The 57,671-nt window shown below is 71.8% G+C and carries 49 protein-coding genes (2 of these 49 cut by a window edge); 19 read left to right on the top strand and 30 right to left on the bottom strand.

The window, feature by feature from the left end:
• Positions 1-1,099 carry the 5' portion of a TerD family protein gene (locus ACWCXB_RS01030; RefSeq protein WP_450717618.1) on the bottom strand. It extends 518 nt beyond the left edge of the window, so only the first 1,099 of its 1,617 coding nucleotides appear in the window; its start codon is at positions 1,097-1,099; its stop codon lies beyond the left edge, outside the window.
• Positions 1,100-1,210: 111 nt separating this feature from the next.
• Positions 1,211-1,807: a M48 metallopeptidase family protein gene (locus tag ACWCXB_RS01025; protein ID WP_450717616.1), complete on the bottom strand. Its 597-nt coding sequence runs from the start codon at positions 1,805-1,807 to the stop codon at positions 1,211-1,213.
• Between the two features lie 235 nt (positions 1,808-2,042).
• Here ACWCXB_RS01025 and ACWCXB_RS01020 point away from each other — a divergent pair, with 235 nt between their 5' ends.
• Both ACWCXB_RS01020 and ACWCXB_RS01015 read left to right on the top strand, forming a co-directional pair.
• Entirely contained in the window at positions 2,043-3,197 is a 1,155-nt protein-coding gene (locus ACWCXB_RS01020; protein WP_450717614.1) for a ThiF family adenylyltransferase, read from the top strand.
• 42 nt (positions 3,198-3,239) lie between these two features.
• Entirely contained in the window at positions 3,240-4,652 is a 1,413-nt protein-coding gene (locus ACWCXB_RS01015; RefSeq protein ID WP_450717612.1) for an ABC1 kinase family protein, read from the top strand.
• A gap of 60 nt (positions 4,653-4,712) precedes the next feature.
• On the opposite strand, the gene ACWCXB_RS01010 is transcribed toward ACWCXB_RS01015, so the two are convergent.
• The 5 genes from ACWCXB_RS01010 to ACWCXB_RS00990 form a co-directional block, all read right to left on the bottom strand.
• Positions 4,713-4,910, bottom strand: coding sequence for a hypothetical protein (locus ACWCXB_RS01010; protein ID WP_450717610.1), 198 nt, complete (start codon positions 4,908-4,910; stop codon positions 4,713-4,715).
• 126 nt (positions 4,911-5,036) lie between these two features.
• Positions 5,037-5,360, bottom strand: a complete 324-nt coding sequence (locus ACWCXB_RS01005; RefSeq protein WP_450717608.1) for a hypothetical protein — start codon at positions 5,358-5,360, stop codon at positions 5,037-5,039.
• On the bottom strand, positions 5,357-5,725 hold the full coding sequence (locus tag ACWCXB_RS01000) for a WhiB family transcriptional regulator (RefSeq protein ID WP_351226385.1): 369 nt from the start codon (positions 5,723-5,725) through the stop codon (positions 5,357-5,359). Before ACWCXB_RS01000 ends, ACWCXB_RS01005 begins: the two co-directional genes overlap by 4 nt.
• 169 nt (positions 5,726-5,894) lie before the next feature.
• Complete coding sequence (locus ACWCXB_RS00995; protein WP_450717606.1) at positions 5,895-6,227, bottom strand: hypothetical protein; 333 nt, start codon at positions 6,225-6,227, stop codon at positions 5,895-5,897.
• A gap of 165 nt (positions 6,228-6,392) precedes the next feature.
• Positions 6,393-8,573 (bottom strand): ATP-dependent DNA helicase UvrD2, encoded by a 2,181-nt coding sequence (locus tag ACWCXB_RS00990; protein ID WP_450717604.1) that lies wholly within the window; start codon positions 8,571-8,573, stop codon positions 6,393-6,395.
• 158 nt (positions 8,574-8,731) lie between these two features.
• On the opposite strand from ACWCXB_RS00990, the gene ACWCXB_RS00985 reads away from it, so the two are divergent.
• Positions 8,732-8,974: a mycoredoxin gene (locus ACWCXB_RS00985; RefSeq protein WP_450717602.1), complete on the top strand. Its 243-nt coding sequence runs from the start codon at positions 8,732-8,734 to the stop codon at positions 8,972-8,974.
• A gap of 24 nt (positions 8,975-8,998) precedes the next feature.
• Here the strand turns inward: ACWCXB_RS00985 and nudC are convergent, their stop codons facing one another.
• The 5 genes from nudC to ACWCXB_RS00960 all read right to left on the bottom strand — a co-directional run bounded on the left by nudC (position 8,999) and on the right by ACWCXB_RS00960 (position 19,234).
• Positions 8,999-9,970 (bottom strand): NAD(+) diphosphatase, encoded by a 972-nt coding sequence (gene nudC, locus ACWCXB_RS00980; RefSeq protein ID WP_450717600.1) that lies wholly within the window; start codon positions 9,968-9,970, stop codon positions 8,999-9,001.
• A 37-nt stretch (positions 9,971-10,007) separates the two neighbouring features.
• A complete protein-coding gene (locus ACWCXB_RS00975; RefSeq protein ID WP_450717598.1) occupies positions 10,008-11,405 on the bottom strand; it encodes a dipeptidase in 1,398 nt (465 codons plus the stop codon).
• A 10-nt stretch (positions 11,406-11,415) separates the two neighbouring features.
• Positions 11,416-15,156: a UvrD-helicase domain-containing protein gene (locus ACWCXB_RS00970; RefSeq protein WP_450717596.1), complete on the bottom strand. Its 3,741-nt coding sequence runs from the start codon at positions 15,154-15,156 to the stop codon at positions 11,416-11,418.
• 122 nt (positions 15,157-15,278) lie between these two features.
• Entirely contained in the window at positions 15,279-18,659 is a 3,381-nt protein-coding gene (locus ACWCXB_RS00965) for an ATP-dependent helicase (protein ID WP_450717595.1), read from the bottom strand.
• A gap of 209 nt (positions 18,660-18,868) precedes the next feature.
• Positions 18,869-19,234 (bottom strand): MGMT family protein, encoded by a 366-nt coding sequence (locus ACWCXB_RS00960; protein WP_450717593.1) that lies wholly within the window; start codon positions 19,232-19,234, stop codon positions 18,869-18,871.
• A 140-nt stretch (positions 19,235-19,374) separates the two neighbouring features.
• On the opposite strand from ACWCXB_RS00960, the gene ACWCXB_RS00955 reads away from it, so the two are divergent.
• The 3 genes from ACWCXB_RS00955 to ACWCXB_RS00945 all read left to right on the top strand — a co-directional run bounded on the left by ACWCXB_RS00955 (position 19,375) and on the right by ACWCXB_RS00945 (position 25,761).
• Positions 19,375-22,251 carry a lysylphosphatidylglycerol synthase domain-containing protein gene (locus ACWCXB_RS00955; protein ID WP_450717591.1) on the top strand — a complete coding sequence of 959 codons (2,877 nt, stop codon included), beginning with the start codon at positions 19,375-19,377 and terminating at the stop codon, positions 22,249-22,251.
• Between the two features lie 185 nt (positions 22,252-22,436).
• On the top strand, positions 22,437-24,062 hold the full coding sequence (locus tag ACWCXB_RS00950) for an alpha/beta hydrolase (RefSeq protein ID WP_450717589.1): 1,626 nt from the start codon (positions 22,437-22,439) through the stop codon (positions 24,060-24,062).
• 172 nt (positions 24,063-24,234) lie between these two features.
• Positions 24,235-25,761, top strand: coding sequence for an alpha/beta hydrolase (locus ACWCXB_RS00945; protein WP_450717587.1), 1,527 nt, complete (start codon positions 24,235-24,237; stop codon positions 25,759-25,761).
• A gap of 200 nt (positions 25,762-25,961) precedes the next feature.
• Here ACWCXB_RS00945 and moeZ read toward each other — a convergent pair whose 3' ends face one another.
• From moeZ to ACWCXB_RS00910, 7 genes are all read right to left on the bottom strand, one after another.
• Positions 25,962-27,140, bottom strand: coding sequence for an adenylyltransferase/sulfurtransferase MoeZ (moeZ, locus tag ACWCXB_RS00940; RefSeq protein ID WP_450717585.1), 1,179 nt, complete (start codon positions 27,138-27,140; stop codon positions 25,962-25,964).
• 63 nt (positions 27,141-27,203) lie between these two features.
• Positions 27,204-27,962, bottom strand: coding sequence for a spherulation-specific family 4 protein (locus ACWCXB_RS00935; protein ID WP_450717583.1), 759 nt, complete (start codon positions 27,960-27,962; stop codon positions 27,204-27,206).
• A complete protein-coding gene (locus ACWCXB_RS00930) occupies positions 27,950-28,921 on the bottom strand; it encodes an NAD-dependent epimerase/dehydratase family protein (protein WP_450717581.1) in 972 nt (323 codons plus the stop codon). The genes ACWCXB_RS00935 and ACWCXB_RS00930 overlap by 13 nt, the downstream gene beginning before the upstream one ends.
• 161 nt (positions 28,922-29,082) lie before the next feature.
• The gene (locus ACWCXB_RS00925) at positions 29,083-30,264 is read right to left on the bottom strand and encodes a hypothetical protein (protein ID WP_450717579.1); all 1,182 of its coding nucleotides are present in this window, start codon (positions 30,262-30,264) and stop codon (positions 29,083-29,085) included.
• Positions 30,257-32,038, bottom strand: a complete 1,782-nt coding sequence (locus tag ACWCXB_RS00920) for a DUF3492 domain-containing protein (RefSeq protein WP_450717577.1) — start codon at positions 32,036-32,038, stop codon at positions 30,257-30,259. The genes ACWCXB_RS00925 and ACWCXB_RS00920 overlap by 8 nt, the downstream gene beginning before the upstream one ends.
• Positions 32,039-32,311: 273 nt before the next feature.
• Complete coding sequence (locus ACWCXB_RS00915; RefSeq protein WP_450717575.1) at positions 32,312-33,838, bottom strand: DUF3152 domain-containing protein; 1,527 nt, start codon at positions 33,836-33,838, stop codon at positions 32,312-32,314.
• An 8-nt stretch (positions 33,839-33,846) separates the two neighbouring features.
• The gene (locus tag ACWCXB_RS00910) at positions 33,847-34,809 is read right to left on the bottom strand and encodes an alpha/beta fold hydrolase (protein WP_450717573.1); all 963 of its coding nucleotides are present in this window, start codon (positions 34,807-34,809) and stop codon (positions 33,847-33,849) included.
• A gap of 227 nt (positions 34,810-35,036) precedes the next feature.
• Here ACWCXB_RS00910 and ACWCXB_RS00905 point away from each other — a divergent pair, with 227 nt between their 5' ends.
• The 4 genes from ACWCXB_RS00905 (at position 35,037) to ACWCXB_RS00890 (ending at position 36,914) form a co-directional block, all read left to right on the top strand.
• Positions 35,037-35,291 carry a hypothetical protein gene (locus ACWCXB_RS00905; protein WP_450717571.1) on the top strand — a complete coding sequence of 85 codons (255 nt, stop codon included), beginning with the start codon at positions 35,037-35,039 and terminating at the stop codon, positions 35,289-35,291.
• Between the two features lie 160 nt (positions 35,292-35,451).
• Complete coding sequence (locus ACWCXB_RS00900) at positions 35,452-36,093, top strand: TetR/AcrR family transcriptional regulator (protein WP_450717569.1); 642 nt, start codon at positions 35,452-35,454, stop codon at positions 36,091-36,093.
• A gap of 130 nt (positions 36,094-36,223) precedes the next feature.
• Complete coding sequence (locus tag ACWCXB_RS00895; protein WP_384237877.1) at positions 36,224-36,451, top strand: DUF3107 domain-containing protein; 228 nt, start codon at positions 36,224-36,226, stop codon at positions 36,449-36,451.
• A gap of 193 nt (positions 36,452-36,644) precedes the next feature.
• Positions 36,645-36,914: a hypothetical protein gene (locus ACWCXB_RS00890; protein ID WP_450717567.1), complete on the top strand. Its 270-nt coding sequence runs from the start codon at positions 36,645-36,647 to the stop codon at positions 36,912-36,914.
• A gap of 71 nt (positions 36,915-36,985) precedes the next feature.
• Here ACWCXB_RS00890 and ACWCXB_RS00885 read toward each other — a convergent pair whose 3' ends face one another.
• Complete coding sequence (locus ACWCXB_RS00885) at positions 36,986-37,735, bottom strand: ferritin-like fold-containing protein (RefSeq protein WP_450717565.1); 750 nt, start codon at positions 37,733-37,735, stop codon at positions 36,986-36,988.
• 372 nt (positions 37,736-38,107) lie between these two features.
• Here ACWCXB_RS00885 and ACWCXB_RS00880 point away from each other — a divergent pair, with 372 nt between their 5' ends.
• A complete protein-coding gene (locus tag ACWCXB_RS00880) occupies positions 38,108-39,841 on the top strand; it encodes a DEAD/DEAH box helicase (protein WP_450717563.1) in 1,734 nt (577 codons plus the stop codon).
• Positions 39,842-40,406: 565 nt separating this feature from the next.
• The gene (locus tag ACWCXB_RS00875) at positions 40,407-41,249 is read left to right on the top strand and encodes an alpha/beta fold hydrolase (protein ID WP_450717561.1); all 843 of its coding nucleotides are present in this window, start codon (positions 40,407-40,409) and stop codon (positions 41,247-41,249) included.
• Here ACWCXB_RS00875 and ACWCXB_RS00870 read toward each other — a convergent pair.
• Positions 41,240-42,136, bottom strand: a complete 897-nt coding sequence (locus ACWCXB_RS00870) for an NYN domain-containing protein (RefSeq protein WP_450717559.1) — start codon at positions 42,134-42,136, stop codon at positions 41,240-41,242. The two genes, ACWCXB_RS00875 and ACWCXB_RS00870, sit on opposite strands and share 10 nt — an antisense overlap.
• Positions 42,137-42,276: 140 nt before the next feature.
• Here ACWCXB_RS00870 and ACWCXB_RS00865 point away from each other — a divergent pair, with 140 nt between their 5' ends.
• On the top strand, positions 42,277-42,429 hold the full coding sequence (locus tag ACWCXB_RS00865) for a hypothetical protein (RefSeq protein ID WP_450717557.1): 153 nt from the start codon (positions 42,277-42,279) through the stop codon (positions 42,427-42,429).
• Positions 42,430-42,563: 134 nt separating this feature from the next.
• Here the strand turns inward: ACWCXB_RS00865 and ACWCXB_RS00860 are convergent, their stop codons facing one another.
• From ACWCXB_RS00860 to ACWCXB_RS00850, 3 genes are all read right to left on the bottom strand, one after another.
• The gene (locus tag ACWCXB_RS00860; protein WP_450717555.1) at positions 42,564-43,169 is read right to left on the bottom strand and encodes a MarC family protein; all 606 of its coding nucleotides are present in this window, start codon (positions 43,167-43,169) and stop codon (positions 42,564-42,566) included.
• Between the two features lie 126 nt (positions 43,170-43,295).
• Positions 43,296-44,171: a PHP domain-containing protein gene (locus ACWCXB_RS00855; protein WP_450717553.1), complete on the bottom strand. Its 876-nt coding sequence runs from the start codon at positions 44,169-44,171 to the stop codon at positions 43,296-43,298.
• Between the two features lie 258 nt (positions 44,172-44,429).
• The gene (locus tag ACWCXB_RS00850; protein ID WP_450717551.1) at positions 44,430-45,068 is read right to left on the bottom strand and encodes a DUF6758 family protein; all 639 of its coding nucleotides are present in this window, start codon (positions 45,066-45,068) and stop codon (positions 44,430-44,432) included.
• A gap of 171 nt (positions 45,069-45,239) precedes the next feature.
• Here ACWCXB_RS00850 and ACWCXB_RS00845 point away from each other — a divergent pair, with 171 nt between their 5' ends.
• Complete coding sequence (locus tag ACWCXB_RS00845) at positions 45,240-46,466, top strand: MFS transporter (protein ID WP_450717549.1); 1,227 nt, start codon at positions 45,240-45,242, stop codon at positions 46,464-46,466.
• A gap of 117 nt (positions 46,467-46,583) precedes the next feature.
• On the opposite strand, the gene ACWCXB_RS00840 is transcribed toward ACWCXB_RS00845, so the two are convergent.
• On the bottom strand, positions 46,584-47,168 hold the full coding sequence (locus tag ACWCXB_RS00840; RefSeq protein ID WP_450717547.1) for a suppressor of fused domain protein: 585 nt from the start codon (positions 47,166-47,168) through the stop codon (positions 46,584-46,586).
• A gap of 475 nt (positions 47,169-47,643) precedes the next feature.
• Here ACWCXB_RS00840 and ACWCXB_RS00835 point away from each other — a divergent pair, with 475 nt between their 5' ends.
• Both ACWCXB_RS00835 and ACWCXB_RS00830 read left to right on the top strand, forming a co-directional pair.
• Positions 47,644-48,759 carry a magnesium and cobalt transport protein CorA gene (locus ACWCXB_RS00835; RefSeq protein ID WP_450717545.1) on the top strand — a complete coding sequence of 372 codons (1,116 nt, stop codon included), beginning with the start codon at positions 47,644-47,646 and terminating at the stop codon, positions 48,757-48,759.
• A 12-nt stretch (positions 48,760-48,771) separates the two neighbouring features.
• Entirely contained in the window at positions 48,772-49,332 is a 561-nt protein-coding gene (locus ACWCXB_RS00830; protein WP_450717543.1) for a hypothetical protein, read from the top strand.
• Positions 49,333-49,474: 142 nt separating this feature from the next.
• Here ACWCXB_RS00830 and ACWCXB_RS00825 read toward each other — a convergent pair whose 3' ends face one another.
• Complete coding sequence (locus ACWCXB_RS00825) at positions 49,475-50,266, bottom strand: hypothetical protein (RefSeq protein ID WP_450717541.1); 792 nt, start codon at positions 50,264-50,266, stop codon at positions 49,475-49,477.
• A 185-nt stretch (positions 50,267-50,451) separates the two neighbouring features.
• Between ACWCXB_RS00825 and ACWCXB_RS00820 the strand changes: the two genes are divergently transcribed.
• The 3 genes from ACWCXB_RS00820 to ACWCXB_RS00810 are packed head-to-tail and all read left to right on the top strand — an operon-like array spanning position 50,452 to position 53,540.
• The gene (locus ACWCXB_RS00820) at positions 50,452-51,723 is read left to right on the top strand and encodes a magnesium transporter MgtE N-terminal domain-containing protein (RefSeq protein WP_450717539.1); all 1,272 of its coding nucleotides are present in this window, start codon (positions 50,452-50,454) and stop codon (positions 51,721-51,723) included.
• On the top strand, positions 51,713-52,363 hold the full coding sequence (locus ACWCXB_RS00815; protein WP_450717537.1) for a DUF1003 domain-containing protein: 651 nt from the start codon (positions 51,713-51,715) through the stop codon (positions 52,361-52,363). Before ACWCXB_RS00820 ends, ACWCXB_RS00815 begins: the two co-directional genes overlap by 11 nt.
• 43 nt (positions 52,364-52,406) lie before the next feature.
• A complete protein-coding gene (locus ACWCXB_RS00810) occupies positions 52,407-53,540 on the top strand; it encodes an Mrp/NBP35 family ATP-binding protein (RefSeq protein ID WP_450717535.1) in 1,134 nt (377 codons plus the stop codon).
• A 125-nt stretch (positions 53,541-53,665) separates the two neighbouring features.
• Here ACWCXB_RS00810 and ACWCXB_RS00805 read toward each other — a convergent pair whose 3' ends face one another.
• The 4 genes from ACWCXB_RS00805 to ACWCXB_RS00790 form a co-directional block, all read right to left on the bottom strand.
• Positions 53,666-54,328 (bottom strand): hypothetical protein, encoded by a 663-nt coding sequence (locus ACWCXB_RS00805; RefSeq protein ID WP_450717533.1) that lies wholly within the window; start codon positions 54,326-54,328, stop codon positions 53,666-53,668.
• A 130-nt stretch (positions 54,329-54,458) separates the two neighbouring features.
• Positions 54,459-54,899 (bottom strand): sec-independent translocase, encoded by a 441-nt coding sequence (locus tag ACWCXB_RS00800; protein ID WP_450717531.1) that lies wholly within the window; start codon positions 54,897-54,899, stop codon positions 54,459-54,461.
• 176 nt (positions 54,900-55,075) lie between these two features.
• Entirely contained in the window at positions 55,076-56,839 is a 1,764-nt protein-coding gene (locus tag ACWCXB_RS00795) for a S1C family serine protease (protein WP_450717529.1), read from the bottom strand.
• A gap of 107 nt (positions 56,840-56,946) precedes the next feature.
• Positions 56,947-57,671 carry the 3' portion of an anti-sigma factor family protein gene (locus ACWCXB_RS00790; protein WP_450717527.1) on the bottom strand. Its footprint extends 112 nt past the window's final position, so only the last 725 of its 837 coding nucleotides appear in the window; the start codon falls outside the window, past its right edge; its stop codon occupies positions 56,947-56,949.

The raw sequence follows: 57,671 nt of genomic DNA, 5'->3' as shown, positions 1-57,671 counted from the left end.
ACATGACCATGCTGCCCTGGCGGGCGAGCACGGGTGTGCCGCCCATGGCGAGATCGACCCGCATGAGCTGCTGGTTCTGCGGGGTCCAGCGCTGGCCGGTCGGCTGCTCCTTGTACGGCTGGAGGGCGGCCTGGAGTCCGGCCCCGGTCTGGGGCGCTCCCTGGGGCACGCCGGGCTGACCGTACGGGGCGGGCTGCTGGCCGTACGGGGCAGGGGCGCCCGGGACCTGCCCGGGGACCTGGCCCGGGACCTGGACGCCCGGGAACTGGCCGAACTGCGGCTGCTGCGCGGGCTGTCCGTACGGGGACGGCGGGGCCTGCGGCGGAACCGTGCCGGCGGGCGGAGTCATCGGTGCGGCGATCGTCGGCGCGGCGTGCATCTGCGGGTTCACCGGCGCGGGTGCGGGAGCCGGGGCCGGTGCCGGAGCGGGGGGCGCCCCGAACGCAGGGGCGGGCTGCGGAACTTGAGGGACCTGAGGCGCAACGGGCGCGCCGAACGCGGGAGCGGGGGCCGAAGCCGGCGGGGCGAACCCCGGCGCGGCCTGCGGTGGCTGCTGGGCCGCGGGCTGCTCCTCGGCGACCTCGCCGCCGAAGTTCTTCAGCAGCGCGTCGAGACCGCCGTCGAAGCCCTGGCCGACGGCGGCGAACCGCCATACGTCCTTGAGGTAGAAGTCACCCAGCATCACGGCACGTTCGGTGGAGAACTCCGAGCCTGTGAAGGCGTACCGGACGACCTCCTCACCGCCCGCCACGATCCTGAGGTACCCGGGGCCGATCTGGGACATCTGCCCGGCACCGTCGATCGTGGCCGTGAAGGACAGCTTGTGGATGTTCGCCGGGATGCGGTCCAGCGTGACCCGGAACGACTCGGTGTCACCGGCCTGTGCGCCGAGCAGCTGGACGGACTCCTCGGGCGACTTCGGCTGGTTGAAGAAGATGAAATACCGGTCGTCCGAAAGCTGCTCGTTGGCGTCGAGACCGAAGCAGCTGATGTCGAAGGTCAGTCCGGGCGCGGCGATCTGCACACCTACGTACAGGTCGGTCCCCGGAGTCAGATCACTGATCTTGGCCTTGTGGCCTCGTTGGAATTCCCTGGCCATGCGTAACGACCGTCCCCCATCCCGACGAAATACGAATACGTCGCGCCAGGCTAACGGCTGGGAACGACAATGAGCCAAGTCGGGACACCTTCGGTACAGGATCGGCGAAACTCACCCTCCGCGCGCGGCAGGCACATGGGGGAGGCGCTCCGCCGCCACCACACCTTCGAGGTAGCCCCGGGCCCGTTCGGTACGCGGGTACGCCTCGAGGAGCCGCCAGAAGCGCGGCCCGTGGCCCGGCACGAGCAGATGGGCGAGCTCGTGGACGAGCACGTAGTCGACGACGTACTCCGGCATGCCCTGAAGCCGGTGCGACAGGCGGATGCTGCCCTCCGCCGGAGTGCAGGACCCCCAGCGGGTGTTCTGATTGGTCACCCACCGCACCGACGCGGGCCGGGCGCGCCCGCCGAGGTACTGCTCGGACAAACGCTCCGCGCGCTCGACCAGTTCGGCGTCCCCCAGGGTCCGCTTGCTCTCCTGGGCGGCCAGCTTGTCGAGCATCACCGACACCCAGCGCCGCTCCTCCGCCTCGGACATCCGGGCCGGGATGAGGACGATGGTCCGGTCGCCCTCCCGGTACGCGGAAACCGTTCTGCTGCGCCGGGCGCTTCTGCGGACCTCGACCGCGCTCGTCGCGGCGGAGCAGGGCGAATGTCGGGTCACGCTGAGCTGCTGGCTTTCGGCGCTGTGCGTTCGGTCGGCGGACACGCCCCGACGTTACCCGCTGTCAGGGCGGGAAGTCCCGCCCCCGGGTCGGTTCGAACTTGATCCACTCGACGGCGTGCACCATTTGAATGACTAATGTCCGATGCCTGTGGATAACCTTCCGCAGCCGCCGCCGGGTCCGTGCATTCTGATGCCAGAAAGATCCGCCCGAAAGACCGATGGGTGGAACAGAGACGGAACAGGGTCCGAACAGGACCGGTACGGGGGCGGTGCGGATATGCATCCGATGGTCAAGCCGGCGCTTCGGCGTGCCTGGCGGAATCTTCAGTACGTGCAGTTCGGTGCGACGCCGGCGCATGCGGTGGTGGTCGGTCCGGTGGACACGGCGACCGGGAGCCTGCTCTCGCTCTTCGACGGGACGCGCGGGCTGCCCCGGCTGCGCGAGGAGGCCCGGGCGATGGGGCTGCCCGACGGCCAGGTGGACACGCTGCTGGGCCGGTTGACGGAGGCGGGCCTGGTCGAGGATGCGACGGGTGGCGGACCGGCGGCCGATGCGTTACGGCAGCGGGCGGGCGCCACGGTCGACCGGCTCAGGTCCGACCTGGCCTCGCTCTCCGTCGTCCATCCGGAACCGGGAAGCGGGATGGCCCGGTTGGCCGCCCGAGGCGCCATGCGGGTCCAGGTGCGGGGCGCGGGCCGGGTCGGGGCGGCGCTCGCTGCGGTGCTGTCCGCCTCGGGTGTGGGGCAGGTCGAGGTGCTGGACGGCGGGCATGTGCAGCCATGGGACGTGGCGCCCGGTGCGCTTCCGGCGGAGACGATCGGCGAGCGCAGGCATGCGGCGGCGGACCGGCTCGTGCGCGGGGCCGCCCCGGTCAAGGCGCCCCGCGCGGTGCGGCGTCCGCCCGGTGGTCCACCGCCGGACGAGCCCCCGCTCTCCCTGGTCGTGGTCGCTCCCCGGGACGGTCTCGCGGCGTACGCACCGGATGCCGGGGCCGCCGAGGAGTGGATCGCCACCGGGACTCCCCATCTGTACGCGGGGGTTGTGGAGGCGACCGGTGTGGTGGGGCCGCTCGTCCTGCCGGGTGGCAGCGCGTGCGCGGGGTGCCTGGAGCTGGCCAGGGCGGAGCAGGATCCGGCTTGGCCGCGCATGCTGGCGCAGTGGCGCTCGGGCAGCCGCGGCGAGGGGGCGGGGCCCTGCGACGTCGGCCTCGCCACCGCGGTCGCCGGGCTGGCGGCGGCACATGCTCTGGCGTTCCTGGACGGCGATCTGCCGGCGAGCACGGGGGCGCGGTGGGAGGCGACACTGCCGCTGCTGGACTGGCGCTCGGAGCAGTTCACGGGTCACAGGGACTGTGCGTGCGGTGCGGCCGGGCAGACTGAGGGGGAGCGCGCCTCGGGGGCCGGGACACCGCAGGACACAATGGCCGGGTAACCGCCGCACGCAGCACGGCAGTCTGGGTTTTGGAGGGGCGTAATGTCTGATCTTCCCCGGAAAGCGGTCACCCGCACCGCCAAATTGGCCGCTCTGCCACTGGGCTTCGCCGGCCGGGCCACCTGGGGCCTGGGCAAGCGGATCGGTGGCAAGTCCGCGGAGATCGTCGCACGCGAGCTGCAACAGCGCACGGCGGAGCAGCTGTTCAAGGTCCTCGGTGAGCTGAAGGGCGGTGCGATGAAGTTCGGGCAGGCCATGTCCGTCTTCGAGTCGGCACTGCCCGAGGAGATCGCCGGACCCTACCGGGCAGCGCTGACCAAGCTCCAGGACGCCGCTCCCCCGATGCCGACGAGCACGGTCCACGAGGTACTGGCGGAGCGGCTGGGCGAGGACTGGCGCGAGCTCTTCCTGGAGTTCGAGGACAAGCCCTCGGCGGCCGCCTCGATCGGCCAGGTGCACCGGGCGGTCTGGCACGACGGTCGCGAGGTCGCGGTGAAGGTGCAGTACCCGGGGGCCGGTGAGGCGCTGCTGTCGGATCTGACCCAGCTCAGCCGGTTCGCACGACTGCTGGGCCCGCTGATCCCGGGCATGGACATCAAGCCGCTGATCGCCGAACTCCGGGACCGGGTCTCCGAGGAGCTGGACTACGGACTGGAGGCCCAGGCCCAGCGGGAGCACGCGGCGGAGTTCGCGGACGATCCGGATGTCGTGGTGCCGGATGTGGTCCATCAGAGCGACCAGGTGCTGGTGACCGAGTGGATCGACGGGATACCGCTCGCCGAGGTGATCAGCGACGGGACGCAGGAGCAGCGGGACCGAGCCGGACAGCTGCTGGCCCGCTTCCTCTTCTCCGGCCCGGCGCGCACCGGGCTGCTGCACGCGGATCCGCACCCGGGGAACTTCCGGCTGCTCCCGTCGGACGACGGGAGCGACGAGCGCGGCGACGAGCGCGGCGACGGGGAGTGGCGGCTGGGGGTGCTGGACTTCGGCACGGTCGACCGGCTGCCAGGCGGGCTTCCCGCGACCATCGGCGATTCGCTTCGGATGACCTTGGAGGGCGAGGCCGAAGCGGTTTACGGGCTGTTGTGCGAGGAGGGTTTCGTCAAGGAGTCGATCGACCTCGACCCGGAGACGGTGCTCGAGTATCTGCTGCCGATCATCGAGCCGGCCGAGGCGGACACCTTCACATTCACCCGCGGCTGGATGCGGAACCAGGCGGCACGGATCGCCGACCCCCGCTCCCCCGCCCATCAGTTGGGCAAGCAGCTCAATCTGCCGCCCGCCTATCTGCTGATCCATCGCGTGACGCTGAGCACCATCGGGGTGCTCTGTCAGCTGAACGCGACGGTGCGCCTCCGCGACGAGCTGGAGGCATGGCTGCCGGGCTTCGTGCCGGAGGCGGAGAGGGACGCGGACCCGGAGGCGGACGGGGACGAGGTACTCGCGGGGGTCTGAGCCACCGCAGCCTCCGTCACCGCAGACTCGTCACACCGGGGTCTCCGTGACCCGGGTCCGTCACCACCAGGCGGAGTCGAGCCGTCCCTCGATGGCTCTGATGTTGGCGCGGGCGCACTCGTCGCAGAAGTAGTGGCGCCGACCGTTCTCCACGGAGCAGGTCCAGGTCGGTGGAGTGTCCTCGGCGACCTTGCCGCACCGGGAACACACGACGTTCTCGGCACCCGGCTGGACAGGGTGATGAGTCTGCTGGTCCACCTCGTGACGATAACCCCGTGCGGGGCTACCGGCAGGGACAACGCACCGCGGGGGCCGGTCCGTTCGGACCGGCCCCCGCGGCAGGAGGTGTGCATACGGAGTGTGCGGCTGGGTTGTGGTCGTCGGCTACTGCATGACGGCCATGGCCAGCGCGCGGCGGGCACGCATCGACACGCGCTCGGCGCGCCGCTGCATCCGACGGGCGGCGAGCAGGCGCGCGGCCTGACGCTCCACGTCGGCTTCCCGCAGGCGCTCATGCATATGCGCACGAGCCAGGGCTTCTGGGATGAGTTGCATCTCTCGGGTCCTGTTCTGACGCGAGGCGTTCGCGCCGATGGTGGTGACGGCTGGGGTGGCGGAGCCGTTCGGCTCGCTCGTGGAAGAGGTCATCGGGGCCTGCTTCTGGGGATCGTGCGTGAGGGGACGGTCGATGGTGCCGGCGGCGATCATGCCGCGACCGGGTTCTTGCGCGGGCGGCCACGCGGCCGCTTCCGGGCGACGACGACACCCTGGACGAAGAGCTCTCCGCCCCAGACACCCCACGGCTCACGCCGCTCCTTGGCGCCTGCGAGGCAGGCCTCCATCAGCGGGCAGGTCCGGCAGAGGGACTTGGCGTACTCGACATCGGCCGGCGACTCGGCGAAGAAGACCTCCGGGTCGTACGAGCGGCAGGGGACGGGCACGCCGAGGTTCTCGATGGCGTCGTCGAGCGCGGTCAGCGCGGTGAGCGGGGTCAAGGTGGAGTCCTCCGTGAGGCCGGGCGGGGGGATCGTTTCGGAAGGCGGTACGGACGGGGCGTGCGCTTCGAGTTGCACGGTGGTGTTTTCCTCGTCTGGTCGGTCCGGTCTGTTGACCGGGCTTCGGCTGGTACCGGGTCTTGCTGGTCCCGAGGCCCCTTCGGCTGTTTCCTCATCGGGGAAAACAGAAGGGCCGCGGATCCCTGGTGGGGTTCCGCGGCCCTGAAGGCGCCGGCCTGATGGCGTATCAGGCTGGATCACTCCAGGGTTCGAGCCCACGGAAGGCCCACATCGTGTGGTGCTGCGTCGTCTGCTTCTTGGTGCCGGCACTGGCCGCCGCAAAGGCATAGGCCTTGGCCTCTGCCGCTGCTACTCCTGCTTCCAGTGCCTTGGTCGGTCGCTCATTGCGCTCCCGGACGGGCAGACCCGCAGGGAGGGAGACCGGAAGCACGGCCGAGAAGCCGGACAGACCGGTGCCAATGAACGCCGAACCGGAGAGGCCGAGCGAGCAGGCGGAGACGACCGAGCGATCGGTCATTTTGGCGGTGGTGCGGATGAAGCTGGTGTTGATGCTGATCACTGGAATCGCCTCCTCTCGGCGTCTCTGGGACCGGCCGAGGCCGATCGCGCGTATTCGGATAAGTACAGCACGAGGACAGGGCTTCAGAGAAGCCGCTGTTCTCGTGGTTAAGAACCTATGGGGATGACTGGGGCGGGCGCAAACTATTTTTTCGACGAGTTTGTATCAGTCACCCTCGTCGCCTCCCCCAACTTGCTGACCTGCACAGATGGCAAGGACATCGGCCCCGAAACGCTCCAGCTTGCGCCCGCCGACGCCGGAGATGCCGGCGAGCTCGCCCTCGCTGCCGGGCACGGCCTCCGCGATCGCCATCAGGGTCTTGTCGGTGAAGACGCAGTACGCGGGCTGGCCCAGCTCCTTGGCCTGCTCGGAGCGCCACTCGCGGAGCCGCTCGTACAGCGCCTCGTCCATGTCTGACGGACAGTCCTCACACCGCATCAGCTTCATCTCGCCGGCGTCGGTGAGCGTCTTGCCGCACACCCGGCACAGAACAGGCCCACGCCGCTTGCGCCGTCCGGCGGAGCCGCTGCCGCGCTCGATGCCACCGGCGCCGCCCGCACGGCCCGCGCCGGGTGCGGCGGAGCCCGGCCGCAGTCCGGCCAGGAAGCGGGTGGGACGGCGGGAGGCCCGGCCACCCGGCGAGCGGGACAGCGCCCAGGACAGCGACAGATGGAGCCGGGCGCGCGTGACCCCGACATAGAGCAGCCGCCGCTCCTCCTCCACCTGCTCGTCGGTCTTGGCGTAGGTGATCGGCATCATGCCCTCGGTGAGGCCGACCAGGAACACGGCGTCCCATTCCAGGCCCTTCGCGGAATGGAGCGAGGCGAGGGTGACGCCCTGGACGGTCGGGGCATGCTGGGCGGCCGCTCGTTCATCGAGCTCGGCGACCAGATCGGCGAGCGTAGCCCCCGGCCTGACGCGGGCGAAGTCCTCGGCGAGCCGGACCAGCGCGGCCAGGGACTCCCAACGGTCGCGGACGGCACCGGAACCTGCCGGGGGTTCGGTCGTCCAGCCCTTGGTCGAGAGCACCGCACGGACCTGGGCCGTCAGGTCCTCCGCATCGTCGAGCAGCGGGTCGTTCCCCCCGGCACGGGCGGCGCCGCGCAGGGCCACCCCGGCCTCCCGCACCTCGGCGCGCTCGAAGAACCGCTCGGCGCCGCGCAGCTGGTACGGCACACCCGCGTCGGCGAGGGCCTGCTCGTAGACCTCGGACTGGGCGTTCACACGGTAGAGCACCGCGATCTCCCCGGCCGGGACGCCGGCGGCGATCAGGTCACGAATGCGGTGGGCGGTGCCCTCGGCCTCGGCTGGCTCGTCCGCGTACTCCGTGTAGGCCGGCTCGGGGCCCGGGTCGCGCTGCGAGATCAGCTCGAGCCGGTGCTCGGCGGCGCGGCCGCGGGCCTGGCGCAGCAGACCGTTGGCGAGGTGCACCACCTGCGGGGTCGAGCGGTAGTCGCGGACGAGCTTCACCACCGTCGCGTTCGGGTGGCGGGTGCGGAAGTTGAGCAGATGGTCCGGGGTGGCTCCGGTGAAGGAGTAGATCGTCTGGCTCGCGTCGCCGACGACGCACAGGTTGTCCCGGTCGCCGAGCCACAGATCCAGCAGCCGCTGCTGGAGCGGCGACACGTCCTGGTACTCGTCCACCACGAAGTGCTGGTACTGACGGCGGATCTGCTCGGCGATGTCATGACGGTCCTGGAGGATGCCGACCGTGAGCAGAAGGACGTCCTCGAAGTCGATCACCGAGCGGTCGCGCTTCAGCTGCTCGTACAGCGCATAGATCTGGCCGATCTCCGCCGGGTCGCGCGGAGCGTCCCTGAGCGACTTGGCGACCGCGGCGGGATAGTCGGCGGGCACGGTCTGGGTGACCTTGGCCCACTCGATCTCGCTGGTCACGTCCCTGAGCTCATTGCGGTCGAGCCTGATCCGGCAGCGCGCGGCGGCCTCCGCGACCAGCTGGACCTTCCGCTCCAGCAGCCGCGGCAGCTCACCACCGACGGCTTTCGGCCAGAAGTACTGGAGCTGGCGCAGGGCCGCCGAGTGGAACGTGCGGGCCTGCACCCCGCCCGCGCCGAGCTGCCGCAGCCGGCCGCGCATCTCCCCCGCGGCGCGGTTGGTGAACGTGACGGCCAGCACACTCGACGGCTGGAGTATCCCCGCCCGCACCCCGTACGCGATGCGATGGGTGATCGCGCGCGTCTTGCCCGTACCGGCGCCCGCCAGGACGCACACCGGGCCGGTCATGGCGGTCGCGACCTCGCGCTGCTCGGGGTCGAGCCCGTCGAGCACCGCGTCCGCCGACTCGGGGACGTGAGGGAAGAGAGTGGAGTGCGTTGCTGCTGTCACCCCGCCATGCTGCCAGGTCCGGCGAGATCACCGGGACAGTTGTCCACAGGGGAGCCGCACCGGTCGTACCAATGCCGGGAATGGGGATGGTGTCGCGTACGTTCGAGTACCCGGACACCCCCGTGGGGCACCCCAGAGCCAGAGGAGCGGAGAAGACGATGCAGGGATCTCTGACGATGTACAGCACGACCTGGTGCGGATACTGCCGTCGGCTGAAGAGCCAGCTCGACCGGGAAGGCATCTCGTACGTCGAGGTCAACATCGAGGAGGACCCGCAGTCCGCGGCCTTCGTCGAGAAGGCCAACGGTGGAAACCAGACGGTTCCCACCGTTCTCTTCGCCGACGGTTCGACCCTGACCAACCCCTCGCTGGCCCAGGTCAAGCAGAAGATCGGCGCCTGAGCGCAGGCGCACGTCAGGCGGACGTCATGCGGCAGAGCCCGGCTTCGGCAGGGGCTTGCCGTACCAGAGCTCGATGAGGCGGGCCGCGATCGAGATCCCGTAGGGAGGCAGCACCTCCCCGGACTCGAATGCGGCCCGCAGGTCTTCCCGTGAGAACCAGCGGGCCTCGTGGATCTCCTCGCCGTCCACGTTGATCTCCGACGAGGTGGCGCGGGCCATGAAGCCCAGCATCAGGCTGTACGGGAAGGGCCAGGGCTGGCTGGCGACGTACTCGACCTCGCCGACCGTGACACCGGCCTCCTCGAACACCTCGCGGATCACGGACTGCTCGATGGACTCGCCGGGCTCCACGAAGCCCGCGAGCGTCGAGAAGCGGCCCTCCGGCCAGTGCACCTGGCGGCCGAGCAGCGCGCGGTCCTCCTCGTCCGTGACCAGCATGATGACGGCGGGGTCGGTGCGCGGATAGTGCTCGGCGCCGCAGGCCGGGCAGCGGCGGATGTGCCCGGCGGCGGCGATGACCGTGCGCTCGCCGCAGCGGGAGCAGAAGCGGTGCATCCGCTGCCAGTTCTCCAGGGCGACCGCGTGGACCATCAGCCCCGCGTCGCGCGGGGACAGCAGGAGTCCGGCCTCACGCAGCCCGGCGGGGCGCGCGGACTGGTCCATGCGCCCGGGCAGGGCGTCCTTCTGCAGCGCGAAGTAGCTGACGCCGTCCTCGTCCGTGCCCAGGAAGTACCGGTGGGTCTCGGTGACGGGAGCCTCGAAGGCCGGGGTCATGACGAGTTCGGTGCCGCCGTCGGGGGTGTCGTCGATGAGCACCTGCCCGCCGGAGACCACGAACACCCGGGTCGTCGGGTGACTCCACGCCGCCGCCAGCCAGGCCTCGTCGAGTCGGTGATGCGCCGCGCGGTCGATGCCGCTCGGCGCGGTGAGGCCGATCGGACGGCCGTCGGCGACGTGATGGGTGACATGGTGGGCGACGTGATTGAAGGTGCTCACAGGTACTTCCAACTCCCCCGGGCGATTCGGTGGTCTGTCAGTGGAGGGCGTCGGCCAGGTCGCCCCACAGATGGGCACTGGCCTCGACACCCTTGAGCAGCAGGTGCAGTTCGACCTTCTCGTTGGGTGCGTGCCACCCGTCGGACGGGACGGAGATACCCAGGAACAGCACTGGGGCACCGAGCACGTCCTGAAGGTCGGCCGCAGGTCCCGAACCGCCCTCGCGGGTGAAGCGGACCTTCTCTCCGTCGAAGGCGCGGCTCATGGACCGGGCGACCGCCTGCAGGGCGGGGTGGTCCAGCGGTGTCAGACAGGGGCGGGTCGCGGCGCCGAAGGTGATCGAGTGACGGATCCCCGCGGGGATCCGGGACGCGACCCAGCCGCGGATCGCCTCCTCGACCCGGTCCGGGTCCTGTCCCGCGACCAGGCGGAAGGAGAGCTTCAGCTGCGCGGACGACGGGATGATCGTCTTTCCGCCGGGGCCCTGGTAGCCGCCGCCGATGCCGTTGACCTCGGCGGTCGGCCGGGCCCAGACGCGCTCCAGGGTGGTGTGGCCGGCTTCGCCGAGGGTCGCGTACGACTTGGCCGTACGAAGCCACTCGGACTCGTCGAAGGGCAGCTCGGCGAGGAGCTCGCGCTCGGCGTCGGTCAGCTCCGCGACGCCGTCGTAGAAGCCGGGGATCGCGACGTGCTCGTCCTCGTCGTGCAGCGCGGCGACGAGGCGGGCGGCGATCGTGGCGGGGTTGGGCACCGCGCCGCCGAAGGAACCGGAGTGGATGTCCTGGTCGGGGCCGTACAGCTCGATCTCGCAGTCGGCGACGCCGCGCATGCCGGTGCAGACGGTGGGGGTGGTCTCGGACCACATGCCGGTGTCGGAGACGATCACGGCGTCCGTGGCGAGGCGGTCCCGGTGCCGCTCCACGAGGGCCCGGAAGTGGGGCGAGCCGGACTCCTCCTCGCCCTCGACGAGGAGCTTGAGGTTGACGGCGGGGGCGGTGCGGCCGGTGGCGGCGAGGTGGGCGCGTACGCCCAGGGTGTGGAAGAAGACCTGGCCCTTGTCGTCGGCTGCGCCCCGTGCGTACATCCGGCCGTCCTTGACGACCGGCTCGAAGGGGTCGGTGTGCCAGCCGTCCTCGCGGGCGGCGGGCTGCACGTCGTGGTGGCCGTAGACCAGGACGGTCGGGGCGTCCGGATCGCCGGCCGGCCACTCGGCGAAGACGGCGGGGGCGCCGTCCGTCTCCCAGATCTCGGCGACCGGGAAGCCGGTCTCCTTGAGCTTCGCCGCGAGCCAGTCGGCGCTGCGCCGTACGTCCGCGTCGTGCTCCGGCTGGGCGGAGACGGACGGGATGCGCAGCCACTCGGCGAGGTCGTCGAGGAAGGCGGCGCGGTGCTGATCTATGTACGTACGGACGGCGCTGTCCGGGGTGTCGCTCATGGCCTTGAGCCTATCCGGCGCTCGGAGTGGACTCGTCGGCCCGGTCGTGCGCCGGGGGCTCCAGGGGCGGGTGCTCGAGCGCCGGGGCCTCGTCGGCCGGGTAGTCACCGGCCGGGTCGTCACCGGCCGGGTCGTCACCGGCGGGGTCGTCACCGGCCGGGTCCTCGAGGAGGATGCGTTCGAGTCCCGTCCGGTCCGGGAGGGCGTCGGGGCGGACGATCTCCCCGGTACGTACGTACACGAAGGCCGCGTTGACGGATTCCGGCGGGATGCCGTGCTGCTCGGCCCAGGCGAGACGGTAGACCGCGAGCTGGAGCGGGTCGGCGTCGCGGGCCCGGCTGGTCTTCCAGTCGACGATCTCGAACACCCCGGTGGCGGCGTCTCGGTACACCGCGTCGATGCGGCCCCGGATGACACGGCCCGCGAGCGTGAGCTGGATCGGCACCTCCACGCGGTACGGCGTGCGGCGCGCGTACGGGGTGCGCTCGAACGCCTCCTTGAGCGCGGCGAGATCGCTCTCGTCGGCGATCTCCGCCTCGTCCGGGTCGTCCGGGTCGCGGCCCGGCAGCTCGTCGGGGCCGAGCATGGGCAGCGGCAGTTCCTCGAACCGCGACTCCACCCAGGCGTGGAACCGCGTGCCCCGGCGGGCCGCCCGCTGGGGCGGACGCGGCATGGGGCGGGCCAGCTCCTCGGCGAACCCGTCGGGGTCGGCGGCGAGCCGCAGCAGCTGGGAGGCGGAGAGGGACGGCGGTACGGGTACGTCACGCACGGCCGCGCGAGCGCGGCGGAGCTCGCCGGTGAGGGCCTCGAGATCACGGTCCCAGGAAGCGATGGTGCGGGCGTCCTCGGGGGCGAGCCGTTCGGCACGGCGCTGGGCGGGGAGGCGGGGGGAGAGGTCCCCCGCCTCTGCCCTGCCCTGGGGCGCGGCAGGACCCCCGCTCCCCGGAACCCGGGGAAGGCCCCCGGGCACCCCGTCGAGCTCGTGAGGCGCGCCGGGCCCGGCATGCGTGTCGGACCAGCCGAGGGCGTCGGGGGCGTCGAGCGAGTGCAGGTCGTCCGGCCACGGCTCCTCGGCCCACAGCTCGTCCTGCCACGGTTCATCGGCACGCGGCTCGTCGGCGTGGGCAGGCTCGGTCTCCCAGGCGTCCTCCTCAAGGGGAGCGAGCTCCTCCGGCCACAGCTCCTCCTGACGGGCCCCCGGTACCTCCGATACCTCCGGTCCGTCCGGCGCGTCCAGCGCGTCCGCACCCTGCGCCGAGAAGGCATCCAGGTGTGCGAGCACCAGGTCCGCGGCCGCACGTCGCCGCGCCGTCGCCGTGGGGTCCAGGGGCAGCGGCCAGGCGTACTCCTCCGCCTTCTCGTGGAGCGCCGGGTTCTCCGCGTCCTCGTCGGGCTCGTCCGCCCATGCCTCGATCTCGCCGAAGCCCGCCGCACAGTGCTCGTACAGCGCCTGCAGGAACGGGGACGGGCCGCGGCGGCGCTTCTGGGTGGGGCCCCACCAGTGGGCCGAGCCGAGGAGGAGCGATCGTGGGCGGGTGAAGGTCACATAGCCCAGGCGGAGTTCCTCCGTGTGCTGATGGCCCTTCATCTCCTCCTTGAAGGTCCTGAGGCCCTTCGCGTCCCAGGACGCGACGTCCGGGAGCGTGCCGGCGTCGCCGCGCAGCGCGTGGGGCAGGACCTTCGCCTGGGCGGTCCAGGACTCGCGGGAGCGGGTGCTCGGGAACTGGTCCTCGACGAGCCCGGGGACGGCGACGACGTCCCATTCCAGCCCCTTGGACTTGTGGGCGGTGAGGACCTTCACCGTGTTCTCACCGCCGGGCAGGGCGTTGTCGAGGCCCTTCTCGTACTGCTCGGCGGTGCGGAGGAACCCCAGGAAGGCGAGCAGAGTCGCCTCGCCGTCCAGGGATGCGAAGGAGGCCGCCGTGTCGAGGAAGTTGGCGAGGGTCTCGCGGCGGCGGGCGGCCAGGGCGTGCGGGGAGGCCGACAGCTCGACCTCGAGGCCGGTGGTGGCGAGGACCCGGTGCAGGACGTCCATGAGCGGGTCGGCGAGCGAGCGGCGCAGGTCGCGCAGCTCCTGGGCGAGGTGGGCGAAGCGGACGCGGGCCTCGGGGGAGAAGGGCAGGCCGTCCTCCGGTTCGCTCGCCTCCAGGAACGTGTCGAGCGCGTCCGCGAGCGAGATCAGCTCGGCAGGGTCGGTGCCCTCGACGGCCGCGGCCAGGCGCTCGTCGGGATCGGTGCCCTCGTCGTCCTCACGGGCGCGGTGGACGAGGAGGCGGGCCCGGCGGCCCAGGAGGGCGAGGTCGCGGGGGCCGATGCGCAAGCGCGGCCCGGTCAGGATCCGTACGAGCGAGGCATTCGCCCCCGGGTCCTGCAGGACGTCGCAGACGGCGACGAGGTCGGCGACCTCCGGCAGCTGCAGGAGTCCGGAGAGGCCGACGACCTCGACGGGGATGTCGCGGGCCACGAGCGCGCCCTGGATCTCGGCGAAGTCACCTGCCGTGCGGCACAGGACGGCGATCTCGCCCGGCTCCTTGCCGGTGCGGACGAGGTGGGCGATCGAGTCGGCGAGCCACTCGATCTCCTCCGCGTGGGTGGGCAGCAGGGCGATCCGTACGGCACCGTCGCGCTCGGCGCCTGGCGCGGGCCGCAGCGCCTCGACGCCTTCGTGCATCGCGCGCAGGGGCTCGGCGAGGCCGTTGGCGAGGTCGAGGAGGCGGCCGCCGCTGCGGCGGTTCTCGCTGAGCGAGAAGCGGGTGGCGGGGCTGCCGTCCGCGTGCGGGAAGTGCTCCGGGAAGTCGTCCAGGTTGGCGACGGACGCGCCCCGCCAGCCGTAGATCGCCTGGCAGGGGTCGCCGACCGCGGTCACGGCATGGCCGGTCCCCCCGCCGAACAGGCCGGAGAGCAGCAGCCGCTGGGCCACGGACGTGTCCTGGTACTCGTCGAGCAGGACCACCCGGAACTCGTCGCGCAGGATGCGGCTCGCCTCGGGGCGGGTGAGCGCGAGCTCGGCGGAGAGGGCGATCTGGTCGCCGAAGTCGAGGAGGTCGCGGGCACGCTTCGCCGCGCGGTAGCGGACGACGAGGTCGAGCAGCTCACGGCGGGCGGCGGCCGCCTCGGGGACCTTGCGCAGGTCGGCGTTGGTGAGCTTGGCGGACTCCAGGTTGTGCAGCAGCCCGGAGTCGTACGCGAGCAGGTCCTCGGGCCGTACGAGATGCTCGGCCAGCTCCGCGTCGAGTGCGAGCAGATCGCTGACCAGGGAGGGAAAGGACTTGGTCAGCGCGGGATACGGCCCCGGGGCCTCGCGCAGCACGCGCGCGGCGAGCTGGAACCGGGTGGCGTCGGCGAGCAGCCGTGACGTCGGCTCCAGGCCGATGCGGAGGCCGTGGTCGGTGAGGAGCTGTCCGGCGAAGGCGTGGTACGTGGAGATGCGGGGCTCACCCGGGGGGTTGTCCGGGTCGATCGCGTCCGGGTCCGTGACTCCTGCCCGGACCAGCGCCGTGCGCACACGCTCGGCCAGCTCGCCGGCCGCCTTGTTGGTGAACGTCAGGCCGAGGACCTGCTCCGGGGCGACCTGACCCGTGCCCACGAGCCACACCACGCGTGCGGCCATCACCGTCGTCTTCCCCGAACCGGCTCCGGCCACGACGACCTGCGGGGCGGGCGGTGCCGTGATGCAGGCCGTCTGCTCCGGGGTGAACGGGATACCGAGGAGCTCCTTGAGCTGCTCGGGGTCGGTGATACGTGCGGACACCTCAGAGAGGCTAACGGGCCCCACTGACAGCGCCGCCCCCCGCTGCTCGCTGCCCCTGGTCACCCCACCCGGCTCCCCGGGCCCACCCCCACCCGCTCCCCCGGCCCGCGCACACCGCCTGATCACTCCACGACGTGACGCCCCTCCGGCTGTGCGCTGCACGACGCCCGGAAGGCGCACTGGCCGCAGTGGGTGCCGGTGGTGGGGGTGAAGCGTTCGTCGAGGACGCGGCCGGCGGCGGTGGCGAGGAGGTCGCCGACCCATTCGCCGGTGAGCGCCTCCTGGGACTGGATCTTCGGCAGGGAGTCGCCGCCCTCCTTCTTGGGGGCGGACTGGCGCAGTTGTACGAGTTCGGCGCCGCCGGGCACGGGGCGGTGGCCGTCGAAGACGTCGTCGACCGCGCCTTCGCGGACGGCGAGCTGGTAGACGGCGAGCTGGGGGTGGTGGGCGACCTCGTCCCTGGTGGGTGCCTGCTTGCCGGTCTTGAAGTCGACGACGTACGCGCGGCCCTGCGCGTCCTGTTCGACACGGTCCATGGAGCCGCGGATGCGTACCTCGTACGCGCCCGCCGGGAGGGTGACGTCGAAGTCGTGCTCGGTGGCGGCGGGGGCGCGGCCGCCGCGGTCCATGACGTGCCAGCGCAGGAAGCGTTCGAGGGCGGTGCGCGCGTGCTCCTTCTCCTGCTGGGACTTCCAGGGGGCGTCGAAGGCGAGCGCGTCCCAGACGGAGTCGAGGCGCTCCATGAGGACGGCGAGATCGGCGGGGGTACGGCCGGAGGCGACCTCGTCGGCCAGGACGTGGACGACGTTGCCGAAGCCCTGGGCGGCGGTCGCGGGGGCGTCCGCCCTGACCTCGCGGCCCAGGAACCACTGCAGCGCACACGTGTTGGCGAGCTTCTCGAGCGAGCTCGGGGAGAGTGCCACGGGCTGGTCGCGGTCGCGGAGGGGCACGCTGCTGTGGGTCACTTCGTGCAGCCCCCACCAGCGGTACGGGTGCGCGGCGGGGACGAGCGGCTGGCCGTCGTCGTCGGTGAGCGCGGCGAGGCGGGCGAGGCGGCGTGCGGCGGCGTCGCGCAGCTCTTCGGAGGCGTCGGGGTCGACAGTGGTGGCGCGGAGCTCGGCGACGAGCGGGGCGACGGCGAGCGGGCGGCGGGGGCGGCCGGTGACGTCGCGTGGTTCGGTGCCGAGTTCGGTGAGGAAGCGGGAGGGCTGGTCGCCGTCGTCGGCCGGTGCCTTGACCGCGGTGACGACGAGGCGGTCGCGGGCGCGGGTGGCGGCGACGTAGAAGAGGCGGCGCTCCTCGGCGAGGAGGGCGCCGGGGGTGAGGGGCTCGGCGAGGCCGTCGCGGCCGATGCGGTCCGCTTCGAGCAGGGAGCCGCGGCGGCGGAGGTCGGGCCAGAGGCCCTCCTGAACGCCGGCGACGACGACGAGGCCCCATTCGAGACCCTTGGAGCGGTGGGCGGTCATCAAACGTACGGCGGCGGGGCGGGCGGCGCGCCGGGTGAGGGTGTCGGCGGCGATGTCCTGGGCCTCCAGCTCCTCCAGGAAGTTGAGCGCGCCACGGCCGCCGGTGCGTTCCTCGGCGCGGGCGGCGGTTTCGAAGAGGGCACAGATGGCGTCGAGGTCGCGGTCGGCGTTTCGGCCGGCGGCGCCGCCGCGGAGGGAGGCGCGCTGGAGGCGCTGCGGCCAGGAGGTTCCGTTCCAGAGCTCCCAGAGGGCCTCTTCGGCGGTGCCGCCGCCGTCGAGGAGCTCGCGCGCCTTGCGCAGGAGCGCGCCGAGCCGCTGGGCGCCGCGGGCGTAGGCGGGGTCGTGGGCGGTGAGCCGCTCGGGCTCGGCGAGCGCGCGGGCGATCAGCGTGTCGGAGGGCAGCGGCACGCGATGGCCGGCGGCGCGCTCTTCGTCGCGGAGGGCGCGGCCGAGGCGGCGGAGGTCGGCGGTGTCCATGCCGCCGAGGGGGGAGGTGAGGAGGGCGATGGCGGTCTCGGGGTCGAGCGGGGTCCCTCCTTCCTCGTGCGTGGCGAGCTCATCGGCCCTCTCGGGCTCATCGGGCCCACCGGTCCCCTGGGCATCGGCCCCCGGCACGGTCCGGGCCGTCACGGGTGTGGCCACGGTTCGGAGGGCCGTGAGGAGGGGGGTGACGGCGGGTTCGTGGCGGAGGGGGAGGTCGTTGCCGTCCGTCTCCACGGGGACGCCGGCGGACGTGAGGGCGCGGCGGGTGGCGGGGAGGCTGCGGTCGCCGGCGCGGACGAGGACGGCCATGTCGTTCCAAGGAACGCCGTCCTCGAGGTGGGCGCGGCGGAGGATGTCCGCGATGTTGTCCAGCTCGGTGGAGGTCGTCGGGTACGTATGGACCTCGACGCGGCCACCCGCACGGACCGCGGTCAGCTCGCGGTGGGCGCGGACCTTGTCCGAAGGCAGCCGGGTCAGGGGCATGCGCTGAGTGAGCAGGCGGGTCGCGGCCAGGAGTGCCGCGCCGGAGCGGCGGGACGTGGAGAGGACGGCGACCGGCGCCGGGCGGCCGTCCGTACGCGGGAACGCCTCCGGGAAGTCGAGGATCCCGTTCACGTCCGCGCCCCGGAAGGCGTAGATCGACTGGTCCGGGTCGCCGAAGGCGACCAGTGTCCGCCCGCCCCCGGCGAGCGCGCGCAGCAGCCGCACCTGCGCCGGGTCGGTGTCCTGGTACTCGTCGACGAAGACGGCGTCGTACGCGGGCAGGGAAGCGGTCCCGGCCAGCAGCACGGCGCGGTGGACCAGCTCCGCGTAGTCGAGCACGCCCTGCATGTCGAGGACGTCCAGGTATTCGGCGAGGAACGCGGCCGCCGCTCCCCAGTCGGGCCGCCCTGCGCGCCGGGCGAAGGCGGCGAGCGCGTCCGGGCCGAGGCCCAGCTCCCGGCTCCGGGCGAGCACGGCCCGTACCTCGTCCGCGAAGCCCCTCGTGGTGAGGCACGCCCGGAGCTCGGCGGGCCAGCGCGCCCCGCCGCGCCCCTCGCGCTCCAGGTCGAGCTGGCCGGCCAGCAGGTCCCGTACCGCCACGTCCTGCTCGGGACCCGACAGCAGCCGCAGCGGCTCGGCGAACAGGTCCGCGTCCTGGTGGGCTCGGACCAGCGCGTAACAGTACGAGTGGAAGGTGGTCGCCTGCGGCGCCCGCGCCCCTCCCAGCCGCAGCGCCATCCGGTCGCGCAGTTCGACCGCCGCCTTGCGGCTGAACGTGAGGACCAGCAGCCGCTCCGGATCCGCACCCCGCGCGATCCGTGCCGCCACCGCCTCGACCAGCGTCGTCGTCTTCCCCGTCCCCGGCCCCGCCAGCACGAGAAGCGGTCCCCGTTCATGGTCAACCACTGCGCGCTGGGACGCGTCCAGGAGAGGGGGATCCACCGGGCCCGGCGTGGTACGCACCAGTCGGTACGCGCCCGGGGTCCTTCCCCTGCGCCCTTGCGGGCGTGGGTGGACCCCCTGCCGTACCCGACGGTGCGGTGTACGCCCGCTGGAAGGGGAGGAACTCACGTGGATCGCCGGTCCTGGTGGGTGTGCTGGTGGTGAAGGGTCCGGGGCCGGTGCGCAAGCGCGGGCCGCATGGGTACGAAGGTGCCGAAGACGGTTCCGACGACGCTACGCCAGGTGGGGCCCGGGTCGCAGGGAGTCCGGTCCGGACCGTTCCGGGTACTCCGTATGTGCCCTGGACGACTCATCGCACCGCCGAATGGCGGAAGCTGTCAGGTGTGAGCTCCTGCGTCCGTCGTATCCACGGCGCCGTCCCAGCGCGCCCGCCGTATGTCCAGGCGGGGCACGTGGCCCTCCGTGCTGCGCGAGGCCTCCCGCAGCGGCGTGCCCTCGGAACGGTAGTGCTCCAGCGCGCTCAGCTCGTGGCCGGGCAGCAGCACCCCGTCCGCGCGCACCACGCGCCACCAGGGCACGGCACCGCCGTACAGCGCCATGACACGGCCGACCTGGCGCGGACCGCCCTCGCCGAGCCACTCCGCGACGTCGCCGTACGTCATGACGCGGCCCTGCGGGATACGTTCGGCAACGTCGAGCACCCGCTCCGCGTACTCCGGCAGTTCCGGCACCTCATCGCTCATCCGGACCATCCTGCACCATGGCACCGACAGCGGGCGGGCACCCTGATGCCCCCGTCTGTCGGTGCGGCATGCCACCATCATCCGGGCGGTGACTGGTGATACGAGATCAAGAAGAGACAGACGCGACGAAGGAGCGGGGCGTGCAGCCTGCGACGGCGGCGAGCACCTCCGGCTCCGAGTCGCGCCCGGAGACGCGTGCGCCGAGCCCCGACGAGGGCGCCGGGCAGGGCCCGGACACGTCCGAAGCGACCGACACGCAGGCCACGCAAAACCCTCAGGGCACGCAGGCCCCGGCCGACTCGCCCGCCACAGCCGACACGCACGCTCCGGCCGGCTCGCCCGCCACGCACGCGCCTGAGTGCAGCGACACCGCCGCCCCCGCCGAACGCGTCTCCGGCGACGAGCCCCTCCTCCCCGCCCGCGTACACCGCCCCTCCGACCTGACGCGCCTGCTCATGGGCGTCCTGGCGATCATCGTCGTCATCGCCATCGCCGCCTTCGCCCACGGCACCACGTCCGGCCTGGAATCGGACATCTCCAAGGGCACGGGCCAGGCTCCCGACCTGCTGGTCAAGCTCGCCGGTCTGGTCTCCAGCATCGCCGTGCTGCTCGTCCCCGTCGCCTTCGCGATCGAGCGGCTGATCAAACGGGACGGACTGCGCATCGCCGACGGCGTCCTCGCCGCCGTGCTCGCCCATGGAGTGACTCTCGCCACCGACCTCTGGGTCGCCGAGGCCGCACCCGGCCAGATCCAGGACGCGCTGACCCAGCCGCAGACGGGCGGTGGACTCACCGACCCGGTCCACGGCTATCTCGCACCCGTCATCGCCTATATGACGGCCGTCGGCATGGCCCGCCGCCCGCGCTGGCGCGTGGCGCTGTGGGGCGTGCTGCTGCTCGACGCCTTCGCGATGCTGGTCGCCGGCTACACCACACCGTTCTCGATCATCCTCACGGTGCTGATCGGATGGACGGTGGCCTACGGCACGCTGTACGCCGTCGGCTCGCCGAACGTACGGCCCACCGGCCAGACCCTGCTGGCGGGTCTGCGCCATGTCGGTTTCCGCCCGGTCACGGCGATGCGCGCCGAGGACGTACCGGACTCTCCCCTTCGCTCCGCCGGGGGGACCCCCACCGACCAGGGCGACCGCGGCCGTCGCTACCTCGTCACGCTGGAGCACGGCCCGCCGCTCGACGTGACGGTCGTCGACCGGGAGCAGCAGGCGCAGGGCTACTTCTACCGGGTGTGGCGCAGGCTGACGCTGCGCGGCATCACGACCCGCCGCTCCATCCAGTCGCTGCGCCAGGCGCTGGAGCAGGAGGCACTGCTCGCGTACGCGGCGATCGCGGCCGGGGCCAACGCGCCCAAGCTGATCGCCACGTCCGAGCTCGGCCCGGACGCCGTGATGCTGGTGTACGAGCACCTCGGCGGCCGCTCGCTGGACTCCCTGTCGGACGAGGAGATCACCGACGACGTCGTACACGGCGCGTTCCGGCAGGTCAGGGCGCTGCAGTCGCGGCGTATCGCGCACCGCAGGCTCACGGGCGACGCGATTCTGGTGGATCGTTCCGGCAAGGTGGTGCTGACCGATCTGCGCGGCGGTGAGATCGCGGCCGGCGATGTGGTGCTGCGCATGGACATCGCCCAGCTGCTGGCCACGGTGGGCCTGCGGGTGGGCGCCGAGCGCGCGGTGGCCGCGGCGGTCGAGGTGCTCGGCCCGGACGCGGTCGCGGACTGTCTGCCGCTGCTCCAGCCGATCGCGCTCAGCCGCTCCACGCGCGCGACGCTGCGGCGGCTCGCCCGGGAGCGGTCGCAGCGCGAGCGCGAGGCGGTGCTGGCCGCGGCGGAGTCGGCCAAGCAGGCCCGGGTCCAGGCATCCGTCGGGGACAGCGGCGGCGATATGGGCGGCAAGCGGGACAAGGGCGACAGAAAGGCGGTCCGTAAGTCGCTGCGCGCCGAGAAGCAGGCCGAGAAGCGCGCCATGGACGAGGCGCTGGACGAGGCCCGCGAGGAGGATCTGCTGGCCCAGATCCGCCGGCAGGTGCTGTTGATCCGGCCGCAGGCGCCGGTCGAGCCGGCCAGGCTCGAGCGGATCAAGCCGCGCACGCTGGTCAGTCTGATCGCCGGGGCGATCGCGGCGTACTTCCTGCTGTCCCAGCTGACCAGGACCGACCTCACCGTGGTCGCCGAGGCGCACTGGGGCTGGGTGGCGGCCGCGGTCCTCTTCGCGGCGCTGAGCTACATCGCGGCCGCGATGAGCCTGCTGGGCTTCGTACCGGAGCGGGTGTCGTTCCTGCGGACGGTGGTGGCGCAGGTCGCGGCCTCGTTCGTGAAGATCGTCGCACCGGCGGCGGTCGGCGGTGTCGCGCTCAACACCCGCTTCCTCCAGCGCTCCGGCGTACGCCCCGGGCTCGCCGTGGCGAGTGTCGGCGCCTCGCAGCTCTTCGGGCTCGGCGCGCACATCCTGCTGCTGCTCTCCTTCGGCTATCTGACGGGTACGGAGAAGACGTCGTCGCTCACCCCGTCCAGGACGGTCATCGCGGGTCTGCTGACCGTCGCCGTGCTGGTGCTGGTGGTGACCGCGATCCCGTTCCTGCGGAAGTTCGTGTCGACACGGCTGAGGTCGCTGTTCGCCGGGGTGGTGCCGCGCATGCTGGACGTCCTGCAGCGGCCGGTGAAGCTGGCCACGGGCATCGGCGGGATGCTGCTGCTGAGCGGTACGTTCGTGATGTGCCTGGACGCGTCGATCCGGGCGTTCGACAACGGCAATCAGCAGCTCAGCTACGCCAGCATCGCCGTGGTCTTCCTGGCGGGCAGCGCCCTGGGGTCCGCGGCGCCGACACCGGGCGGCATCGGTGCGGTCGAGGGCGCACTGACGATCGGCCTGATCGCGGTGGGTCTGCCTGCGGAGGTCGCGGCTCCCGCCGTGCTGCTGTACCGGCTGCTGACGCTGTGGCTGCCGGTGCTGCCGGGGTGGCTGGCCTTCAACCAGCTCACACGCAAGGGCTCGCTCTAGTCGGCCGCTGCACGGCGGCTGTACGGCGGCTCGCTGCACGGCGCCTGCACGACGGCTCGCTGCACGACGGCTCCCTGTACGGCGGCTCCCTGTGCGAAGAGGGGACACCGGCCCCGGCCCGGACGTCCACCCGCATGGCCCGCCGTCGACAGGCGGACCGCCCCGGTACCGCGCACGATGGGCTCATGCCCACCTCCTCCCCCGACCGGCCCACATCCCCCGGCCCGCACACCCAGGCCGCCCCCCGCGCGGCCACCGCCCGGCGGGCCGGCACCGTCCTCGCCGCGGCGACCGCCGCCGTGCTGCTCGTCACGGCCGGCTGCTCGGACTCCGGGGGCAGCGGCGAGGAGGAGCAGGGCAGCCGGGACCTGGGCGCACAGAAGCTGGACTGGCAGCCGTGTCCGGCCCCCTCGGAGGCGGAGGGCGGCGGCACCGCGCCCTCGCCATTGCCCGGCGGCACGCCGTGGGAGTGCGCGTTCATGGACGTCCCGCGCGACTACGCGGATCCGGACGGCGAAACCATCGAGCTGGCCCTCATCCGCGCGAAGGCACGTGACCAGTCCCGGCGGATCGGCTCCCTGATCTTCAACTTCGGCGGCCCCGGCGGCTCCGGGGTCAGCGGTCTGCCCGCCTCCGCCAAGGACTACGAGAAGCTGCGCGAACGCTACGACCTGGTGAGCTTCGACCCGCGCGGCGTGGGCCGCAGCCAGGCCGTCGAATGCGCCGACAACCGGCAGCTGGACGAGTACTACGCGCAGGACTCGACGCCCGACGACACCGCCGAGGAGAAGGCGTACACGAACCGTCTCCGCTCGTACGCCGACGGCTGCGAGAAGAACTCCGGCGAGGACCTGCCGTACGTCGGCACCACGAACGCCGCCCGCGACATGGATCTGATGCGGCAGGTGCTCGGCGACGACAAGCTCCACTACGTGGGCTTCTCCTACGGCACCGAACTCGGCGGCGTCTACGCGCACCTGTTCCCCAAGAAAGTCGGCCGGGCCGTCTTCGACGCCGTCGTCGATCCGAACAGCTCTGCCGAGGAGGGCTCGCTCGGCCAGGCCCAGGGCTTCCAGCTGGCCCTCGACAACTTCACCAAGGACTGTGTCGCGCGCGGTGACGCATGCCAGCTGCCGGGCAGCACCCCGCAGGAGATCCAGCAGTTCATCATCGATCTGCTCGGGCGCCTCGAGAAGAAGCCGATCCCGGCCACGGGCGACCGCGAGCTCACCCAGACCCAGGCGACGAACGGCATCGCCCAGGCCCTGTACTCCAAGGAGTACTGGCCGCTGCTGGAGCAGGGCCTCGACGAGGCGGACGGCGGAAACGGCGCGCTGCTCCTCGCCTTCTCGGACGCGATGAACGGACGTGACAGGCAAGGCCACTACAGCAACATCCAGGCGGCCAACGCGGCGATCAACTGCGTCGACTTCAAGGATCGGTACACACTCGAGCAGACCAAGGCCAAGCTGCCCGAATTCCGCAAGGCATCGCCCGTCTTCGGCGACTATCTCGGCTGGGGTCTGATGGGCTGCTCCGAGTGGCCTGTGCCCGGGCAGTGGGAGCACCCCGACGTCTCCGCCCCGGGAGCCGCCCCGATCCTCGTCATCGGCAACACCGGGGATCCGGCGACGCCTTACGCGGGCGCCAAGGCGATGGCCGAGGCACTCGGCAAGGGTGTCGGCATCGAGATGACGTACCGCGGCGAGGGCCATGGGGCGTACGGCAGCGGCAACGCCTGCGTGCAGAACGCCGTGGACAGCTACCTCCTGGACGGGCGGGTCCCGGCCGCGGGGACCGTCTGCCAGTGACGGTGTCCACCGTGACGGCTCCGCAGTGCCGGTTTGTCCACAGTCCCCCACGGTCCCGATTTCCACAGCGCCGATATCGACAGCGACGATATCCACAGCAGTGGTCACTGTCAGTGATGGCACCTAGGATGGCGGCAGTTGGATCAGTCGGGCGACACCTGGGGGGCCTGGAATGACGTGGCGTACGAGGGTGGGGGCGACGGCCGTCGCGCTGGCGGTGGCCGGCGGGGCGCTGACTGCCTGTGACAGCAACCCCAGCGATACAGGCGGACGGGGGACTCCCGCACCGGTGCGCGACGGCGACGCGGCGCGCGGACTGCCCGACGCGCTCACCGAGCAGCGGCCCGACTGGCAGCCCTGCGAGGGCGGCGGCTGGACCTGTGCCGAGGTGAAGGTCCCGCTCGACTACGACGCCCCCGACGGCGAGACGATCTCCATCGCATTGATTCGCCGCGAGGCACGGGACAAGGACGAGCGGCTGGGCTCGCTGCTGTTCAACTTCGGCGGCCCCGGCGGCTCGGGAGTGGACAGCCTGCCCGGCTTCGCCGACGAGTACGGGAAGCTCAACTCCCGCTACGACCTGGTGAGTTTCGACCCACGCGGGGTCGCGGACAGCTCCGGGGTGGTCTGCCGCAACGACAAGGAGCAGGAGCAGGCCGCGTCCCGCGTCGACCTCACACCCGACACCCCCGCCGAGGAGGCGGTGTACTTCGAGGATTCCGAGAGTTTCGGGGCGGGCTGCGCCGCTCACTCGGGCAAGGTCCTCCCGCATGTCGGTACGTCCGACGCCGCGCGCGACATGGACCTCATCCGCCATGTCCTGGGCGACCGCAAGCTCAACTACTTCGGCATCTCGTACGGCACGGAGCTCGGCGGGACGTACGCCCACCTCTTCCCGGGGAACGTGGGGCGGACGGTGCTGGACGCCGTCGTGGACCCGACGGCGGACGCGGTCGGCCATTCTCGCAATCAGGCCACCGGCTTCCAGCGCGCCCTTGACAACTACCTTGCGAGCAAGGGAGAGGACCCCAAGGCGGGTTCGCAGCGGATAGCGCGGCTGCTGGAGCGGATCGACCGGCAACCGCTGCCCGCGGACGGCGGCCGTGAGCTGACCGAGAGTCTCGCCCTCACGGGCATCGTCATGTCGCTCTACTCCAAGAGCCTGTGGCCCGAGCTGACCCAGGGCCTCGAAGAGGCCGAGCTGCGCGGCCGCGGCACAAAGCTGCTCTCGCTCGCCGACTTCTACAACGACCGTGACAAGAGCGGGCATTACGGTACGCAGAGCCACTCGCAGCGGGCCATATCCTGCGCGGACGACAAGCAGCGGCCCACCGCGGCGGAGGCCAGGGCACTGCTGCCGGAGTTCCGGAAGATATCCCCGGTGTTCGGCGAGTTCCTGGCATGGGACACGGCGGGGTGGTGCGCGAAGTGGCCGGTGCCGGGCGAGCGGGAGACGCCGGAGGCGAGTGCGAAGGGGGCGGACCCGATCCTGGTCGTCGGCACGACGGGCGATCCGGCGACACCGTACGAGGGCGCGCGGCGGATGGCGGACGAGCTGGGCGAAGGGGTCGGGGTGCTGCTCACCAACAAGGGCGAGGGCCATGGTGGTTACAGCCCCGAGAACAGGTGCGTGACCGCCGCCGTGGACAGCTATCTGCTGGACGGCAACATCCCGGAGGACGGCAGGACCTGCGGCTAGCCACGGCAGGACCTGCGGCCCCGCCCTGTCCGGCCCCGCCCTGTCGGGCTCGCGTGCCCTGGCATGCGGAAGGGACCGGCCCCTAAGGGCCGGCCCCTTCCGGCGGAGTCCGGTTCTGTGGGTTCCGGTTCTGTGGAGCCCGGGTCTGTGGAGTCCAGTCCGGAGTGCAGTTCCGTGAAGTCCGGTTCTCCGGTTGCGGCCTAGTAGACCGGCTTCTGCGGCTCGATCTGGTTGACCCAGCCGATCACGCCACCGCCGACGTGCACCGCGTCCGCGAAGCCCGCGGACTTGAGTACGGCGAGGACCTCCGCACTGCGGACACCCGTCTTGCAGTGCAGGACGATCTTCTTGTCCTGGGGCAGGTCCTGGAGGGCGTTGCCCATCAGGAACTCGTTCTTCGGGATCAGTCGCGCGCCGGGGATGGAGACGATCTCGTACTCGTTCGGCTCGCGGACGTCGATGATGTCGATGTTCTCGCCGTCGTCGATCCACTCCTTGAGCTGCTTGGGAGTGATCGTCGAGCCGAGCGCCGCCTCCTGGGCCTCCTCGGACACGACGCCGCAGAAGGCCTCGTAGTCGATGAGCTCGGTGACGGTCGGGTTCTCGCCGCAGACCGCGCAGTTCGGGTCCTTGCGGACCTTGACCTGGCGGTACTGCATCTCCAGGGCGTCGTAGATCATCAGCCGGCCGACCAGCGGCTCACCGATGCCGGCGAGGAGCTTGATGGCCTCGTTGACCTGAATGGAGCCGATGGACGCGCAGAGCACTCCCAGCACGCCGCCCTCGGCGCAGGAGGGGACCATGCCCGGCGGCGGGGGCTCCGGGTAGAGGCAGCGGTAGCAGGGACCGTGCTCGGACCAGAAGACGGAGGCCTGACCGTCGAAGCGGTAGATCGAACCCCAGACGTACGGCTTGTTCAGCAGCACGCACGCGTCGTTCACCAGGTAGCGGGTGGCGAAGTTGTCCGTGCCGTCGACGATCAGGTCGTACTGGCTGAAGATGTCCATCACGTTCTCGGCCTCGAGCCGCTCTTCGTGAAGGACCACGTTGACGTAGGGGTTGATGCCCTTGACGCTGTCACGCGCGGATTCGGCCTTGGAGCGCCCGATGTCCGCCTGGCTGTGGATGATCTGGCGCTGCAGGTTCGACTCGTCGACCTCGTCGAACTCCACGATGCCGAGTGTGCCGACACCGGCCGCGGCCAGGTACATCAGGGCCGGCGAGCCGAGGCCACCGGCGCCGACACACAGCACCTTGGCGTTCTTCAGCCGCTTCTGCCCGTCCATCCCGACATCCGGGATGATCAGGTGGCGGGAGTACCTGCGGACCTCGTCTACGGTGAGCTCGGCAGCCGGCTCGACCAGGGGTGGCAGCGACACGGGGACTCCGTTGGTGGTTACGTCAGTACGGTTGTTCTCGCTGCAACACTGCCACGCGCCTCCTCATTCCGAGACACCCGGTCCAATCCGCGAGACGATTTCGTCCCAGTAGCCGGGCAAGGCGTCAAATGCTCCACCTTGTCCGGAGCTGGTGGCGACCCGGTCGGTGAAGAAGATCGTGCCCGCGCCCTGCCAGCGGGCGATCCGCATCGCCTCGTCCAGATGCGTCCGCGGCACACCGTGCACGAAGTGCGCGAACCGCTCGGGCGGGTAGCTCGCGGTCCACTCCGCGACCTGCGACCAGCGGTAATCGGTCCAGGCCCCGGAGAACGTCACCAGCTGGTCGGCGATCTCCGCATAGCCCGGATGCGGGTGGGTGCCATGGCCCAGGACGAGGTGGCCGCCGTCCAGGACGGCCTCCAGCGTGGCCGTCAGGCGCCGCACGCCGGCGAGGTCCGCCCGCTCGACGGGGCAGCGGTCCAGCAGGAAGCCCCCTACCCGGTACCAGTCGAGGTAGCGGTGGGCGTCGGAGACGATCTCACCGAAGGGGCGGTTGCCATGGTCGAGGTCGAGATGGCCCAGCACCCGGATCCCTGCGTTGGTGAGCCTGCCGGCGGCCTCCAGGCAGTGCGGGTCGGGGCGGGTGCCGGGGCCGCCGTCGGCGACGTTGAGCACGGCCCAGTGGAGCGGGGTGCCCGGGCGGGTCAGCTCGGCCCATTCGACGGGGGCGAGCAGTGGGTGTGCGTAGCCCGGGACACCGAAGCCGAGTCTCTCGGCGCCGGTCGCGGAGAGCGTGGCTCCGGTCGTGGTCAGATGCGGCATGCCGCCTCCATCCAGATGTCCGCGAGGGACTCCTCCAGGTTGATCCGCGGCCGCCAGCCGAGCCGGTCGCGGGCGGTGCGCACATCCGCCTGCTGCCAGCTGCCGCAGCCGTCGGGGTACGGGTACGGGGTGGCGCCGAGGTGCTCGGCGAGGGACTCGGGGCCGCGAGGGGCGCCGATGGGGGCGTGGCCGGGGCGGACGGGGGGCGTGTCGAGCTCGTGGAGCGCGCCCGCGTATCCGGCGACCCTGGCGAGTACGGCGGCGGCGTCACGGAGCCGTACGGCGCGGCCGGTGCCGATGTTGACGACACCCTGCGCGGCGGAGAGCGAGGCGGCGTGCACGGCGCGCGCCACGTCCCTTACGTCGACGAAGTCACGCTGCACGCCGAGGCCGCTGAGCTTCAGCTCGCCGTCGCCGGACTGCATGGCGCGCCGCATCGCCTCGGCGAGCCGGCCGAGAGGAGATCCGGCGGGGGTGCCGGGGCCGACGGGCGAGAAGACCCGCAGGACGACGGCGTCCAGGCCGGAGCCGAGCACCAGCTCGGTCGCGGCGAGCTTGGAGACACCGTACGGGCCGCCGGGGCGCGGGACCGCGTCCTCGGCCGTGGAAGAGCCGGGCTGCGAGGGCCCGTACTCGGATGCGCAGCCGAGCTGGACGAGGCGGGCGTCGCAGCCGCTGCGGCGCAGGGCCTCGCAGACGGTGGCGACGGCCACGGTGTTGTGCCGGGTGAGGTCGCGGGCGCCGCCACGGGTCGCTCCGGCACAGTTGATCACGACTCCGGGGTGGACGGCGTCCAGGAAGCGGGTGAGCGCGCCCGGGCTGCCGCCCGCGAGGTCGAACCGTACGTCGGCGTCGTCGCCGCGCCCCAGGGCGGTGAGGTGCACGGCCGGGTCGGCGAGCAGCCGGTCGGCGACGAAACGACCGAGGAAGCCGTTGGCTCCGAGCAGTAGCACCCTCATAGCGCGCCTCCTCGGCGCCGACGGGCCGTGCCGGCCGGGGCCGGTGCTGGGTGGTACGGGTTCATGTCGTGCTTCTCCTCAGGGTGTCGCTCGATGGATCGTTCGGGTACGCCCGCGGCGTCGGCTGCGCGGGGGCGTGGGGGGTGCAGGGGGCGTGGGGGTCATGTGGTGTGGGCCGAGGCCCGGGAGAGGGCGGCGGTCGCGTGGACCAACAGCCCCAGGGCGGCGGCGGCGCAGGCGAGGGCCGGTACGGAGCCGGGACCCCAGCTCGCAACAGCGGCCTCTGTGGGCCGGGCCAGGAAGGCGCAGCCGGGGAGCCGGCCGCCGAGGACGGTGACCAGGGCGAGCGCTTCGACAGCAGCGGCGGCGCCGAGGCCGGCGGCGGCGGACGTGGGGAACCCGTGGGCGGTGAGCAGCCGGGCGAGAAAGAGGAGCAGACCGAGGGCGACGGCGGGCACGAGGTCGACGGCCACCAGCAGACCGGTGAACGACAGGAGTGCGATGAGGGAGGCGGCGTACAGCGTGACGGTCGCGACCAGGAGCGGCCGTGCCCCGGCGGCGAACTCCTCCAGTCCGCGGCTGGCGCCGAGCCTGCGGCGCGCCCGTGTGGAGAACAGGTGGGCGCTCCAGGCCGCGGGGGCGACCGCGAGCGCGAGGCCCACCAGCGGGCCGGGCGTAGGCGTCCAGGGGCTGTGGGGCCCGCCGTCGACGAGCTGCTCCAGCAGGCCGCTGCCGGCCACGGCGTACGCGAGCAGCCAGCCCGCCCACAGACCCGCGAACCGCACCGTGCGCCCCGCGACGCGCAGGGGCCCGCGCCGCAGACCGTACGCGAGCGCTCCCGCGAGCCCCATGGCCCCCGCCGCCCCGACGCCGACCCGCGCCCAGCCGCTCGTGAAGTGGAACGCCACCACGGCGACGACGGCCACCGCGCCCGGCAGCAACGCGGGCAGCACGTCCCGCACGGGCAGCGCATGCGCGCCGGCGCGCGCCCTCGGCGCTTCCTGCGCGGCGGGTCGCGGGCCCGCCTCCCCGCTGCGCGGCACCCGCGCGTACAACTCCTCGGCCAGCGAGAACACGTCCCGGTGCCGGAACCTCGCGGCGGTCCGGTCGGTCACTCCGTGCGCCTCCAGCCCGGCGGCGATCTCCAGGGGATCGACGGCGCGCTCGCACAGCTCGCGGTGCCGGTGCATGAGCGCCTTCACGGGATCGGCGGGTCCCCGCCGGGGCGGGGCGGGCTTCCGGTCTGTGGCCGGCTTCCCTTGGGAGGCTTCGGCATTCTCGGTGGTTTCGGTGGTCGTGGTGGTCTTGGCGGGCTTGGTGGTCTCGGCGGTGGTGTCAGGCATCGGGTGCTCCTGGGGTCGCCGCACCGGCCAGGGGGGTGTCCGCCCAGGTGGGGTGGGAGGAGCGGGCGCCGGTCCAGTGGCCCGGGACGTACGCCTCGGCGGGTGTGGCGAAGGGAAGGGGCTCGGCGTCGTCGTCGCGGATCCGCGGGCTGTGGGAGAGGAGCTCCAGGTAAATGCCGCGAAATGCCGCGAGATTCTGCTCGACGGTGAAGAGTTCGAGCGCCCGTGCCCGCGCCGCGGCGCCGAGCCGCAGGCGGCGCTCCGGGTCGCGCAACAGGGCAATGCAGGCGTCGGCGAGCGCCCGCGGATTGCGCGGGGGCACCACGAGGCCCGTACCGCCGATGACTTCGACGACGGCGCCGGCGTCCGTGGAGACCGTCGCGCGCCCGCAGAACATGGCTTCGACGAGGCTGATGGGGAAGCCCTCGACGACGCTCGACAGGACGACCACGGCCCCGGCCGCGTAGGCGTCCGCCAGTTCGGGGGCCTCGGGTCCGCCGATCTCCTCGAAGGAGACGGGGTTGTCGCCGACGGCGTGCGCGTCGGCCGCCTCGTCGGGGAAGAGCTGTGCGGCCAGGGCCCGGCAGTGGGCGAGATACGCGGTGGCCTCGGGGCCCTGCGCCGGCGCACCCAGGATCCGCAGCCGCGCGTCCGGCTCCTCCCTCCGCACCTCGGAGAAGGCGTGGAGGAGCGCGATCAGGTCCTTGGAGGGTTCGATGCGGCCGACCCAGACGAGGGTGTGCGGATCGCCGCCGAACTCCCCCTCCCCCACCGCCGTGAAGCGCTCGGCGTCCATCCCGGGGTAGACCGTGCGCAGGCGCGCGGGATCGGCGCCGCACTTCTCCTGCCAGCGCCGGGCGTGGGTGTTGCCGGGCGTGATGACGGACGCCTGCCGGTACACCTCGGCGGCCAGCAGCCCATGGAACGCGGCCAGCAGGGCGCGCACCCCGACACCGGAGAAGCCGGATGAGCCGGAGAGGCCGGAGAGACCGGAGGTCCCTGACGAGCCGGAGAAGCCGGAGGTTCCCAACGGGCCGGAGAAGCCGGGGGACCCATCAGCGGCACAAGTCCCGGAAGCACCGCCGGAGCCCGTCTCCCCCGAGGCGAGATAGTGCGCCCGCAGCTGCACCCCGTACTCCGTGACCAGCAGCGGCACTCCGAAGAAGCGTTTGGCCAACAGCCCGGGCAGCGCCGCGGATCCGCCGGACGCGGCATGGCAGAGGTCGACCGCGCCCAGTGAGTCGCTCCCGTACCACTCGAGCGACAGCGGCCGCAGCGCGCGCTCCACCTGGTCGGCGAAGGCGAGGTAGTCGGGCACGGTCGCGCTGTGCAGCGCGCGGCGTGCGCCCGGCGCGCGGCAGGCGGACTCCACGATGCGCACGGCTCGTTCGGAGCGCAGGGCGGCGTACAACCCGCCGTGCTCCCTCGCCAGCTCGGCGAGTCCGTACAGGCCGGCGGCGAAACGGTCGAGGCGGCCCTCGTCGCTGCCGCACACCGCCGCCGCCAGCTCCCCGAAGTGCCCGGCGAACCGCTTCCGCTCGCGCCGCGCATGACTGCGGCCGTCGTCTTCGGGCGCCCAGAGGGGCGCGGTACGCACCCGCTGCACCTGCGGCGGCAGCGCGATCCAGCCGCGGTCCTCCTGCTGGGCGCTGCGGCTGAGCGCGTAGACGTCGAATTCGTGCTGCGCGAGCCCGCGCACGAGCCGGTCGCACCACAGCCTGGACTCACCCGTCGCATACGGATAACCACCATCCGTAAGCAGTCCGATCCGCACGAGCGCACCCCCGATCTCCCTTGTGGGCGGCCGCCTCTGGTACGGCGGCTCACGGCGGGACGACGTTATGCGGATATGCCGGTGGCGCGATGGACGGTTGTCCATCGCGCCACCGGAAGGGGTGAATGCACGTAACTTTCCCGACGCCGTAGCGTTCGGTCGCGCTACGGTCCTGTTTCGTCACGCTCCGTCAGGCTCCGACGCGTGAACTCGGTCGACGTCGGGCGCCTCAGCAGGCATCACCCGGGCCAACGCAGGCACCGCCGGACGAACTCAGTCGCCGCCCGGATGCACCCACGGGTTCGGGCGGCACTTGACGCCGTCGATGTCCAGCGACTTGGTCTGCTGCTGCATGACGGGGGCGAGCGCGCCGGGCGTGCGGCAGTTCACGTGGCCGTGCCCGAGCCGATGGCCGACCTCGTGGTTGATCAGCATCTGCCGGTACGTCAGCATCGCCTTGGCGCCGTACGTCTCCGCGCCTTGCGCCCAGCGGTAGGCGTTGATCATCACGCGCTCGGTAGAGGCGGAGTCGCAGGAGACGTTGTCGACGGTGGTGTCCAGTCCGGACTTGGCACACCAGGTCGCCGTGGTCTTCGGGCTGGCCAGGGTGATGACGAACTCGGGCTCGCCGGAGGAGATGCGCTCGAAGGTCATGGCGCCGTTGTGCGCCCAGCTCCGGTCGTCGTTCAGGGTCTGCTGGACGGCTTGTGCGAAGAGCTTGCTGTCGAGGCCGAGGCCCTTCTCGACGTCGATCCGGTAGCGGATCTTCCGGCCTTTGCCCGGCGCCCTGTCGAAGCCCGCCACCGCCTCGAAGTCTCCGGAACCCTTGAGCTTGGGGTCGAGCGGGAACTGCCTGGCCATCAGCTCCGCGTACGTGGGCGGGGCGGCCGGCACGCGCGGCGCGGCCTCCTGCGGCGGGTCGAGGCGGTTGTCCGAGCGGGACGCGGAACCGTCCTCGCTGCCCCGCTCCGCCTCGCCCGCGGCCTTCGCACCCGTCGCCTCCGAACCGGTGTCGGTGACCTGTCCGGCGACGACGACCGCGAGGACGGTGGTGACGGCGGCTGCCGCGATCCCGGTGAACGTACGGCCCCTGGGGGGCTTGGCCGGGGCGTCGGAGTCGGAGTCGGCATCGACGTGGGGCGGTTCGGCCTGCGGCCGCGACGAGGAAGCACCCGTCCGGGGACCCTGCTGCTCGTCGAATTCGTCGAAGGCCTCGACGAATTCCCGCCGCGGGCCGGGGATGCGGGCACCTGCGCCCGTCGGCGGGCCCTGCCGCGCGGGTGGAGGGACCACCGGGTGCTGCCCCGTCGTGGTCGCGGTCCGGCCGTTCGGCGCGCCCTGCCAGTCGCCGTACCGGGAGTCGCCCCGCGCTGCTCCCCAGCCGCCGCCCGGCTCCCGCTGCTCGGGATGGCCGCCGCGCACTTGCGGCACACCGTGGGCCGGGGTGCCGTAGGCAGGAGTGCCGTGCGCCGGAGTGCCGTAGTCCTGGGATCCGTACCCCTGGGATCCGTACCCCGGGGAGCCGTACCCCCGCGTCCCGTACGCGGGTGTCCCGTGCGCCGGGGTCCCGTACACCGGCGTCCCGTGGGCCGGCGTGCCGTAGCCCGCGGCGCCCGGGCGCTGCTCAGGGTCGCCGGGACCGGGGCCGGACCGCCTGCGCCGGCCCGTGCCCGTGTCCGTTTCCGTCACTGTTGTGGACTTCGCCGTGGCGGGCGCCGGGGCGTTCGCCGGCGTCGTACCCGTTGCCCTGTTGCCGTCGGCGGCCTTGGGTGCGGGGCCTTTGCGGCTGTGTCGTCCCACGCCCCGGATCAGCTCCTACCGCTGTCGTCGTCGAGCAGTTCCCGTACGGCCTCGGCGACCGTCTCCGGATACTCCATCATGGCGACGTGCCCGGCGTCCGGGAGAGTCAGCAGTCGCGAGTTCCGGAACGTCTGGGCCGCCTTGCGCGCCGTCCGGTACGAGACGAGCTGGTCCCGGCAGCCGTACACCAGCAGCGTCGGCGCGAGCACCCGCTCCGCCTGCCGCCACAGTCCGTGCTGCCCGCCGAGCGTATAGGCATCGACGATGCCGCGGGAGCTGCGTGCCATCGCGTCCCAGAAGTACGGCAGCTCCAGCCGCCGCTCCATCTCCTCGACGGCGTCGCGGAGACCCTCGTCCGTCACCCGGCCCGGGTCCCCGTAGCAGAGCGCCAGCACTCCGCGGACCCGCATCTCCGCCGTCCAGTCCTTCGTCAGCCGGGTGAACAGCTGGGCGATGCCGGGCACCGCGAGCAGCGCGGTGGGCCAGGCGGAGCGCTGGACGCGGAGCTCCGGCAGGGCCGGCGAGACGAGCGTGAGGGTGCGGACGAGATCGGGGCGGACGGCCGCGACGCGCGTGCAGACGGCACCGCCGAGCGAGTTCCCGAGGAGGTGGACGGGGCCGCGGCCGGCGGCGTCGAGCATGCGGATGACGGCCCGGGCGTGCCCCGTGACCGAATAGTTGCCGTCGTCCGGCGGCGGGGAGTCCCCGAAGCCGGGCAGATCGACGGCCTCGCCGTCCACCCGGTCCTCGAGCAGTCGCATCAGCGCGGTCCAGTTCTGCGACGAGCCGCCGAGGCCGTGGACGTACAGCGCGGGAGGCAGTCCGGTGCGGGCCGGGGGCCGGGCACGCACGGTGAGCGTCAGTCCGGGCAGCGCGACGCGGCGCAGCTCCTCGCCCTCCGCGACCCGGACGGCACGAACCCGCGGAGCCGGGGCGGCGGCGCGGGTTTCCGGCAGCTCGGTCGAAGACATGGGGGCAATGTTACGAGACGATCACACAGCGAATCCTGTGTCGGCGGTCACACACCGCACAGGCCGCCCCATGGCCCACGGCGCCTGCCGTACGGCGTGCCGCGCACCGTACAGCGCGTGTCCGGCGAACGCCGCATAGCGCCGGACAGAGGGAACTCCTACGCTCATAGGACAAGGGCAGACGCCCCGGACCCTGCTGCACGGAAAAGCACAGGAAAGGGATCCAGATGGCTGTCGATCCGACGGACCCGGAAACCTTCACGGAAGACGATCAGGGCCAAGGAATTGCTCTCGACGACCTCGACGAGCTCGCGGGGCTCGACCAGGAGGTCCCCGAGGCCGACGCCGCCGAGCAGCACACGGAGCTGCAGCAGCGGAAGGACGATCCGCTGAAGCCGATCGACTCGGACGAGGCCAACGAGGCGGATACCGCGGAACAGGCGCGGGTCGTCGCACTCGACGAGGACGACTACCGCGAATAGTTCGGTTTACCGAGCACCCCCGGCTACCGCGGCCGTCCGGTACGTGAAATTCTGCGCTCGCACCGCGCACACCACGGTTACCCAAAAGTACGATGGCGACCGCGGCGCACGGACCGCGGCACAGAACACTGTGCATGTGACATCGAACGTGGGAGGCGGCGTGACAGCCATCGAGCAGACAGAGGCGGCGCGCCCGCGAGGTACGCGCCTGCCGCGCCGTGCCCGACGCAACCAGCTGCTGGGCGCGGCCCAGGAGGTGTTCGTCGCCCAGGGCTACCACTCCGCGGCGATGGACGACATCGCGGAGCGGGCCGGCGTCAGCAAGCCGGTGCTGTACCAGCACTTCCCCGGAAAGCTGGAGCTCTATCTGGCGCTGCTGGACCAGCACTGCGAGTCGCTGCTGCAGGCCGTGCGGGGCGCACTGGCGTCGACGACGGACAACAAGCTGCGGGTCGCGGCGACGATGGACGCGTACTTCGCGTACGTGGAGGACGAGGGCGGCGCGTTCCGTCTGGTCTTCGAGTCGGATCTGACGAACGAGCCCGCGGTGCGCGAGCGCGTGGAGCGGGTGTCGCTGCAGTGCGCGGAGGCGATCTCGGACGTCATCGCGGGGGACACCGGGCTGTCCAAGGACGAGTCCATGCTGCTGGCCGTGGGCCTCGGTGGGGTTTCGCAGGTGGTGGCGCGGTACTGGCTGTCGAGCGAGTCGGCGATTCCGCGGGAGAAGGCGGTGCAGCTGCTGACGTCGCTGGCGTGGCGGGGTATCGCGGGGTTCCCGCTGCACGGCAGCGACAGCCACTGAGCGCCCCGCGCGGCGCTTGTTCGCTGCGGGCGTGCACGGCCGAGCCGTGGTGCGTCCCCTCACCGGGCTAGTGTGTGCAGCGTACGGCGCGGCTGACCGCGCATCGCTGACCGTTCGGAGGGACATAGCCGTGGAGGTCAAGATCGGCGTGCAGCACGCGCCCCGGGAGATCGTTCTGGAGAGCGGCCAGACCGCCGAGGAGGTCGAGCAGGCCGTGGCCGACGCGCTGGCCGGCAAGGCGCAGCTGCTCAGCCTGACGGACGACAAGGGTCGCAAGGTGCTCGTACCGGCCGACCGGGTCGCGTACGTCGAAATCGGCGAACCGGCCACGCGCCGCGTCGGCTTCGGCGCGCTCTAGGACTCTCTTCACCGCGCTTCGACTCACCGCGATTCGACGCGAAGAAGGGCCCGGCGGGTTTTCCCGCCGGGCCCTTCGCGTACTCGCGTGCACCCGTTCCCCGCCGGGCAGGTGGAGGATTGTGTTCCGGCGGGTTCGGGTAGGACGGGCTACGACCCGATTTGCCCGCCCGGCGTCCGTGAGGTGATCCGTAGTGATCCTGGAAGCTCTCGGCTCCGTACTGCTCGGAATCGTTCTCTCCTGGGCAGCCGTACGACGGCTTCCGGACCGGCTCCCCACTCCGCGCGTGGTGTACGTCACGGGCACGCTCGGCGCTCTCTTCGGGGCGTATCTGACGCACTCGGCGCTCGGGCCCGGCTATCTCCTCGGCACCCTGCTGGGCGCGCTGTTCGTCAGCGGCGTCACGCTGTCGCTGCTGATCCGTCCGACGGCCCGCCGGCTGCGGCGATCAGCCGCGGCCTGACGCGGGCCCCCGGTTTCCGGTCACTGATTAGGTACGCAGGTCGCGTACACAGCAGGTGGCGTACGCACGCCTCAGGCCGCGAGGCCCAGCGCGGCCATCCGCTTGGTGTGCGCCCTCGTGATCCGGGTGAACATCTCGCCGACCGCCGCCAGGTCGAACCCGTCCGCGACCCCGCCGACGAGCATCGTGGACAGCGCGTCCCGCTCGGCGACGACCCGCTGCGCCTGCGACAGCGCCTCGCCCATCAGCCGGCGCGCCCACAGGGCGAGCCGTCCGCCGACCCGCGGGTCCGCCTCGATCGCGGCGCGCACCTTCTCGACCGCGAAGTTGCCGTGGCCCGTGTCGTCGAGCACCGCCAGCACCAGCTTGCGGGTGTCCGAATCCAGCCGGACCGCGACCTCGCGGTAGAAGTCGCTGGCGATCGAGTCGCCGACGTACGCCTTGACCAGGCCCTCGAGCCAGTCCGACGGCGCGGTCAGACGGTGGAACTCGTCCAGCGCCGCCGCGAACGGCTCCATCGCCTCGGTCGGTTCGACGTCGATCGCGGCCAGTCGGTCCCGCAGCCGCTCGAAGTGGTGGAACTCGGCTGAGGCCATCTTCGCCAGCTCCGCCTTGTCCGCGAGCGTCGGCGCGAGCTTCGCGTCCTCGGCGAGCCGCTCGAAGGCCGCCAGTTCGCCGTACGCGAGCGCGCCCAGCAGGTCCACGACCGCGGCGCGGTACTGGGGGTCGGCGGAGGCCGCGGCCCAGTCCTGGGCGGCGATCCCTGTCGGTTCTTCGGCGGTGTCGTTCGCCGGTGCGATGGCGTTGTCAGGCGTCTCCATGAAGCGCACAATAGCCCGCCGTCCTGGCGACGGAAGGCCCTGGTCAGCACCCGCCGCGACACGGTGCCCGGGAATTCGCCCAACACACATGCGCGATTCCGGGGTACAGTGGTATTAAGCCTGCCGGATATCTCGGCGGGCGTCTGAATGAGGATGCCCGGTCGGTGGCCCGATCGGCTCCGACCCGACAGCCCTCTGTGCGCACTTCGCCACACGAGGGGCCCCTCAGCGGCACGAGCGCTCGAGCGACGGCAGTGGTCCCGCGCCTTCCGGCCAATCCACGGCCGGTCCAGTTCCCAGGAGCGGTTGGACCCCCAGCGTTCGCCTCGCGCCGCGTCTCACAGAAGAGGCAACACCCTGACTACGCAGGCTATGACTTTCCGAGAGCTCGGGATTCTTCCCGAGACGGCCGAGGCCCTTGAGGCCGTCGGCATCATCAGTCCCTTTCCCATCCAGGAGATGACCCTCCCCGTCGCGCTCGCCGGCACGGATGTCATCGGCCAGGCCAAGACCGGCACGGGCAAGACCCTCGGCTTCGGGCTTCCGCTGCTGGAGCGCGTCACCGTCCCCGCGGACGTCGAGGCGGGCCGGGCCAAGCCCGAGCAGCTGACCGACGCCCCGCAGGCGCTCGTCGTCGTTCCCACCCGCGAGCTGTGCACGCAGGTCACCAATGACCTGCTGACCGCCGGCAAGGTGCGCAACGTCCGCGTCCTCGCGATCTACGGCGGCCGTGCGTACGAGCCGCAGGTCGAGGCCCTGAAGAAGGGCGTCGACGTCATCGTCGGCACGCCCGGACGCCTCCTGGACCTGGCGGGCCAGAAGAAGCTGGACCTGTCGCACGTGCGCGCGCTCGTCCTCGACGAGGCCGACGAGATGCTCGACCTGGGCTTCCTGCCCGACGTCGAGAAGATCATCCAGCTGCTGCCGGCCAAGCGCCAGACGATGCTGTTCTCGGCGACCATGCCGGGTGCGGTCATCGGACTCGCGCGCCGCTACATGTCGCAGCCCACGCACATCCGTGCGACCGCGCCGGACGACGAGGGCGCGACCGTCGCGAACATCACACAGCGCGTCTACCGTGCCCACTCCATGGACAAGCCGGAGATGGTCTCGCGCATTCTGCAGGCCGACGGCCGCGGACTCGCGATGATCTTCTGCCGTACGAAGCGGACGGCCGCGGACATCGCGGACCAGCTCGCCCGGCGCGGCTTCGCGTCCGGCGCCGTCCACGGCGACCTGGGCCAGGGCGCACGCGAGCAGGCGCTGCGCGCGTTCCGCAACGGCAAGGTCGACGTCCTGGTGTGCACCGACGTCGCGGCGCGCGGTATCGACGTCGAGGGCGTCACGCACGTCATCAACTACCAGTCGCCGGAGGACGAGAAGACGTACCTCCACCGCGTCGGCCGCACCGGCCGCGCGGGCGCGTCCGGCACGGCCGTGACGCTCGTCGACTGGGACGACATCCCGCGCTGGCAGCTCATCAACAAGGCGCTGGACCTGGGCTTCAACGACCCGGTCGAGACGTACTCCACGTCACCGCACCTCTTCGAGGAGCTCGGCATCCCCGCCGGGACCAAGGGCATCCTCCCCCGTGCCGAGCGCACCCGCGCCGGTCTCGAGGCGGAGGAGGTGGAGGACCTCGGCGAGACGGGCGGCCGCGGGGCGCGTTCCGCGTCGCGTACGAAGACGGAGGAGCGTCCGGCTCGTACGCGGACGCCACGCCAGCGCCGCCGTACGCGCAGCGGTACGCCGCTGGACGAGGCGGCGTCGACGGCGCCGGTCGAGGCCGTGGAGCCCGCCGCGTCCGACGAGGCCGACGAGGCCCCGCGCACGCCGCGCCGCCGCCGGCGCACTCGCGTGGGTGCGGGTGCGGTTGCCGTTGCGGATGCCGCTGTCGTGGAGACCCCTGCTGCCGAGCCCGTCGCGGACGAGGCCGTCGCGGACGAGCCCGCCAAGCCGCGCCGCCGTCGCACGCGTTCCTCGGCCGCCAAGCCCGCCACGGAGGCCCCGGAGGCCGCCCCGGCCGAGGCAGCCGTCGCCGATGAGCCCGCGAAGCCGCGCCGCCGTCGCACGCGCACGAAGCCGGCCACCCAGCCGGACGCCTGACCTACCGTCGGCTCCGCCTGAGCTACGAGGGCCCGCCCCCCTGGGGTGCGGGCCCTCACGCATCTCCGGCACGGGGTCAGGCCCGCAGCCGACACGATCCAGTGCCCCCGGATGCCCCTCCTCAATCGCCGGCCGGCCCCAAGGGAGCCCGGCTACTCCCCCTACCGGACGTGGGCCGGGGCCGTGGGCCCCGGTCCCGACCCCGGGGCGAACCACCGGCACGGGCCGGAGCAAACTCCGGAGCGGGCCCAGGGCGAAGCACCCGAACCGGCCCCGGAGCAGCCCGAGACGCGGGCCGGGGGCTTGACCCGACATGAACCGGGTCAAGCCCCGAAAGCGAACCCCGGAACGGGGTTGAAACAGGGTCTGTGGGCGAAGCCCCGGAACAGACTTGGGGGCGAAGCCCCGAAACACGGCCCCGGGCGAAGCCCCGGAACGGGGGCTGGGGCGGAGCCCCGGTTCGGGGAGGGGCGGGGTGGGGCGGGGTGGGGTGAAAGCTCGCCGTAGGCGTGCAAGGCAGCCCCCTACGCGCCGTACGGGGCGGGTGCATCGGTAGCCTCGTCGCATGAGTCGGCCTCCCACCTTCGTGCCCCCCGCCTGCGCCCGTTCCCGGATGCTCGAGACCTCGCGCGGGACATTCGCCGTGCTGGATGCCCTGCCGAGCGGAGGGCGGGCGGTGAAGGGCACCGCGATGCTCCTGCCCGGGTACACCGGGAGCAAGGAGGACTTCATCGCGATGCTCGAGCCGCTGACCGTCGCGGGATACCGGGCCGTCGCGGTCGACGGCCGCGGGCAGTACGAGAGCGACGGCCCCCAGGCCCAAGAGGCTTACGCCCAGGACGAGTTGGCGCGCGATGCACTCGCGCAGGCCGACGCGCTCGGCGGCCCCGTGCATCTCGTCGGGCACTCGCTCGGCGGACAGATCGCCCGCGCCGCGGTGCTCGTCGATCCGCGGCCCTTCGTCACCCTCGCACTGATCTCGTCGGGGCCCGCCCGGATCAGCCCCGAACAGCAGAGCAAGGTCAAGCTGTTGAGCGACGCCCTCGGCACCATGAGCATGGCCGAGGTCTGGGAGGCGATGCGCGCCCTGGATCCCCCGGAGGAGGCCGAGACCGACGGTGAGGATCTGCGCCGGCGCTGGCTGCGGCACAACCCGTCCCAGCTCCTCGCCACCGGACGCCAGTTGACCGTGGAGCCGGACCGGGTCGACGAACTCGCCGCCGTACCGCTGCCCAAGCTCGTCGTGTCGGGCGAGCACGACGACACCTGGCCCGTGCCGCTGCTCGACGACATGGCGGTACGGCTCGGCGCGCACCATGCGGTCATCGCGGGCGCCGAGCACTCGCCCAACACGGACCGGCCGGCGGAGACGGCCGACGCGCTCACCGCCTTCTGGGGTCAGTACTGACCCTGGAGGTGCTGCCAGAACCCGTCGCGCAGGGCGCGCCGCAGGTGTGCGTAGCCGCGCAGTGAGTGCTGCAGCAGCTTCTCCGCCTCTATGAGCAGGTCCTGGTCGACCGGGCCCGGCAGGTACGGATGCCCGGGCAGCAGCTCGGCCATCGGCGCCCGCCCGCGCTCGGCGAGCCAGGTCGCCGCGATCTGCGCGCCGACGAAGCGTACGTCGTCGCGGGACGGCGGCGGGGTGTCGTCCTCGTACGTGGTGACGGGCCGTCGGGTCACATACGGCCGGCAGAAGTCGAGGTCGAAGGTGCGCCGGCTGTCGACCTCCCAGAGCAGCGGCTCCGCCTGGTTGCGGCCGTCGGCCGCCTCGATCCCCCACAGGTGCACCCGCGCCCCGTAGCCCTGGGCGGCTTCGACGGCGGAGACGAGGTCCTCGTCGCCGCCGATGAGTGCCGCGTCGCTGATCGCCCGGTGGCGGGCGAGCGACTCCAGGTCGGAGCGGATGAGGGAGTCGACGCCCTTCTGCTGGTTGTTCGCGTTGAGGTTGCCGAGCCGGACCTTGACGTCGGGGAGCTCGGCGATGGCCTGCTGCTCGGCGGTGTGGATACGGCGCCTGGCGCCGTCGTACCAGTACACGCGCAGCAGCCGGCTGTCCGCGAAGATCTTGCGGGCCGTGTCGATGAACCCCTCGATGAGCCCTTCGGCGTCGAGATCGAAGGAGCGCCGGTCCTCGGTTCCCGTCACAAGCAACCCGGCCGCAGCATAGACGTAACCGGCGTCGACGAAGATGGCATGCGTGGACGGGGTCTTCGCGACCTCGGCGAGCATGCGCTGGAGCAGCTCGTTGGTGCGCTCCAGGCGGGCGCTGATGCTGGTGAGCTCATCGTCTTTCATACGGACCCCATTGTGAGCAGGCCAAGCGATACCCGCCAGTAGTTAGCCATCCAAAAAATTTCCTTAGCGTAGGGAATGTTTGCTCACTGCATCCCGTTGGAACGGACGGAACAGAGACGGACAGAAGGGAGAAGCCCTTTATGCGCTTCGAGATCATGCGACTCGACGATGTCGACGGCACCGCCGTCGACAGCACCGTTGTGGACGCCGCCTCCGTCAACCGGATGGTCCAGCAGGCCGCCGCAATCGGCCAGCGTATCTACATCCGGCCCGCCGGCGCCTCGGCCTCGTAACAGGACCTCGGCCTCGTCAAGCCTGGACAGCAGTCCGGCAGCCCGGCGGCCCTGACAGCAGCTCGCCCCGTACGGAACCATCCGTACGGGGCGAAGTTCTGCCGGCACCCGGGTGGGGGCGCTGTTGCGAGCCCTCAGGAGCCCTGGATCACCTGGGTGACGCCATTGATGATCTGCTGCACGGCGATCGCCGACAGCATCATGCCCGCGAGCCGCGTCACCAGGACGACACCGCCGTCCTTGATGAGCCGGATGATCAGCAGCGAGTAGCGCATCGTCAGCCAGAGCACGACGTGCATCGCGACGATCGCCGCCCACACCGAGATCTGCTGCCCGACCCCGTCGGCATGCTGCACCGCGAGGATCACCGAGACGATCGCACCAGGCCCGGCCAGCAGCGGCATGCCGAGCGGTACGAGCGCGACATTGACGTCCTTCGTCTGCTTGGGCTCGTCGGTCTTGCCGGTGAGCAGGTCGAGCGCGATGAGCAGCAGAAGCAGACCTCCCGCGATCATCAGGGCGGGGACGGAGACATGGAGATACGCGAGGATCTGCTGGCCCAGGATGCCGAAGACGGTGATGACGCCGAAGGCCACGGCGACCGCCTGCCAGGCCATCCGGCGCTGGACCTTGGCAGGGCGGCCGGAGGTGAGGGCGAGGAAGATCGGGGTGATCCCGGGGGGATCCATGATCACAAACAGGGTGAGGAAAAGGGAGCCGAAAACGGCGACGTCGAACACAGTGATGCCTTGCGGGGTGGTGTCGGGGTGTTGGGGTACTGAGAGGCGCAGGGGGGCGCGGAAGGTTGTGAAAGCGCAGGAATCCGCGCGCAGGCAGCTCGAAAAGCCCGCGCGGGGAAGCCGCGGTCAGCGGCCGGGCGTTCCGCCCGTGCCCGGGACCGGGAACGCGCCGGTCGCGCGGCGCGTGATCTCGCCGTAGATCTCGGGGTCGGTCGTGAAGTCGCCGAGCCGGCAGGTCTTGCGGGTGCCGTGGTAGTCGCTGGAGCCGGTGGCCAGCAGGCCGAGGTCGGCGGCGAGTCCGCGCAGCCGGGCCCGCGTGGGCTCGTCGTGGTCCATGTGGTCGACCTCGATGCCGTCGAGGCCCGCCGCCGCCAGCCGCGCGATGGTGTCCTCGGGCACGACCTCGCCACGCTTGACCGCGAGCGGGTGGGCGAAGACGGTGACGCCGCCGGCCGCCTTGACCAGGCGGACGGCATCGAACGGGTCGAGCTCGTGCTTCTCGACGTACGCGCGTCCGCCGTTCGCGAGCCAGTCGGGTGTGAAGGCGGCGGAGACGTCGGGGACGACGCCGAGTTCGACGAGCGCGGTCGCGACGTGCGGGCGACCGACCGCCCCGTCACCGGCTGTCCGGGCCACCATCTCCCAGGTGATCGGCACGCCCAGCTCCTGGAGCTTGCCGACCATGGCCTGGGCCCGCGGCACCCGGTCGTCCCGTACGAGCTCACGCTCACGCGCCAGCTCGGGCTCGTCGGGGTCGAACAGGTACGCCAGCATGTGCAGGCTCACGCCCTCGATGCGGCACGAGAGTTCGGCACCCGTGACGAGGGTGAGTCCCCGGTCAAGGCTCGCGAGCGCGGCGATCGCCTCGGCGTGGCCGGCGACGGTGTCGTGGTCGGTCAGCGCGACGACGTCGAGTCCGGCAGCCGCGGCGTTACGGACCAGCTCGGCCGGGGTGTCCGTACCGTCCGACGCCGTGGAGTGGGTGTGCAGATCGATGCGCACGACGCAGGACTCCAGGACTCGGGGCGGACAGGGGACGCTCAATCGTAACGGGGAATCGAACATCACCCGGACCACGGCATGGCGTGAAAGCCGTCACGACAGTGGGCGTCACCAGGCCAGGCCGTGCAGCCGGCCGTACGAGGGCAGCCGTGCAGCGGGCCGCACGACGACAGCCGTGCAGCCGGCCGTACGACGGCAGCCGTTACTGCCGACCGTACGAGACCGTCGCACGGCCGGCCGTACGAGGCCGCCGTCTCGTCACGCCAGCAGGCGCGGTGACAGCGCCCCGCACGGCAGCAGATCCACCTCCGAGCCCGCCTCCCGCAGATCGGTCAGTATCAGCTCGTCGTACATCAACAGGCCGGTCGACTCCGGCCACACGATCGCCCACAGCCACAGCCCCATCGCCTCGCCCGCGAAGACCGCGCGGTCCTCGGGCGCGTCGTTGACGTGCCAGAGCGGGGTCGGTCGCCCCGCGGCGAGAACCTTGGCCTGGGGTGGCTTGTCGACGGTCATGTGCGGCCCCGGGTCCGGCCCGTCGATCCCGGCGAAGCGGGCGCCGAGGCCGACACCGAGCTCCTCGGCGACCAGCAGCAACTCCCCCACACCACCGAGCGGTCCGGGACCCGAGCAGGCGACCGCGGTCGCGCGGCCGCCGCTGCGGTCGTCACCCGCGTACGCGACGCCGGTGAAGAGCCAGCCGACCGGGAGCGGCCAGGGCATCCACACCGGCACGTGCGCGCGGGCGACCACGACGCTGAGGGCTTCGACGCTGGGCGGAATCACCGGCTGCAGCGGATGCACGGATCCGTGCACATCGCACTGCCACGTGTCGGCGAAGAGACCGGGCGCCCTGACCCGGCCACCGCACTTCGGGCAACTGGGTTCGCCCCTCATAGCGCCCAACAGTCCTACCCGCTCGGCGTCGCGTCAAGGACGATCACCCGTCCGGCACGCCGGTTTCACCCGGCCTCACCCGGGAAACTAGATGCATCTTGCATTTATTAGGAAGTCTAACTTATTATTTGCATCGACCACCGAACTGACCGGAGCGGCAGAGGAGCATCCATGCACGGAGAGGACCAGTTCGACGCAGGCAGCATCCTGCGCCAGCCGAAGGCCGTCTGGGCCACGGCAGGCGCGTCCGTCGTCGCCTTCATGGGCATCGGCCTGGTGGACCCGATCCTGCCGTCCATCGCCAAGGGCCTTGACGCCACGCCGAGTCAGGTCTCGCTGCTGTTCACCTCGTACTTCCTGATCACCGCAGTGGCCATGCTGGTCACCGGTTTCGTGTCCAGCCGGATCGGCGGACGCAGGACGCTGCTGGCCGGTCTCGCGCTGGTCGTCGTCTTCGCTGCGCTCTCCGGCACGTCCGGCTCGGTCGGCGAACTCGTCGGCTTCCGGGCCGGCTGGGGTCTTGGCAACGCGCTCTTTGTGTCGACCTCACTCGCCGTCATCGTCGGCGCGGCGGCAGGAGGCAGCGCTGCGGCGATCCTGCTGTACGAGTCGGCGCTCGGCCTCGGTATGGCCTGCGGGCCGCTGCTCGGAGCCGTACTCGGCGACGCCGGCTGGCGCTACCCGTTCTTCGGCACGGCAGCTCTGATGGCCATCGGCTTCCTGTGCATCGCGGCGTTCCTCAGGGAGCAGCCCAAGCCGGCACGGAAGACCTCACTCATCGATCCGCTGAGGGCGCTCGGTCACGGCGGCCTCGCGTCCGCGGCCACGTCGGCGTTCTTCTACAACTACGCGTTCTTCACGGTGCTGGCGTTCACCCCGTTCGTGCTGGACCTGTCGCCGTACCGCTCGGGGGCCGTCTTCTTCGCCTGGGGCTTGCTGCTCGCGGTCTTCTCGGTGCTGGTCGCGCCGCGGCTGCAGGAGCGGTACGGCTCGCTCAGGGTGCTGGGTGGCTCGCTGCTGCTGCTCGCCGCCGACGTGGTGGTGCTCGGCTACGGAGACCGCACCACGGCCGTCGTCTGCACCATCCTGTCCGGCGCCTTCATCGGCGTGAACAACACCGTGTTCACGGAGCTGGCGCTCGGTGTCTCGGACGCTCCGCGGCCGGTGGCGAGCGCGGGCTACAACTTCGTCCGCTGGTTCGCGGCGGCCGCGGCCCCGTATCTCGCGCCGAAGATCGCGGAGTGGAGCGACGTCCACACGCCGTTCGTGGTCGCCGGCATCGCGGCGGTGATCGGCGCGGGCATCGTCCGGGCACGGCGGGCATCGCTGACACATGAGGCAGCGGCACCTCGGCCGGTCCGTGCGACACAGGAGGGGGTCGCGGTCCTCGCCGACTGAGCGGCATCCGACGCAGCGTCGGGCCCAAAGGTCCCCGGAAGCAGCCCCCGGAACAGCCGTCAGGCCGCCGGGGAGCCCAACTCGGCCATGAGATACATCACTTCACCGAGGTTGACGTCATGTCAGGGGCACGGACCTGCGCAGCGGATCGCGCAGGTCCGTCCCGTGCTTCAGCCACCGCTCCTGGAGCTCCCCGGCACCGTGCACCCGCTTCCACGCGGCCTCGTTCGGCGTCATCGGCAGCAGCGGCAGGAAGCGCACCGGATCCATCGGCTCGGCCAGCTCCAGGTCCTCCACCAGACCACCGGACTCCGCGACCAGGGCGGACGAGAAAGGCGCCTGCGGCCATAGCGGTTCACCCAGGTCCATGGAGTTGCCCGGCGCCACGATCACGCCTTCGACCTGCGGTGACGACGCCAGCACCGCGAGCGGGCGCAGCACCTTGTCGGTGTCGGCGAGCCCGGCCCGTACCGACAGGACGAGCTCCGCGCGCGGGCCCTTCACGGGGTCGGCGAGCGGATCCTTGGGGTCGTTCATCGGCTGGGCCGACATGCCCAGCGTGGCGTACCGGACGATGTCCCCGTCGATGAAACGGAGCACCTCGATCCGGTCCGTACCGAGAAAGGTGACCGCGGCGCGCGCGTCCGGTTCGCCGAACGCGGAGCGCAGCCGGGCCTCGACCAGAGCAAGAACTTCTCCCATCCCGCGAGCATAGATCGCATCAGGAAGGGGCAAAGAAAGGGATTGACCCTCAGTCGGCTGATAGGCTTGGCCGCCTGTTCGGGACAGCACGCTGATGGGGTACCTCCCAGCGGTGGCTGGGGGCGTGGCTCCGGGTCCCGACCACACATCGTCCCCCACGGGGGACCGGCCGGAGGAGGTGGGGCTGCGGTGGATCGAAGTCGACCGTGCAGTACCAACCGCTCTTCCGCGCGACTCCTCACCGTCTGACGCCGCCCGACCCGTTCCGGCATCGTCCGACCCGAGGGCTTCCCGCACCGCTGCATCCTTGGCACCGCGCACGACGGAAGAGCACATCGTTTTTGCCTGACTGTCTGTAGCGAACGCCGTCACCGCGTCCCGCGGTGCCGCCCGCTTTGCGGACGTATCGAGAAACGTCCCCATTCCGGGCAGTGCCACGCCACGCACCGACGGCCTCTCCGTGAAGGAGCCTGCCATGTCGATGATCCGTGACCTGCGCGAAGCAGTCCGCCCGGCGCTGCGCAAGAACAGCGGCCCGTACAGCACGTACGACACCACCCGTGACCCCTCGGCCTCCAGCGCGGTCGTCGACTGCGCCGTCTACCGCGACGGCGAGCGCGTGAAGGACACGGCGTGCCTCACCCCGCACGAGGCGATGCTCCGGGTGCGCGAGGGCGGCGGCTTCGCGTGGATCGGGCTCCACGAGCCCACGGAGGAGGAGTTCGCGGGGATCGCCGCGGAGTTCGGGCTCCACCCGCTGGCCGTGGAGGACGCGGTCCACGCCCACCAGCGCCCCAAGCTGGAGCGGTACGACGACACGCTCTTCACCGTCTTCAAGACCATCCACTACGTCGAGCACGCCGAGTTGACGGCGACGAGCGAGGTCGTCGAGACCGGCGAGGTGATGTGCTTCACCGGACCCGATTTCGTCATCACCGTCCGGCACGGCGGCCAGGGCTCGCTGCGCAACCTCCGGCACCGGCTGCAGGACGACCCGGAGCTGCTGGCCAAAGGCCCGTCGGCGGTGCTGCACGCCATCGCGGACCATGTCGTGGACGGGTACATCGCGGTCGCGGACGCGGTCCAGGTCGACATCGACGAGATCGAGATCGATGTCTTCTCGGCGCCCTCGAAGGGCAGCACGCGCGGTACGGACACCGGGCGGATCTATCAGCTCAAGCGCGAGGTGCTGGAGTTCAAGCGGGCGGTGACCCCGCTGCTGCGGCCCATGCAGCTGCTGAGCGAGCGGCCCATGCGGCTCGTCGACCCGGACATCCAGAAGTACTTCCGCGATGTCGCCGACCACCTGGCCCGGGTGCAGGAGCAGGTCATCGGCTTCGACGAGCTGCTGAACTCGATCCTCCAGGCCAATCTGGCGCAGGCGACGGTCGCGCAGAACGAGGACATGCGCAAGATCACGTCCTGGGCGGCGATCATCGCCGTACCGACGGCGGTGTGCGGCGTCTACGGCATGAACTTCGACCACATGCCGGAGCTGCACTGGAGGTACGGCTACCCGATGGTGATGGTCGGCATCGTCGCGGTCTGTCTCACCATTCACCGCACACTGAAGCGCAACGGCTGGCTCTAATAGGCTGCGGGCATGAACGACGCTCAGCTCGGCAACGACGCCTCCCCTCGCTCCGCCGGGGAAGCCGCATTGCTCGGCCACGCCCTCGTCGAGGAGGCCACCAAGAAGTCCGGTCTCATCTGGGTCCGGGGCACCGGACCCTCCCGGGCCCTCTGGCACGCCTGGCACGACGGGGCCGCGCATGTCGTCGGCGACGGGCCCGGCGAGCAGCCGCTGCCCGGGCTGACGGACGGCTCCACCGCCGAGGTGACCGTACGCAGCAAGGACAAGGGCGGCCGGCTCGTCGCCTGGACGGCCGCGGTGAGCGAGTTGGCCCCCGGCTCGGAGGCGTGGGAGGCAGCGGTCGCCGAGCTGAAGGGCAAGCGGCTGAACGCACCGGACGCCGAGCAGATGACGGAGCGCTGGGCGCGGGAGTGCCGGGTGCTGCGGCTGGAGCCGCGCGAGTCGACCACCGAGCATCCGCAGGGCTCCCTGGCCGCCACCCCGCTCCCCACGACGGCCACCACCCGCCGACCGATCCCGGCGGCCCTGCCCCGCCTGCTCCTGCGCCGCGGCCGCAAGCGCGGCTCCTGAGCCTCCTGACGAGAGCCTGCCCTCGTGCGCCCGCCCCGTCCGGGCGGTCGGCGCCGAAGAGCCCCGGCTCCGCACCGGCGGCCGGTATGTCCGTCCTCGAACGCCGGACGGGCTCAAAATGGCCGCGCGCAGGCCGCAGTGCTCAGTCGCTCGTGCGCGGCAGCTCCCGGCCGTAGTCGACCGTCTCCTCCTTCGTCGGAGGCGCGAGCTCGAAGTCCTCGTTCCAGTCGGCGAGCGTCAGGACGCCCGCGCCGCCCGCGCGGGCGAACCGGAGCGGGTACGGCGTTCCCTTGAGGGAGACGTCGAGCGTGCCGCCGTCGCCCTCGCTGCCCAGGACCTTGATCGTGCGGACGCCGCCGATCGTGTCGCGGTCGCCCTTGCTGAGCTTCCCCTGCATACCGAGGAGCCCCTCCAGCAGGACGTCCATCTCGGTGAAGCCGCGCAGCTGCTTGTACGACGGGTCGTCCTCCGGGACCTTCACGTACATGTCGTCGAGCTTGTCCGCCGCGGCCGTGTCCTCCTTGCTCGGCGGCTCGGACGCCCCGTCGCCGTCGGGGTCCGAGTCCGCGTGGGCCCAGAAGTCCGCGTCGGCCTTCAGATAGAGCGCGTCCCCGACCCGCAGCAGCGCGAAGGTCGAGTTCTTCGTGGTGACCGAGCCGATCCCGCCGCTCTTCTTGAGCTGCATGTTCAGCTTGTACGTGCCGCCCTTGGAAACCAGCGTCCCGGAGAGCCGTACCGCCTGCGCCGAGTTCGCCGCGACCTTCGCCTTCGCCTCGATGGCCGGCGCCTCCAGCTTGCCGACGCCGTTCGTGCCCGCGTCCGGGTCCTCCTCGGCGCAGGCCGTGAGGGCGGCGGCCAGCCCCATGCAGAGTGCGACGGGGAGCGCCGCCCGGCGGGCGGCCCGGGCCGCGGCGGCCGGGGGGAGAGCGGTCACGAGCGCACTGCCTCTCGTACGTGTGGGGGGTGGCAAGACCGCAGCGTACCCGGGGTCATAGCACGATCTGGAGGGGAGCCGTCCGGACCGTTCTCGTAGGCGGCATGGAACGCCACGGGCTAGCCTGAAGCCGTTGAACAGCGTCATTTCGGGGCATTTCCCTCGGCATGGAGGAGGCGCGGAGCATGGCGGCAGGCGCCCCCCGGATCTTCGTCTCGCATCTCGCCGGAGTCCCGGTCTTCGACCCCAACGGCGACCTGGTCGGTCGCGTGCGCGACCTCGTCGCCATGCTCCGCGTCGGCGGCCGCCCGCCGCGGCTGCTCGGCATGGTCGTGGAGGTGCTCAGCCGCCGTCGGATCTTTCTTCCGATGACCCGGGTGACCGGCGTCGAGTCCGGCCAGGTCATCACCACCGGCGTCGTCAACATGAGGCGCTTCGAGCAGCGCCCGACCGAGCGTCTCGTCCTCGGCGAGCTCCTGGACCGGCGGGTGCGTCTCGTCGAGACGGGCGAGGAGGTGACCGTCCTGGACGTCGCCATCCAGCAGCTCCCGGCCCGCCGCGACTGGGAGATCGACAAGGTCTTCGTGCGGAAAGGGAAGGGCGGGGCACTGCGCCGCAAGGGTGAGGCGCTGACCGTCGAGTGGTCCGCGGTCACCGGCTTCTCGCTGGAGGAGGAGGGGCAGGGCGCCGAGAGCCTGCTCGCCACCTTCGAGCGGCTGCGCCCGGCGGATCTCGCGAACGCGCTGCACCACCTCTCACCCAAGCGGCGCGTCGAGGTCGCCGCTGCCCTCCACGACGACCGGCTCGCCGATGTCCTGGAGGAGCTGCCCGAGGACGAGCAGGTGGAGATCCTCGGCAAGCTGAAGGAGGAGCGGGCGGCGGACGTGCTGGAGGCGATGGACCCGGACGACGCGGCCGATCTGCTCTCCGAGCTGCCGGAGGAGGACAAGGAGCGGCTGCTCACGCTGATGCGGCCGGACGACGCCGCCGAGATGCGCCGGCTGATGTCGTACGAGGAGAGGACCGCCGGCGGCCTGATGACGACCGAGCCGATCGTCCTGCGCCCGGACGCGACGGTCGCGGACGCACTGGCGCGGGTGCGCCAGCGGGACCTCTCCCCCGCGCTCGCGGCCCAGGTGTACGTGTGCCGGCCGCCCGACGAGACACCGACGGGCAAGTACCTGGGCACGGTCCACTTCCAGCGGCTCCTGCGGGATCCGCCGTTCACGCTGGTCAGCTCGCTCGTCGAGAGCGATCTGCCGCCGCTCCCCCCGGACACGCCGCTGCCCGCGATCACCAGCTATCTCGCCGCGTACAACATGGTCGCCGCGCCGGTCGTGGACGAGAGCGGCTCGCTGCTGGGAGCGGTCACCGTCGACGACGTGCTCGACCATCTGCTGCCGGAGGACTGGCGGGAGGCCGAGTTCGAGGGGACGGTGACCGCCGATGGGAAGTGAGTACGGGTTCTCCGAGCGCGGTGAGGGCCGCACCGAGGCCAGGGAGCGGGAACGGGAGAGGGAGCGCGAACGGGAACGGGAACGGGAGCGCGAGCGCGAGCGGCTGAGTGGCGGGCCACGGCTGCGCAACCGGCTCGATGTGCCGCGCGCTCCGCGGCGCAAGGTGCTGCCGGAGTACGACCCCGAGGCCTTCGGGCGGTTCTCCGAGAAGATCGCCCGCTTCCTGGGGACCGGGCGGTTCCTGGTCTGGATGACCGTGACCATCGCCGCCTGGGTCCTGTGGAACGTGTTCGCGCCGACCGGGCTGCGCTTCGACGAGTACCCGTTCATCTTTCTGACGCTCATGCTGTCGCTCCAGGCCTCGTACGCCGCCCCGCTGATCCTGCTCGCCCAGAACCGCCAGGCGGACCGCGACCGGGTCGAGATGGAACAGGACCGGGCGCAGAACGAGCGGTCCATCGCGGACACCGAGTATCTGACGCGGGAGATCGCGGCGCTGCGGATGGGGCTCGGCGAGGTCGCCACGCGCGACTGGATCCGCTCCGAGTTCGAGGAGCTGCTGAAGGAGCTGACCAACCGGGACCATGCCCCCGTATTCCCGCCCGGCCATCACCACGGACGTGACGAAGGCGACCGCTGACGCACGTCCCCGGTGCGGGACCTGGCGCCGTACCATCGTCCGTATGGCTATGGAAGACGCGGTGCGCGAGGCACTGGCGACGGTGAACGACCCCGAGATCAACAAACCGATCACCGACCTGGGCATGGTCAAATCGGTCGAGATCGGGGACGACGGCGCGGTTGCCGTCACGGTCTATCTCACCGTCTCCGGCTGTCCGATGCGCGAGACCATCACCCAGCGCGTCACGGACGCCGTCTCCCGCGTCGAGGGCGTCACGCGCGTCGATGTGTCGCTGGACGTGATGAGCGACGAGCAGCGGCGCGAGCTCGCGGCCTCGCTGCGCGGCACCAGCGCCGAGCGTGAGGTCCCCTTCGCCAAGCCCGGCTCGCTGACCCGCGTCTATGCGGTGGCGTCCGGCAAGGGCGGCGTCGGCAAGTCCTCCGTGACCGTGAACCTGGCGGCGGCGATGGCGGCCGACGGCCTGAAGGTCGGGGTCGTCGACGCCGACATCTACGGTCACAGCGTGCCGCGCATGCTGGGCGCGGACGGCCGTCCGACCCAGGTCGAGAACATGATCATGCCGCCGTCGGCGAACGGCGTGAAGGTCATCTCGATCGGCATGTTCACCCCGGGCAACGCGCCGGTGGTGTGGCGCGGCCCCATGCTGCACCGCGCACTGCAGCAGTTCCTCGCGGACGTGTACTGGGGCGACCTGGACGTCCTCCTGCTCGACCTGCCCCCGGGCACGGGCGACATCGCCATCTCCGTGGCCCAGCTGGTGCCGAACGCGGAGATCCTGGTCGTCACCACCCCGCAGCAGGCCGCGGCCGAGGTCGCGGAGCGGGCCGGCTCCATCGCCGTACAGACCCACCAGAAGATCGTCGGTGTCGTCGAGAACATGTCGACCATGCCGTGCCCGCACTGCGACGAGATGATCGACGTCTTCGGCTCGGGCGGCGGACAGAGGGTCGCCGACGGGCTGACGAGGACGACGGGCGCCACGGTCCCGGTCCTCGGCCAGATCCCGATCGACGTCCGGCTGCGCGAGGGTGGCGACGAGGGCAAGCCGGTCGTCCTGACCGACCCCGACTCCCCGGCCGGCTCGGCCCTCCGCTCCATCGCGGGCAAGCTGGGCGGCCGCCAGCGCGGTCTCTCGGGCATGAGCCTGGGGATCACCCCGCGCAACAAGTTCTGACGCCCGTAGGGGTTGTGGGCCATCGGGTGGGTGCCACCCACCACCGGCCCGCACCTCGCGTGCGAACCCGAAGGGGGCACCGTTCCGCTGAACGGTGCCCCCTTCGTCGTGGTTCGCTCGCCGCTCTAGGCGTACGTACCCAGGTCCTGCACCACCGAGAAGCCGAGCCCGTACGCGCTCATCCCCCGCCCGTACGCCCCGACGTGCACGCCGCTCCCCGTGGACCCGGCCAGCACCCACCCGAATTCCGACTCCCGGTAGTGGAACGGCATCGGCACCCCGTCCACCGGCAGCGACAGCTCCGACCACGCCGGACCGGCCAGGTCGTCCGCGAGCTCGAACGCGGTCTCGGTCTGCTGGGCCAGCCAGTCGTCCCGCAGCGAGTGGTCCAGCTGCCCGGGCCAGGTGTACGCCAGCAGCTGCGAACCGGCCAGCCACGCCGCGGAGGAGACCGTCGTCGCGTCCAGGACGCCCGTGCCGTCGCCGCTGCGCCGCACCGGGCTCGCGCCGACCGTGACGACCACCGCGAAGCGCTCCTTCTCGACCGCCGCGGCGTCGGACTTTATCGACGGCTCGTCGCCGTGGCCCATGGACCCGTGCTGCACCGTGCCGTCCGCGGCGGTGCCGACCTGCATCAGCCAGCGCGGCCCGGTGAAGGCCTCGTCCAGCCCGTACCAGGGGAAGGGTGCGCGCAGATAGTCGTCGACCGAACGCCGGGCCACGGGCACCCCCTCAGCGGCTGATGCGCTGTGCGTGCTCCGCGTCCCTACCCGACTCGTCGTCTCCATCTACCCGGCCGCCTCCTCGATCACCAAGGTCCGGAACGGCCCACCCCCCGCGGGCGTCCTGGTTTCCGGACAGATGGAGAGGATAGCCATCTCGCACCGGCTCGTTGGGATTGATGGCGCTCAGGGGCACTCAGGTGGCGTCTGCGTCGAAGGGCGGGCGCTCGCCCTGATCGACGGTTTCGCGCTTCTTGAGCAGGTCCGGGCCGGCGCCGGGCGAGCCGTTGACGGCAGCGGGAACCGAGGTGTCGGACTCCTTGCCGTTGACCGCGTCCGCGACGTCGTTGATTTCCTTCTTCAGGTCGAAGCTGCTCCGGATTTCCTTGAGATCGTCGTTCTCGGTGAGCTGCTTGCGGATGAAGGTCTTGGGATTGAGGTCCTCGAACTCGAAGTCCTTGAATTCCGGGCCCAGTTCGCTGCGGATGTCGTGCTTCGCGTTGTCGGAGAATTCCCGGACCTTGCGGATGAACCGCGAGACGTCCTGGACGACCTTCGGCAGCTTGTCCGGGCCGAAAACGAGCACGGCGAGGACCACGAGCGTGACGAGCTCGAGTGCGCCTATGTCATTGAACACCCTGCTGCTCCTTGTGTTCGTGTTCTCCGTGCCCGCCGGTCAAGGGTGCGGTGGGACCGGCTCCACGGTACCCGGCCAATCTGTACTGGCGGTACCTTCGGGTGTCTCTTCGGGTGTCCCTTCGGGGATCGCGTCGGGGTGTCGGACGGCCCGCCGGGGGTCCCGGCGGATGCCCGTCACGTGCCGCTCGACGAGCCGAGCGTCAGCGTCTTCGTCTGCTCCTTGCCGTCCCGGGTCAGGGTCAGCTCCAGTCGGTCGCCGGGGCGGTGCGCGCGGATCTTGACGATGAGCTCCTCGCCGCTGTGCACCCGCTGGCCGTCGACCTTGGTGATGACGTCGCCGGGGCGGATGCCGGCCTTCGCTGCGGGACCGGCGGGGGTGATGGGCGGGGTGCCGTCCTTGCCCTTCTCACCGACCCGGGCACCGTCGCCCGTGTACTTCATGTCGAGGCTGACGCCGATGACGGGGTGAGTGGCCTTGCCGGTGTTGATGAGCTCCTCGGCGACGCGCTTGCCCTGGTTGATGGGGATGGCGAAACCGAGGCCGATGGAGCCGGCCTGACCGCCGCCGCCGTCGGGCCCTGCGCCGCTGTCGGCGGCCCGGATGGCGCTGTTGATGCCGATGACGCGGGCCTTGGAGTCGACGAGAGGGCCGCCGGAGTTGCCGGGGTTTATCGGGGCGTCGGTCTGCAGTGCGTCGACGTAGCTGATGTCGCTGCCGTCGCCCTTCTCCCCGCCCGCGGTGATCGGGCGCTCCTTGGCGCTGATGATTCCGGCGGTGACGGTGTTCTGCAGGTCGAAGGGGGCGCCGATGGCGACGACCGGGTCGCCGACCCGGACGTTGTCGGAGTTGCCGAGGGGCAGCGGCTTGAGTCCGGACACGCCGGCGACCTTGACGACGGCGAGGTCGTATCCGCTGTCCTTGCCGACCAGCGTGGCGCGGGCGGTCTCGCCCCCGCTGAAGGTGACGGAGATGTCGCCGGAGCTGCCCGCCGGGTCGACGACGTGGTTGTTGGTGAGGATGTGGCCCTGCTTGTCGAGGACGAAGCCGGTGCCGGTGCCCTGCTCGCCCCCGCCGCTGACATGCAGCGTCACCACACTGGGCAGGGCGCTGGCGGCGATGCCCGCGATGCTGTCGGGGGCACGCCCGGAGTCCTCCGGGCCGGCCTGGGGCAGCTCCACGGTGGTGATGCCGCCGTTCCGCTCGAGATACGCGCCGACGCCGCCGCCGAGCACCCCGGTGAGCAACGCGAAGAGCAGGGCCCCGACGAATGCGGTGCCGCGCCGGGACTTCTTCTTCGCCGGCTCCCCGGCCTGGCTCAGGGCGACCGTCCCGGAAGTGCTCCAGGGGTCGTACTGCGCCCACTGGACCGGTGCGGGCGCGGGTGCAGGTGCAGGTGCAGGTATGGGGGCAGGCGCCGCGCCCGGGCCCGGCGCGGGGTACCCGTTGCTCACGGGGTGCTGCGCCGGGACGGGTGTCCCATGCGCCGGAGTTCCCACGGGCCGCTGCACCGGCGGCGCGGGGGCCCAGGGCCCGGGGCCGCCGTAGGGCGGCGTCCGGTACTCGTCGGGCTCGTGCAGCGGCTGCGCCCCGGCGCCCTGCGGCGGGGCGGCATCGGCCACCGCCTCGTCCACCGTCTGGTCCACCGGGTCGGCCTGAGCGGGCTCATCGGCAGGTACCGGGGTCTCCGCCTCGGGCTCCCCCGAGGGAGCCGGTGCGGGCGACCCCGAGGGAGCCTGTGCAGGAGCCGGTGCAGCCAGCGGGTACTCGGACTGGTCGTCCGTGATGGCGGCGGGAGCCACCTCAGGAACGGCCGTGTCCGTCCGGGGGGCGTCGGATCCGTGCTCCGTGGGCGCCGGTGGCGTTTCCGGCGGGGAGGTACGGCGAGAAGGCCGGCTCCACCACTTCGGCTTGGGATCCGTCTGCTTCCCGTTCTCCATGCTCTCCCCGCAACTGGACCAGTCCGCGCGCCCGCCGGGCACCCCTCCCTGGATTCAACCAGGTTTGCGGATGGCATCACACAGCGCGGCCGCCCCGCCGCCCGGCGTCAGCGCCGGTTCGGGGCAGCGAGCTGGGTCGGGTACGGGGTGCCTGTGGCGGCCGGACCCGGCGCGGTGGCCGGCTGGAACGCCGAGCCCGTGGGCCGTATCAACGCCGGCGGCGCGCCTGTGAGCAGGCTCGACGCCGAGAACGGGTGGGCCGGCGGCGGCGCCTGCATCAGGGCCGGCGAGACCACGCCCCCGGACTGCTCGCTGGTCGCACCGCCACGTCGACGCCCGGCGTCCGTGCTCGATGCGGCCGACGGGGACGTGCTCCGCTGCGGCGTCACATTGTTTCCCCGCTGGTCGCCGCGGGCGGCGGCATCGCCCGATACGCCCAGCGGCAGCGTCCCGCCGAGGGCGATCGCCGCGAACGACACCGCGCTGGCCGCCGTAAGGGCGAACCTGCGTCCGCGCCACACCGAGCGCTCGGCCTCCTGGCGCCCCACGTCGTGGATACGGAATCCGGGACCGTGCCCCTGCCCAGGACCGGGCGCGTATCCGAAGCCTTCCCTCGTCATACCGAAGACGCCGTCGCCGAAGCGTCCTCCGCCGGAGCCGAACGGACCGCTTATGTCGTCATCGTCGGCGGGCGGCCCTCCGGGCGGCCCGCCGGGCAAGCCCTGCAGGCGGGCAAGGAACCCTTCGGACGGCGGCGGCGGGGCGGTCGCCGCGAACACGCTCTTCAGCCGGCGCTGTGCGTCGGCCTCGGCCTTGCATTTGGGACAGGTCG

The organism is Streptomyces sp. NPDC001514 (genome assembly GCF_053597075.1).
The sequence above is the reverse complement of the archived record's forward strand: the minus strand, read 5'-3'. Positions and strand labels throughout refer to the sequence as shown.

Bases quoted from the DNA above. Each gene is read 5' to 3' on its own strand.
- ACWCXB_RS00875 (WP_450717561.1), top strand. From the start codon at position 40,407: ATGAGTCGGCCTCCCACCTTCGTGCCCCCCGCCTGCGCCCGTTCCCGG.
- ACWCXB_RS00845 (WP_450717549.1), top strand. From the start codon at position 45,240: ATGCACGGAGAGGACCAGTTCGACGCAGGCAGCATCCTGCGCCAGCCG.
- ACWCXB_RS00830 (WP_450717543.1), top strand. From the start codon at position 48,772: ATGAACGACGCTCAGCTCGGCAACGACGCCTCCCCTCGCTCCGCCGGG.
- ACWCXB_RS00925 (WP_450717579.1), bottom strand. From the start codon at position 30,264: ATGCCTGACACCACCGCCGAGACCACCAAGCCCGCCAAGACCACCACG.
- ACWCXB_RS00795 (WP_450717529.1), bottom strand. From the start codon at position 56,839: ATGGAGAACGGGAAGCAGACGGATCCCAAGCCGAAGTGGTGGAGCCGG.
- ACWCXB_RS00960 (WP_450717593.1), bottom strand. From the start codon at position 19,234: ATGAGCGATGAGGTGCCGGAACTGCCGGAGTACGCGGAGCGGGTGCTC.
- ACWCXB_RS01005 (WP_450717608.1), bottom strand. From the start codon at position 5,360: ATGATCGCCGCCGGCACCATCGACCGTCCCCTCACGCACGATCCCCAG.
- ACWCXB_RS00870 (WP_450717559.1), bottom strand. From the start codon at position 42,136: ATGAAAGACGATGAGCTCACCAGCATCAGCGCCCGCCTGGAGCGCACC.
- ACWCXB_RS00975 (WP_450717598.1), bottom strand. From the start codon at position 11,405: ATGAGCGACACCCCGGACAGCGCCGTCCGTACGTACATAGATCAGCAC.
- ACWCXB_RS00930 (WP_450717581.1), bottom strand. From the start codon at position 28,921: ATGAGGGTGCTACTGCTCGGAGCCAACGGCTTCCTCGGTCGTTTCGTC.
- ACWCXB_RS00815 (WP_450717537.1), top strand. From the start codon at position 51,713: ATGGGAAGTGAGTACGGGTTCTCCGAGCGCGGTGAGGGCCGCACCGAG.
- ACWCXB_RS00840 (WP_450717547.1), bottom strand. From the start codon at position 47,168: ATGGGAGAAGTTCTTGCTCTGGTCGAGGCCCGGCTGCGCTCCGCGTTC.
- ACWCXB_RS00950 (WP_450717589.1), top strand. From the start codon at position 22,437: ATGCCCACCTCCTCCCCCGACCGGCCCACATCCCCCGGCCCGCACACC.
- ACWCXB_RS00985 (WP_450717602.1), top strand. From the start codon at position 8,732: ATGCAGGGATCTCTGACGATGTACAGCACGACCTGGTGCGGATACTGC.
- ACWCXB_RS00835 (WP_450717545.1), top strand. From the start codon at position 47,644: ATGTCGATGATCCGTGACCTGCGCGAAGCAGTCCGCCCGGCGCTGCGC.
- ACWCXB_RS00935 (WP_450717583.1), bottom strand. From the start codon at position 27,962: ATGCCGCATCTGACCACGACCGGAGCCACGCTCTCCGCGACCGGCGCC.
- ACWCXB_RS01015 (WP_450717612.1), top strand. From the start codon at position 3,240: ATGTCTGATCTTCCCCGGAAAGCGGTCACCCGCACCGCCAAATTGGCC.
- ACWCXB_RS00850 (WP_450717551.1), bottom strand. From the start codon at position 45,068: ATGAGGGGCGAACCCAGTTGCCCGAAGTGCGGTGGCCGGGTCAGGGCG.
- ACWCXB_RS01020 (WP_450717614.1), top strand. From the start codon at position 2,043: ATGCATCCGATGGTCAAGCCGGCGCTTCGGCGTGCCTGGCGGAATCTT.
- ACWCXB_RS00805 (WP_450717533.1), bottom strand. From the start codon at position 54,328: ATGGAGACGACGAGTCGGGTAGGGACGCGGAGCACGCACAGCGCATCA.
- ACWCXB_RS00885 (WP_450717565.1), bottom strand. From the start codon at position 37,735: ATGGAGACGCCTGACAACGCCATCGCACCGGCGAACGACACCGCCGAA.
- ACWCXB_RS00865 (WP_450717557.1), top strand. From the start codon at position 42,277: ATGCGCTTCGAGATCATGCGACTCGACGATGTCGACGGCACCGCCGTC.
- ACWCXB_RS00820 (WP_450717539.1), top strand. From the start codon at position 50,452: ATGGCGGCAGGCGCCCCCCGGATCTTCGTCTCGCATCTCGCCGGAGTC.
- ACWCXB_RS00945 (WP_450717587.1), top strand. From the start codon at position 24,235: ATGACGTGGCGTACGAGGGTGGGGGCGACGGCCGTCGCGCTGGCGGTG.
- ACWCXB_RS00810 (WP_450717535.1), top strand. From the start codon at position 52,407: ATGGCTATGGAAGACGCGGTGCGCGAGGCACTGGCGACGGTGAACGAC.
- ACWCXB_RS00910 (WP_450717573.1), bottom strand. From the start codon at position 34,809: ATGTCTTCGACCGAGCTGCCGGAAACCCGCGCCGCCGCCCCGGCTCCG.
- ACWCXB_RS00905 (WP_450717571.1), top strand. From the start codon at position 35,037: ATGGCTGTCGATCCGACGGACCCGGAAACCTTCACGGAAGACGATCAG.
- ACWCXB_RS00880 (WP_450717563.1), top strand. From the start codon at position 38,108: ATGACTTTCCGAGAGCTCGGGATTCTTCCCGAGACGGCCGAGGCCCTT.